The 50,280-nt window shown below is 56.1% G+C and carries 39 protein-coding genes and 1 tRNA gene (1 of these 40 running past the window's edge); 14 read left to right on the forward strand and 26 right to left on the reverse strand.

The genetic code is table 11. The features are described 5' to 3' along the window. The 3 genes in view from HMPREF9161_RS06565 to HMPREF9161_RS06575 are tightly spaced (each overlapping or abutting the next) and all read right to left on the reverse strand, a layout consistent with a single transcriptional unit that may run on beyond the window. Positions 1-1,332, reverse strand: partial view of a restriction endonuclease subunit S gene (locus tag HMPREF9161_RS06565; RefSeq protein ID WP_009439031.1) — the 5' portion only. The gene continues 48 nt to the left of window position 1, outside the view; only the first 1,332 of its 1,380 coding nucleotides appear in the window; the start codon lies at positions 1,330-1,332; its stop codon lies beyond the left edge, outside the window. Further along, a complete protein-coding gene (locus HMPREF9161_RS06570; protein WP_009439073.1) occupies positions 1,322-3,718 on the reverse strand; it encodes an N-6 DNA methylase in 2,397 nt (798 codons plus the stop codon). The genes HMPREF9161_RS06565 and HMPREF9161_RS06570 overlap by 11 nt, the downstream gene beginning before the upstream one ends. Further along, positions 3,705-4,769 (reverse strand): hypothetical protein, encoded by a 1,065-nt coding sequence (locus HMPREF9161_RS06575; RefSeq protein ID WP_009728905.1) that lies wholly within the window; start codon positions 4,767-4,769, stop codon positions 3,705-3,707. Before HMPREF9161_RS06575 ends, HMPREF9161_RS06570 begins: the two co-directional genes overlap by 14 nt. Positions 4,770-5,276: 507 nt before the next feature. Here HMPREF9161_RS06575 and HMPREF9161_RS06580 point away from each other — a divergent pair. The 10 genes from HMPREF9161_RS06580 (at position 5,277) to HMPREF9161_RS06620 (ending at position 14,208) form a co-directional block, all read left to right on the forward strand. After that, entirely contained in the window at positions 5,277-5,456 is a 180-nt protein-coding gene (locus tag HMPREF9161_RS06580; RefSeq protein ID WP_009728906.1) for a helix-turn-helix domain-containing protein, read from the forward strand. A gap of 32 nt (positions 5,457-5,488) precedes the next feature. Beyond that, the gene (locus HMPREF9161_RS06585) at positions 5,489-7,783 is read left to right on the forward strand and encodes a phage/plasmid primase, P4 family (RefSeq protein WP_009728907.1); all 2,295 of its coding nucleotides are present in this window, start codon (positions 5,489-5,491) and stop codon (positions 7,781-7,783) included. Positions 7,784-8,204: 421 nt separating this feature from the next. Beyond that, the gene (locus HMPREF9161_RS06590; RefSeq protein WP_009728908.1) at positions 8,205-8,576 is read left to right on the forward strand and encodes a hypothetical protein; all 372 of its coding nucleotides are present in this window, start codon (positions 8,205-8,207) and stop codon (positions 8,574-8,576) included. A 77-nt stretch (positions 8,577-8,653) separates the two neighbouring features. Next, positions 8,654-8,986 (forward strand): hypothetical protein, encoded by a 333-nt coding sequence (locus HMPREF9161_RS06595; RefSeq protein WP_009728909.1) that lies wholly within the window; start codon positions 8,654-8,656, stop codon positions 8,984-8,986. A gap of 2 nt (positions 8,987-8,988) precedes the next feature. After that, positions 8,989-9,918, forward strand: coding sequence for a phage major capsid protein (locus HMPREF9161_RS06600; protein ID WP_009728910.1), 930 nt, complete (start codon positions 8,989-8,991; stop codon positions 9,916-9,918). A 299-nt stretch (positions 9,919-10,217) separates the two neighbouring features. Then, positions 10,218-10,379, forward strand: a complete 162-nt coding sequence (locus tag HMPREF9161_RS09960) for a hypothetical protein (RefSeq protein ID WP_009728911.1) — start codon at positions 10,218-10,220, stop codon at positions 10,377-10,379. A gap of 71 nt (positions 10,380-10,450) precedes the next feature. Further along, entirely contained in the window at positions 10,451-12,127 is a 1,677-nt protein-coding gene (locus HMPREF9161_RS06605) for a recombinase family protein (protein ID WP_009728912.1), read from the forward strand. Positions 12,128-12,323: 196 nt separating this feature from the next. Beyond that, complete coding sequence (locus HMPREF9161_RS06610) at positions 12,324-12,824, forward strand: hypothetical protein (protein ID WP_009728913.1); 501 nt, start codon at positions 12,324-12,326, stop codon at positions 12,822-12,824. A 153-nt stretch (positions 12,825-12,977) separates the two neighbouring features. Next, positions 12,978-13,448, forward strand: a complete 471-nt coding sequence (locus HMPREF9161_RS06615) for a hypothetical protein (protein WP_009728914.1) — start codon at positions 12,978-12,980, stop codon at positions 13,446-13,448. Next, positions 13,441-14,208, forward strand: a complete 768-nt coding sequence (locus HMPREF9161_RS06620) for a DUF1828 domain-containing protein (RefSeq protein WP_009728915.1) — start codon at positions 13,441-13,443, stop codon at positions 14,206-14,208. The genes HMPREF9161_RS06615 and HMPREF9161_RS06620 overlap by 8 nt, the downstream gene beginning before the upstream one ends. Before the next feature lie 136 nt (positions 14,209-14,344). Here the strand turns inward: HMPREF9161_RS06620 and HMPREF9161_RS06625 are convergent, their stop codons facing one another. Continuing rightward, positions 14,345-16,972, reverse strand: coding sequence for a heavy metal translocating P-type ATPase (locus tag HMPREF9161_RS06625; RefSeq protein ID WP_009728916.1), 2,628 nt, complete (start codon positions 16,970-16,972; stop codon positions 14,345-14,347). 573 nt (positions 16,973-17,545) lie between these two features. Here HMPREF9161_RS06625 and tnpA point away from each other — a divergent pair. Beyond that, a complete protein-coding gene (tnpA, locus tag HMPREF9161_RS06630; RefSeq protein ID WP_009728917.1) occupies positions 17,546-18,019 on the forward strand; it encodes an IS200/IS605 family transposase in 474 nt (157 codons plus the stop codon). Positions 18,020-18,139: 120 nt separating this feature from the next. On the opposite strand, the gene HMPREF9161_RS06635 is transcribed toward tnpA, so the two are convergent. The 7 genes from HMPREF9161_RS06635 to HMPREF9161_RS06665 form a co-directional block, all read right to left on the reverse strand. Then, complete coding sequence (locus HMPREF9161_RS06635) at positions 18,140-18,772, reverse strand: flavodoxin (protein ID WP_009728918.1); 633 nt, start codon at positions 18,770-18,772, stop codon at positions 18,140-18,142. A 226-nt stretch (positions 18,773-18,998) separates the two neighbouring features. Further along, positions 18,999-20,036, reverse strand: a complete 1,038-nt coding sequence (locus HMPREF9161_RS06640) for an aldo/keto reductase (protein WP_009728919.1) — start codon at positions 20,034-20,036, stop codon at positions 18,999-19,001. A 154-nt stretch (positions 20,037-20,190) separates the two neighbouring features. After that, on the reverse strand, positions 20,191-21,183 hold the full coding sequence (locus tag HMPREF9161_RS06645; protein WP_009728920.1) for an alpha/beta hydrolase: 993 nt from the start codon (positions 21,181-21,183) through the stop codon (positions 20,191-20,193). Positions 21,184-21,205: 22 nt separating this feature from the next. Then, positions 21,206-22,144, reverse strand: coding sequence for an aldo/keto reductase (locus HMPREF9161_RS06650; protein ID WP_009728921.1), 939 nt, complete (start codon positions 22,142-22,144; stop codon positions 21,206-21,208). Between the two features lie 164 nt (positions 22,145-22,308). Beyond that, positions 22,309-23,229: a DUF3829 domain-containing protein gene (locus tag HMPREF9161_RS06655; protein WP_009728922.1), complete on the reverse strand. Its 921-nt coding sequence runs from the start codon at positions 23,227-23,229 to the stop codon at positions 22,309-22,311. A 133-nt stretch (positions 23,230-23,362) separates the two neighbouring features. Beyond that, a complete protein-coding gene (locus tag HMPREF9161_RS06660; protein ID WP_009728923.1) occupies positions 23,363-24,358 on the reverse strand; it encodes a hypothetical protein in 996 nt (331 codons plus the stop codon). Between the two features lie 3 nt (positions 24,359-24,361). Then, positions 24,362-25,402, reverse strand: coding sequence for a hypothetical protein (locus tag HMPREF9161_RS06665; protein WP_037348631.1), 1,041 nt, complete (start codon positions 25,400-25,402; stop codon positions 24,362-24,364). Between the two features lie 204 nt (positions 25,403-25,606). Here HMPREF9161_RS06665 and HMPREF9161_RS06670 point away from each other — a divergent pair. Then, positions 25,607-25,682: transfer RNA gene (locus HMPREF9161_RS06670), tRNA-Thr, on the forward strand. A 321-nt stretch (positions 25,683-26,003) separates the two neighbouring features. Here the strand turns inward: HMPREF9161_RS06670 and HMPREF9161_RS06675 are convergent. Then, complete coding sequence (locus HMPREF9161_RS06675) at positions 26,004-26,741, reverse strand: NAD-dependent protein deacylase (protein ID WP_009728925.1); 738 nt, start codon at positions 26,739-26,741, stop codon at positions 26,004-26,006. A 627-nt stretch (positions 26,742-27,368) separates the two neighbouring features. Between HMPREF9161_RS06675 and HMPREF9161_RS06680 the strand changes: the two genes are divergently transcribed. Then, positions 27,369-29,399: an OPT family oligopeptide transporter gene (locus HMPREF9161_RS06680; protein ID WP_009728926.1), complete on the forward strand. Its 2,031-nt coding sequence runs from the start codon at positions 27,369-27,371 to the stop codon at positions 29,397-29,399. A gap of 189 nt (positions 29,400-29,588) precedes the next feature. Here HMPREF9161_RS06680 and aepY read toward each other — a convergent pair whose 3' ends face one another. The 12 genes from aepY to HMPREF9161_RS06735 form a co-directional block, all read right to left on the reverse strand. Next, positions 29,589-30,704, reverse strand: a complete 1,116-nt coding sequence (aepY, locus tag HMPREF9161_RS06685; RefSeq protein WP_009728927.1) for a phosphonopyruvate decarboxylase — start codon at positions 30,702-30,704, stop codon at positions 29,589-29,591. Positions 30,705-30,903: 199 nt separating this feature from the next. Further along, the gene (locus tag HMPREF9161_RS06690) at positions 30,904-33,054 is read right to left on the reverse strand and encodes a sulfatase-like hydrolase/transferase (RefSeq protein ID WP_037348633.1); all 2,151 of its coding nucleotides are present in this window, start codon (positions 33,052-33,054) and stop codon (positions 30,904-30,906) included. Between the two features lie 13 nt (positions 33,055-33,067). Next, complete coding sequence (locus HMPREF9161_RS06695; protein ID WP_009728929.1) at positions 33,068-35,191, reverse strand: sulfatase-like hydrolase/transferase; 2,124 nt, start codon at positions 35,189-35,191, stop codon at positions 33,068-33,070. A 14-nt stretch (positions 35,192-35,205) separates the two neighbouring features. Further along, complete coding sequence (locus HMPREF9161_RS06700; protein ID WP_009728930.1) at positions 35,206-37,299, reverse strand: sulfatase-like hydrolase/transferase; 2,094 nt, start codon at positions 37,297-37,299, stop codon at positions 35,206-35,208. A gap of 28 nt (positions 37,300-37,327) precedes the next feature. Then, entirely contained in the window at positions 37,328-38,425 is a 1,098-nt protein-coding gene (locus HMPREF9161_RS06705) for a 2-aminoethylphosphonate aminotransferase (RefSeq protein WP_009728931.1), read from the reverse strand. Positions 38,426-38,428: 3 nt separating this feature from the next. After that, complete coding sequence (locus HMPREF9161_RS06710) at positions 38,429-39,139, reverse strand: bifunctional 2-polyprenyl-6-hydroxyphenol methylase/3-demethylubiquinol 3-O-methyltransferase UbiG (protein ID WP_009728932.1); 711 nt, start codon at positions 39,137-39,139, stop codon at positions 38,429-38,431. A 14-nt stretch (positions 39,140-39,153) separates the two neighbouring features. Further along, positions 39,154-39,861: a bifunctional 2-polyprenyl-6-hydroxyphenol methylase/3-demethylubiquinol 3-O-methyltransferase UbiG gene (locus tag HMPREF9161_RS06715; protein WP_009728933.1), complete on the reverse strand. Its 708-nt coding sequence runs from the start codon at positions 39,859-39,861 to the stop codon at positions 39,154-39,156. 8 nt (positions 39,862-39,869) lie between these two features. After that, a complete protein-coding gene (aepX, locus tag HMPREF9161_RS06720) occupies positions 39,870-41,165 on the reverse strand; it encodes a phosphoenolpyruvate mutase (protein WP_009728934.1) in 1,296 nt (431 codons plus the stop codon). Next, positions 41,162-41,881 carry a phosphocholine cytidylyltransferase family protein gene (locus HMPREF9161_RS06725; RefSeq protein WP_009728935.1) on the reverse strand — a complete coding sequence of 240 codons (720 nt, stop codon included), beginning with the start codon at positions 41,879-41,881 and terminating at the stop codon, positions 41,162-41,164. Before HMPREF9161_RS06725 ends, aepX begins: the two co-directional genes overlap by 4 nt. A gap of 147 nt (positions 41,882-42,028) precedes the next feature. Continuing rightward, entirely contained in the window at positions 42,029-43,042 is a 1,014-nt protein-coding gene (gene trpS, locus HMPREF9161_RS06730) for a tryptophan--tRNA ligase (protein ID WP_009728936.1), read from the reverse strand. Positions 43,043-43,124: 82 nt separating this feature from the next. Continuing rightward, positions 43,125-43,346 (reverse strand): hypothetical protein, encoded by a 222-nt coding sequence (locus HMPREF9161_RS10210; protein WP_009728937.1) that lies wholly within the window; start codon positions 43,344-43,346, stop codon positions 43,125-43,127. A gap of 27 nt (positions 43,347-43,373) precedes the next feature. Then, entirely contained in the window at positions 43,374-45,245 is a 1,872-nt protein-coding gene (locus HMPREF9161_RS06735) for a sulfatase-like hydrolase/transferase (protein ID WP_009728938.1), read from the reverse strand. Positions 45,246-45,584: 339 nt separating this feature from the next. On the opposite strand from HMPREF9161_RS06735, the gene HMPREF9161_RS06740 reads away from it, so the two are divergent. Further along, positions 45,585-47,849, forward strand: a complete 2,265-nt coding sequence (locus HMPREF9161_RS06740; RefSeq protein ID WP_009728939.1) for an anaerobic ribonucleoside triphosphate reductase — start codon at positions 45,585-45,587, stop codon at positions 47,847-47,849. Between the two features lie 78 nt (positions 47,850-47,927). Here the strand turns inward: HMPREF9161_RS06740 and HMPREF9161_RS06745 are convergent, their stop codons facing one another. Together HMPREF9161_RS06745 and clpX are read right to left on the reverse strand one after the other, a co-directional pair. Continuing rightward, positions 47,928-48,554, reverse strand: a complete 627-nt coding sequence (locus tag HMPREF9161_RS06745; protein WP_156804656.1) for an SAP domain-containing protein — start codon at positions 48,552-48,554, stop codon at positions 47,928-47,930. 115 nt (positions 48,555-48,669) lie between these two features. Beyond that, the gene (clpX, locus tag HMPREF9161_RS06750) at positions 48,670-49,971 is read right to left on the reverse strand and encodes an ATP-dependent Clp protease ATP-binding subunit ClpX (RefSeq protein WP_009728941.1); all 1,302 of its coding nucleotides are present in this window, start codon (positions 49,969-49,971) and stop codon (positions 48,670-48,672) included. Positions 49,972-50,280: the final 309 nt, after the last annotated feature.

Genomic DNA, 50,280 nt, shown 5'->3' on the forward strand with positions numbered 1-50,280 from the left:
TTCTTCAGCTTTTGTATAGAACTTGTCGGCTCCGTCTTTTGTGGAGTAGTATTTCTTGATGATTTCCTCTTGCTCTGAGATTGAGGGAATCGGGATACGGATAGAACCTATTTCGTCACTATTTATATTACACTGTCCTGCTGTTTGTCTGCTCATAGTATCGATTTGAAATCGTACCAATGGAAGCATGAATAGGATGTTCACATATTCTGGCAAAACTATAGAAGTATCAAACCGATACCGTATGACGTATGAGGCATAGGTGTAATCGCCGTCAAGGTTAAAGACTGCTGATTTCCCAACGAGCTCTTTGCTGTTTGTTCTGTTAATCAGGAAGTCGCCTTTACGTAATAACCATTTATCCGGCTCCCTTGCCGTAGTCGCAGTTTTGCGTGGTAAGTACTTTAAATCGTCTAAATCAAGAGCCCCATCGACGATGTTAGGCATTCGCAGCATTGGTATCATACCCGTTTTCTGTGTGGGAGATGCCTTTATCGACAGCCCGAAAAGCGACTCCTTTGTAAGTTCCGCAATTGTGTGTATGGGGGATTTGAAACTGTTATAGACCTTGTCCAATTTGCCTTCTTTTAAACCAAACGCAACTTCCCAGCGTGATACGGATGAATAAGATATGATTTGAAGAATCGATGATGTTGTCGCTGTCGACACATCCTGCTCCTTCAAATCTGAAACTGTAGACTGGATATCGAATAGTAAGCCACTGCTGAAATCGTCCCCGTCAGACATACTTTTTTCGGCCGCCGCAATCGTGGCGTGATATACCTTTAGGATCTGTTCTTGTTCCGGGATTGGCGGAATAGGTGCCTCAATAGCTGCTAATTTTTCATAACTCAACGTTTGTCTAACCGAACCTGTGGTTGAATCTTTGATTAAAGTGTTGAAGTATTCGCTCCTCATCATCAACCATAAGAATTGTGGAATTAGAGTTTCCATGCAGCTGAAAACGACATATGCGGGACTGATGTAGTCACCTTTTAAATCGGCTGTTTTAATGCCTATAGAGCCGACATTGATCCTGTACGGGTTATAAGCAAGCCAACCGCTTTCTACCCTGTGGTATTTCTGCTTTATCTTCTTACCCTTTTTAACACCGGCATCAAACATTCCGACCTTATTGGAAACGCCAAGAATAGTGCAATCCTCATCAGGGTAATCGGATAGCTGAATCTTTTCTGTTTGATGAATTAAATGCTTTCCTAATGGCTCTACTGGATAGATTGACTTTATCTTGTTTAGCAGAAACTGCTTTACATCCCACTGCCCAAGTGAAGAAAACAAAACATTGGAAAGGATGGCCGACTTATTGTTCATTTAATACAACCTCCTTTTCATGGCTGTTTCTGCAATAAAATCCGTCTGCATTAAGACTGTATTCGACATTGATTTTTTCTGAATACCATAAGTGGTTCTGAATTCGATAATCCCGATATTCATTCACCAAGGCAGGTAACTGATTGCCTTCTGATGCCGCTCCGGTGGTAGTGATTCCTGCATCATCGATCTTTGCAATCGGCACATCGTAGTCAAATTTTTTCTTTACGACGGGTTTGGTCTCATCCGCGATCTGTTTCTGCAGGTCTTTGAGAGCCTTCTCTGCAGACTTCTTCGAGTCTCTGTTTTCTTTCTGTTCCAGCTGAATGGCTTCGACCTCTTTCTCAATTGCAGAGAAATCCGCATCTTTTGCTTTTTTTGCCTGTTTCATTCGAATACGAGCATCCTTCAAATCTTTTTTTAAGATATCTGTATTGGAGCTACATTCGGCGATAGTGGTATTCAGGTCGTCGATTTCGGGTTGATGAAGTGCGGTTACTTCATCGAGCGCAGTTTTTTTACAACGAGCATATTCTTGCTCTTCCTCATCTGTAAACTTGCGCATAAAGACGAGGGACGGCTTTACTGTTGCTCCTGCTGCGATGAACACATCTTGGGGGATCGAGCAAATGAGTATAAGTTTTGCACGTCCTTCAAAGTATTCTCTGACTGTGGCAAGGTTTTTATTGTTAAGTACGCCTTCGGGGAGAACCATGCCCATCCTTCCACCTTTTTTGAGCAAACGAAGACACCGCTCCATAAAAAGAACTTCCGTAAGGGTACTTGTGTTGCCAAGGTCGTAAAGCGAGAGTAGGGATGCACCGATGTGGTCATCAACCTGTTTAAGAGCTTCATCATAGGATTTCCCATATTTTTGTTTGTATTTTCTTTTCATCTCCTCATCAGTAAAGCGATCAGCCTCGGAAATGAGCTGATTACGGTCAACATTCTGACCAAATGGCGGATTTGTCAGAATTACATCAAATCTTTCCTCGAATATACCGTTGACATTGAGCAGACCATCGTGATGATGTACGCCGCCGTGACCATCACCATGCATAATCATGTTCATTTTGGATGTTCGTGCCATACGAGGATTTGCATCCGTTCCATAAATACAATTGCGGGAAAGCTGATACATTCGACTCTCCTTGATAGAAGTATCTAGTTCAGTATTCAGTGCAGTTTGCATCGCATCTATTTTATCGCTGATTTCTATCTGTTCTTCTTCCAGCTTGCTGTCAAAGTCATTTCCTTCAAGAGAAGCTCTCAGTTTTTCTTTCTGTAATCTGACATCAGCCTCTATTTTCTCACGCACATATTCAAATGCTTTGATGAGAAACCCCCCAGAGCCGCAAGTTGGATCGCAGATAACTTCCCCTTCCTGAGGATCGAGTATCTCCGTCATAAAATCCACAATTGTTCTCGGCGTAAAGAATTGTCCAAGTTCACCGCGAAAAGTTGTACCGAGAAATTGCTCAAAAGCGATGCCTTTTACATCATCCTGTGTATCAGACAAATTGTAATTTTCCAGCTTCTCCAAAATCTGCACAAAGCTGTTCTCTCTGATTTTAATTTCATCATTATCCTCGAACAGATGGTCTTCTTTAAATTCGATTTTTGTGGTGTCGAATAGGTTCTGCATATAAGCTTGGTCAATACCTCTCGCTTTTAACCCGGGACGCATATTTTTTTCGTAATTATCAGCTTGAGACAGATATTCCGCTTTGGTAAATACTTTTGTGCCTCTTTGCTGACGCTCATATCTGATTTTCATAAAAAGTAGTTTGCTGATTTCGTCAAATGCCGCCTCTGGTGATAATTTATCATTATTGCGGATGATGTTATGGCAAGCCTGTAAAGTTTTTGTAAATTCCTCACGTGTGAATGTCTTTGTCTGATTCTTGATTTGCTCAATTTTCTTAGCGTCGTCGATGTCCTTAGCAGTAGGTATGGCTACAACTTCCTCCAGTTTTTGTGGAAGAAATGCCGGATCAACATTAAAGAACTTTGTTTCCTTCTCGTTTGTAGTAACAAAGAAATCAGCGTGTGCCCAAGCGGCATAGTTGAAGCCTTGATAGTAGTCCTCTACGCGGATTTTTACATTTTCAGCTTTGCATTCTATAACTATAAAAGCTGTTTTTTTATCATCTTTATCTTTTTTGCTTTTCCATATTACAATATCTGCACGAGCCTTGCCTTGCCCACGCTGCGAATTATTGACTTTTAACTCTTGCGCCATCTGGTCTAAAGAGTACCCATAGTCATTCACCAGAGTACAGACATATCTCTGCCTAACCTTTTCCTCCGGTTTTGCAACAAGCCACTTATTTGCTAATGGGCAAAATACCTTGCCATCTTTTTCTTGATATTCAAGCTTTGCCATTGTAATTCTCCTCCGTTTGCATTTTCTTTCCCGCCTTTAACATTCTCTTGCGATTGCGAAATTCTCGCTGATTTTTGGCATTCCGTGCTTTCTGGCATTTTTCCTTGTCGCAGTATTCCTGCCGATTGTTCCTGCGAATGAAGAAGTCTCCGCAGTGGCGGCAGGTCATCATAACGCCCGTCAATCCTTCGTGAGAACCACCGTGGTGTTCCTCGATGGGATCTTCTGACATCATGTGGGCAAGGGTGAGCCAAGCAATCTCAAAGACCGAATCCACATCTACGGCAAAGGTCATACGTCCTGTTTTCGGACTGAGTTTGAGCTGCAGACGGAAATCCGGGACACTTTCCATGAGCAAATCCCGTAGCCGCTCGTAGTCATCGAAAGGCTCCACAGCATAATCGCCATCGGCGGTCTGCTTGGCAGGGTGCGCCTCCATATACGTGCGCTCGAGTTGCATTTCCTTGAGCAAGTTGTCCTTGGCGGCGCTCACGTCAATATTTTTTACATTCCTCATGTTATGTTTGTACCGCTCCAAGTACGGCAGCCCCGGGAAGCGTTTCTCTTCATCGTACATATCGTAGGTTTCATCGGAATCTCCCTCGCAAATCCGCATGAGAGCCGTGTAGAAACGGGCAGTATCATAGAGCTTCCCGAGTTCTTCCATAAAGGCATGAAGGGAGAAGGTGGCATCACGGCCAGCAAGCTCCGCTGTCATGTCGCAAAGGTCGAATTGCTCATCCGTCAATTCGCCGTAGACTTCATCTATATGATAAGGGTGCATCACATCCTTGCACCAGTCCAAAATCAAATCCGTGAATGGCTTCTCTTTTGGGAGGTCATTTATTTTTTTTGCCAGATTGCACAAGCTGGAAAGTATGTATCCTCCCGAAATGCAATCCTTCTGCGTTATATCCGGGGGATGATGAGCGTCGCATACGGGTATGGCAGCCCAAGTACCGTCCTTCAAATAATCAATCTCATAATCGGCAAAGCGGAAGCTGTGGTAGACAAGCTGTCCCACGCCGCCGACTTCCCCAAAACCGAGCATATCCGTCTGCCTGTTGGCTCTCATGTTGTTTCGTCTATATCCCATCATTATCACACCAATCGTTTGATAGTAAGCGTTAGAGTAAGTATAAGCGTGAGTGTGAATATGTTGATTACGGTTATAGTTTATAGTAGAATAGAAACAAATACAAGGGGGTGTGAAAAAAATTTTTTCAAGAAAATAAAACACGTTCCCAATCGTCAGCGGATGTCAGCCGGAAACGGCGGTTTCCCGCATCAAGGGAGGAGTCTTTCTGTTTTGAGAGGAGATGCACCGTGAAGGACAGAAAACGACAACGGGAGAATCGGCGAAGGAAGCATCGAGAGGAGGGGCTTGAGAGGAAAAACATCTTCGGCGTCAAGGACATGACCGCCTACAATGCCGTCCAACGAATACGGATTGGAGGAAGGGCAACGCTCAAGCTGGCATAACAGAATAGGACGCATACGCGCCGCTCGAATGTTCGAGTGGTTTTTGTTTGCCCATTTTTAAGGGAGGTAGGTGTATATGGAGAAAACGACCATGAGCGTGCGGGAATTGGCGGAGCGGATGGGCATCAGTCTGCCGATGGCATACGACCTGACTCGCCGTGCAGACTTTCCGAGCATCCGGGTGGGAGCGAGAATCCTCATTCCCGTCGAGGCGTTCCATACGTGGCTTGCCAAGGAAGCAAGCCACAAAGCGTAATGTATGACTGATTTTGCAAAGGAGGTGATATTTTGCAGGAGCTGAAAGCACAGAAGATATGGGTGTGTTGGCGATACACCATGGTCAAAGGGTGCAGGACGAAAAAGCCGTTCTCGGCTTATGGAACGGCAACGGGAACGGATGCACCGCATCGACATTCTTGGGTGACGTATGATGAGGCTCTGACGGCCTCCAAGGAGAAGCACTTTGACGGCATAGGATTCATTATTCCCGAAGGATATGTATTCCTCGACATTGACCACAGAGGTTTGGATGATCCTCTGGTACAGACCATGCTCCAAAGGTTCGATACCTACGCCGAGCATTCTGTCAGTGGCGAGGGCATACACTTCTACGGAAAATGCGACCGGGAGAAGATCCCCTCCTATATTGACGGCAAAGGTCAGCGAAAACTCGACAAGACATACTACACGAAGCATCCCAAAACCAAAATCGAACTGTATGTCGGTGGTATGACCAATCGCTTCGCCGTCTTTACGGGGAACGTCATAAGCGACAAGCCGCTCAAAGACTGTACGGCAGCCGTTCTTACCACGTTGGATAAGGATATGCGCCGCTCCAAGAAGCAGAAGTACAGTGCCAAGCGGGATGGGGACAGGAATATCTACAACACCATCTCCAAGCTACGGGAGCAGAAGAACGGCGAGAAGTTCGCCGCGCTCTTTGACCGTGGGGACATCACGGGCTACGGCTCTCCATCGGAGGCAGATGCCGCCCTCTGTTCCTTGATTGCCTTTCGTACCGGCGCGGATGCCGAGATGATCGATGCCATTTTCCGTCAATCCGCGCTCTATCGTGAGAAGTGGGAACGGGAGGATTATCGGGAGGCGACCATCGCGGTCGGGATTGAAGCCTGTCAAGGCGTGTTCCATCGCTCTAAGATGGAGCATCCCTATTTTATCCGCTTTCATGAGAAGACGGGCGCACCGTATGTGGAGCCTTCCATGCTTGCCAAGTATGTGCGGGAACATTTGGATTACATCCTCGTTCGGAACAGCGGGAAGCAGGGAATGATCAAGTACGTATACGAGCGGGGCGCTTACCGCATCTATGCCGACGACATGATGAAGGGCGTCATCAAGAAATTCATCGCCGATTATGACGAGGAACTGGTGCGCATCAAGCCGATCAACGAGGCATTTCAGCTTCTAGCGACCGACCTCGACTATGTGCCGCAGGAAAAGCTCGACGCCGACGAGCGTCTTATCAACTTTCGGAACGGCTTGCTCTATGTGTCCGCTGCGGAAGCCGTGCTCCATCCGCACTCTCCCAAGGCGATGTCTACCATTCAAATTCCCTGCAACTGGACGGGGAAGGAAACGCCGACGCCTGTATTTGACCGCTATATGCATATACTGACGGGCGGTGATGCAGCCATTCGGCAGCTCCTCCTTGAATTTATGGGAGCGTGTATCTCCAATGTGAAGGGATGGCGCATGAAAAAAGCACTTTTCCTCGTGGGGGAGGGAGATACGGGAAAGTCACAGTTAAAGAGCCTCGTGGAGCGGCTGTTGGGCACAGGAAACTACATCGGAATTGACCTCGCGGAGATTGAGGCGCGATTCGGAACGGGAACACTCTACGGCACACGTCTTGCGGGAAGTTCCGATATGAGCTTCCTTACCGTTGCGGAATTGAAGACCTTCAAGAAAATCACAGGTGGGGACAGCCTTTTTGCCGAGTTCAAAGGACAGCAGGGATTTGAGTTCACTTACGGCGGTCTCCTCTGGTTCTGTATGAACCGTCTGCCGAAATTCGGCGGGGATGATGGGAAGTGGGTGTATAACCGCATCATGGCAGTGAACTGCCCCAATCCAATTCCAAAGGATGCGCAGGACAAGCTGCTTCTCGAGAAGATGTATGCCGAGCGGGAGGGCATTGTCTACAAGGCTGTGCTTGCCTTGCAGACGGTCATCGCCAACGGCTATCGGTTCTCCGAGCCGGAATCTATTCATGTGATTCGTGAGACTTACCGCAGAGAGAACAATACCGTTATTTGCTTCTTCGAGGAATGCATGGAGGAACGAGAGGAGTCGAAATACACCGATGGCGCTACTACGGGGAGAATCTACAATGTGTACAAGGCTTGGTGTCAGGACAACAACCATGGCTTCTCCAAGACGGCGAAGGAGTTCCGTGACGAACTTGCGGCTCACGTGGGCAGCACCTTCAAGGACATCTCGCTCCACACGCGCACAGGCACATATTACAGGAAGTTCACGCTCACGCAGGAAGTGATGATGCACTACCGAAAAACCTTTGATTTCTATGCGGCAGGCGACTTTTTGGAGGACTTTCTCGCCTGAACGTGACAGTTCTATGACTGCCCGTGAATGCAGGAATTGCGCTGTTTTGCCTATGCTCCGTGATTCCTCTGTGACGGTCTGAAACCGTAGGAATCACACGAGGAAGCCAATCATCTCAAGGGATTAAGTCAACCTGTGAACGGTGTGACAGTTTTTCAAACTTCTTGGGGGGATTTGAAAAAGTTAGGAAGATATAGATATGAAGTATAAAGATATGAAAGATATGAAAAGAACGGGGGAGGTTCTGTCACGGATGTCATGAAAATCTGTAAAGCCCTGCGGGATAAGCCGTTGCGCGTGTTTTTCATTGTCACGCGGCAAGCACGGGAAGAATCACGCCATCACAACAAATCACCGACTGCTGTCATGCCGGAGAAAACCTGCATTTTCGCTAGTGAAAATCTTAAGGGAGGCTGTATATATGTCAAAACGAGACCGTATGCTTCGGGACTTGTGCAAGTCCTTGGGCAAGCATTACATCATCGTTACCATCGATCTTGAACGTGTCATTTACCGCGATTTCGGCAACGGATTCCATGTGGAAATCAGCGGCGTGCATACGAGCAAGGAAAACAAGAGGGCAACGCTCTATCTGTGGCACGGAAACAGTGCGCCGGCTTGCCTCATTGTGAAGACCGTTTCCGATGTTCCTCGCGGAAGCATCGGGGATGTAGCAGAGGAACTTCTCCGCTATTCCGAGGAGCTGATTCGCTCCGGGAAGGGGGACAGAGACACGCTCTTTCAAATGCTTCATCCGGAAATGTGTGGCAGGAACGCCACAGCAAGATCATAAGTCGAATGTCAACGCGACAGATGAGAAGCGTCTGCCGCTGTATTGCTGCCTTGCTTGCAGCAGGAAGGAGGAACTGTATGTTCCATCACGCTCAAAACTATCCCCTTATCCCTACCGTCAAGAACGGCACGCGCCTTCATCCGCAGAACAATCTTTGCTCGGAGGAGCACACACGCAACATCTACGATCTCTATATGACGCGTGAATTGGTGCGCAACGAGTATAACGAGGTGCGCGGCTTCTATCGTCTTCATGCCAAGAATCCCCACACACTGGATATGGCATTGGTTTATGACATTGAATGCCCCAAGTGCGGCAATCTCTTGAAGCAAGTGGGACATTGTCTGAACGATCATGAACTGGGGCTGTATGCCTGCCGGGTATGCGATAAGAAAAAGGGAGGATTTTGATTATGTCTGCAAATTTCAATATCATCGGTACGTCCGACTACCGTAAAAACTTCTGGAACGCCATGCGCCAAGAGCCGTACAACTGCATGGTTCTCAATCATGCGGAGGGGAAACCTGTATCGGCGTATACGCTTCCCGCCGAAGACGCTTCCTCTATGGACGATTTCATCAAGCAGGAGAGCATTTCGCGGAACCTCTGCACCACGGTGAAGTTCTACGGTGGGGCAAGCCGCATCTTTGCCCATGACTGCGCCGATTTTGCTAACTGGGTACCGGAAGGAAGTGTCATCCCGCTCTATGACGGCTTGAATGACTTTACCAGATACCCGGTGGACTCCCATAAACTTGCCGTGTTCGTCAAATTGACCGAGGAATTCGTGCATGATGCCGCCTTCGATATGGAGGAGCATCTTACCCGTCGCTTTGCCAAGAACTTTGCCAAAGCCGAGGACGATGCTTTTCTGAACGGTGACGGGGCAAATAAGCCCACAGGACTTCTCCATGCCGAAAAAGGAGCGGAAGTCGGTGCGACTGCCAAGAAGCTGTCCTTCGATGACCTTATCAAGCTGTATGCATCGGTGAAACCGGAGTACCGCAGCAAAGGCACATGGCTGATGAATGATGATACGGCTCTTTTTCTTCGCACGATGAAGGATGATAGCGGAGCCTATCTCTGGAACAGCGATAAGGACACCATTCTCGGCAAGCCTGTGGTTATTGGTGAGGGGATGCCAAACGCCGAGAGCGGGAAATTTCCTGTGCTTTTCGGAGATTTCAGCTACTACTGGATGATTCATCGCTCTCCCGTTCGTGTGCGCTCCCTCAAGGAGAAATTTGCGCTTCACGGACAAGTCGGTTATCTCGCCATGGAATTCGTGGACGGCAGACTCATGCGCAGGGAGGCTGTCAAGGCACTCAAGATAACTGCATAAAGGTGTTATGGGTACGGCGGAGTGATTTGCTCCGCTGTATCTGTTTTCGGCAGGGAGGAAGGATAGAGCTTTGATTTTTATGGGACAGCATTGTGCCGGATCGCCTCCCAATAGCCGCTATTTATCTCTATGACGGGTTAATCCCTCGTTTGAATTGTCGTTTTTGTGCGCGTGACCCAGCGCCGGTCACCACGCCAAAAGATTGTAGAGATTTGACCGCCCCCTGGGGGCGTCGTCAGAGGACGTAGCGAAACGTGACACCCTTGATGCTATCACAAATAAGGAAGGGAGGGGAAGCAATGACAAATACACAGTCAAGAGAGCGCAATCTGCAGGACACCGTCTATATTGTAGAAGATATTATCAGCGACACGGCTAAGGAAACCGTAATGGACAAGGTGCAAAAACTCATCCTGCGGGATGCGGAGGCTTTAGCGAAAGATTCGGCGATTTCGCCGTAATCCGCTTGACTTCTTCACAGCAGTACGGGAATATGAAGTACCACTTGAAGATTGTCGGAAAGGAGGATATCATGGGCAGACAATCACAAACTGCCGTGGAGAACGGTGAAAAAATCACAGCCTTGTACTGCCGTCTCTCGCGGGACGATGATATGCAAGGCGATTCCAACAGCATCCGCAATCAGAAAGCCATCCTCGAAAAATATGCTGTTGACAACGGGTTTCGGAATCGCGAGTTCTTCGTGGATGACGGATACAGCGGGACGAATTTCGACCGCCCCGACTGGCAGCGACTCATAGCAAAGGCAGAGCGCGGGCAAGTAGGGACGGTCATCGTGAAGGACATGAGCCGTTTGGGGCGCAACTATCTCCGGGTGGGCTATTATACGGAGATGTTTTTCCCGGATGCGGGCATACGCTTCATTGCCGTCAACAACGGCGTGGACAGTGCCAATCAGCAGGACAGCGATTTCACGCCCTTCATCAATATCATCAACGAATGGTATGCCAAGGACACCAGCAAGAAAATCAAGGCTGTTTTCAAGGCGAAGGGGGAATCCGGGCGGCACATGGCAAACCGTGCGCCTTATGGCTACATGAAAGACCCGCAAAACAAGGAGCGTTGGATTCCTGATGAAATTGCCGCTCCCTTGGTGAAAGCTATGTTCCGCAAGTGTATGCAGGGATTTGGTCCCGGATGGATTGCCCGGGAACTCAGGGAGCAGAAGGTTTTAAATCCGATTCTTCATGCCAAGGTCAGGGACGGGAAAATTTCAAGGCAGGAAGCGGAAGCCATGCCGAACGCTTTTGTGTGGAGTTCGACTTATGTGGCCGATATTTTAAGACGCCCGGATTATTTGGGGCATACGGTCAATTTCAAGACGTACAAAAAATCCTATCGCACAAGAGGCGTATATCTGAACGATCCTTCGGAGTGGGTGATTTTTGAAAATACGCAGGAGCCGATTATCGACCAAGAGACCTTCGATATTGTGCAGCGCATTCGTGAGGGACGACGGAAAAAGACATTCCTCGGTATTCCCGATATGCTTTCGGGGATTCTCTATTGTGCGGACTGCAAGGAAAAGATGGGAGCGGTTCGGCAGGGCAATCGTCGAAGGGAACTCGACCATTATGTGTGCGACAACTATCGCAGGAAAAAAGCGCAAAAACTCTGCGACGGCAGAAGCCACACGATCCGTATCAATAAAATTGAGGGGATTCTCCTTCATGCCATTCGGCGCGTTACAGACTTTGCCCGTGCGCATGAGGACGAGTTCATCGCTTTGATTGTCAAGAAATCAAGAAAAGCGGCGGACAAGGCTCTGCGTGATGCCAAAAGGGAAATGGAACAGGCAGGCAAGCGTATGCGGAAACTGGATCTGCTGATTCAGCGGCTTTACGAGGACAATGTGGACGGAAAGGTTTCCGATGAGCGTTTCACCAAACTGACCGCCACTTATGAGAATGAGCAGAGCGTCTTGACTGCACGGATGAAGGAATTGCAAGCTGTGGTCGCCAAGGAATCGAAAACCGCAGCCAATGTGAACGGCTTCCTTTCCATCGTCAGGAAGTATACGGACATCCCGGAGCTTACCTCAGAAATCGTCCGTGAGTTCATCGAGAAGGTGTACATCTTCCACCCGGAAGTGGTGGACGGCAAACGCACACAGAAAATCGTCATCGTGTGGAACTGCATCGGAGAGTTCAACGCCCGGACTTTGGATGCGGAAAACGAACAGGCATAGCCGGTTTTACGGACTGGCTGTGCCATATTTTTTTGCGAAAGCGGTATCCATAAGGGAAGTTATCTAACGTATAATTTGTAAAACGATAGGTCTGCCAACAGGATATATTTTTATCATATGTTGCAGGAATATTTTGGAAAGAATAGAATACTAATATAATACTAATGATGAAAACATAATCAAGAAGGAAGTTATTATGAAAAAACATATCAGTACACTGTTTGTTTTCATTGGTTTTTGGCTCTTAACATCTACGACATACGCCGCTAATTGGGAAAAAATAGATTCGACACGTAAAGCAGATTGGTTTTTCGATACCGACAGTATCCGCTACGAATTAAAGCATGATGATCTAACAAATCAAGATGTGCCAGACACTACAAAAATCACTTATTGGGAGAAAGCTGTTATTCCAGACAAGGTGTTAGAGGATGCGAAAAAGAATGCTTATAAAACACACAAAATATTAGCAACAAAATACAGGCTGCGGATTATAACACTTTCTCTACCTCATAGGACATTCACCGTTCATGAGTCAATACAATATACGCCTTACTGGATCATTCTTTTTCATGATACAAAAGAGTCATCAGAAAGAATAGTACCTGGAACCAGGGGAGAGAAAATATATAACGTGATTCGAGAATATGCCCGCACGCATTATGACCAACTCGTGAAGAATGCTTACGGGAATTAAACTTTCGGGGCGGCTATCAAAATGAGTCCGTCTTTGTACGGTGATAGTTGCTTTGGTTGAGTTTGGTTCCCATGCATCCATTAAAAGTTCTCAGCCTTGGTTTATTAGTAAACATCATACGGAAAAAGCCTACTAAAAGGAAAGGAATTCATCATGGATTTGGGGCAAGCCGAGATCAATACGCTTTTAGCAATAGAAAAATATCTAACCGATCCTAAATCTGTTGGTATTCCGAAAGCAGGCAGGACAGAAAAGTTTTCTTTACGGTATCATCTAAAAGAATTAGATCATGATGATATGCATGTATCGGCATACAAAGGGAAGAAAGATCCGCGAAAGGCATCGTACCGACTGATATACGAGGGGAATATTATACTGATTCGTGTAGATCTCGGAGACCGCTCTCCCCACATCAACCCGGACGGTGAAATCATCCCGGCGATGACACCGCATATCCATATATTTAGAGAGGGATTTGAAGATCGCGTCGCGTATCCTTTACCATCAGAATTCAAAGACTCTAACGATTTAATACAATCCTTGAAAGACTTTTTGTCTTATGCTAAAGTCATGAATGTATCAGAGGTTGAAATAAGGGCGCAGGAGGTGTTGCCGTATGAGTAACTCTGTACTGGCTGACAATTATTATAACTGGCTGAGAGAAAATACGCTCGAAGAGGAGCTGCCGAACGGCTGGGTTGTGATGGGCACGCCTTTTGTTGATCGGCACAATGACGGATTGACGATTTATATTAAAAGAGATATGGGGGACTTTGTGCTTTCCGACGATGGGTATATTATCTCAGATCTTACCAGTGATGGAATTTCATTGAATTCTCCCAAAAGGAAAAATATGATGGATAAAATCCTTCAAGGATACGGCGTATCAAATAAATCCGGTGAACTCACGATACGCGCCTCTAAGGAGAATCTTCCGCAGAAAAAACACATGCTCATCCAGGCGATGCTTTCGTTGAACGATATGTTTATGGTGAGCAGCAAAAATGTGAAGTCTGTCTTCCTCGAGGATGTTGCTCGTTTTTTTGATGAGAATAATATCGTAAATATACAGGATGTTAGTATTACTGGTGCGAGTGGATTTTCCTTTAAAATAGATTTTGTTATTCCTGCCATTAAGGCGAAGAGGAAACCTGAGCGTATGATTCGCGTATTTAATGCGCCTAGAGAGGATCGAATAAAGAGCCTGCTTTTCGAGTGGGGTGATGTAAAAAAACAGCGCCGCCGTGATACAGAGTTGGTTACTATTCTAAATGATGAAAAACGCATAGATGATAAAATCGTCTACGCATTGAATCAATATGAGACACAGTTTATCCTGTGGTCAAAGCGAGGAGAGGCCGTTTCTGATCTTTCTGCCGCATAAAGTAAAGCGGCAGACTCTGTAACAATAAAATATATGATATGCCCGGTGTCATTTTTCTGGAAGTAGCTTATTATAAAAAGGCTCTAATGTACAACATCAATTGTGCATTAGAACCTTTTTGTATGCTTTGTATTTCTTAGCCGAGCTCATAGCCCGCGTCGTCGAGGATGGCGGCGAGCTCCGTGTTCGGGATGTCGCGCGGGGTCTTAAAGGTCGCGGTGCCCGCTTCGAGGTTCACGCTGACATCCGAGACGCCCTCCATGCCGGAGAGCGCTTTCGTGACGTGCTTGACGCAGTTCGGGCAGGTCATGCCCTTGACGTTGATTGTTTTTTCCATGGTATTTCCTTCCTTTCCGGAGCTGCCGGCGGCAGACTCCTCCATATCTTCACCCCGATCATCGGGGAGTGAAAGCTCCAAAATATTGACCTCCGCCGTGGGCGCATCCGTCGCAGCCTTCTCCTCGTGCGCGATGGCAAAAAAGCGCAGGCGCAGGGCGTTCAGCACGACGCAGACGCTCGACAGGCTCATCGCCGCCGCGCCGATCATGGGCGAGAGCTTGATGCCAAACGCGGGATAGAGCACGCCCGCCGCGAGCGGGATGCCGATGATGTTGTAGAAAAACGCCCAGAAGAGATTTTCCTTGATATTGCGTATGACCGCACGGGAGAGGCGCATTGCAGATACGGCGTCCAGCAGGTCGCTGCGCACGAGCACGGCATCCGCGCTCTCGATGGCGACGTCCGTGCCCGCGCCGATGGCGATGCCGAGATCCGCCTGCACGAGGGCGGGTGCGTCGTTCACGCCGTCGCCGATCATGGCGACGCGGTGTCCCTCAGATTGAAGCCGCTCGACGTGGACGCGTTTATCGCTCGGCAGGACGCCCGCAATGACCGTCTCGATGCCGAGCCGCGCGGCGATCGTGTGCGCGGTGCGCTCATCGTCGCCCGTCAGCATGACGGGGGTCAGCCCCATGCGCTTCATCTGCGCGACGGCCGCGGCGCTCGACGGCTTCTCCGCGTCGCGCACGCCGAGGAGCCCCGCGATGCGCCGGTTGCGAAGGACGATGAGCGCGGTCTCGCCGCGATCCGCCATCTCCTCCATCCGCGCGCGGACAACACCCGGGAGGTCAATTCCCATTTCATCGAGCAGGGCGGCATTGCCCGCCGCACACGATGCGCCGCCGACCGTGCCGCGTACTCCCTTGCCAAAGACCGCTTGAAAATCGGTGACGGGCGGGACGGTGAGACCGCGTGTCGCCGCATAGCCCGTGACGGCGGCAGCAATGGGATGCTCGCTGCCCGCTTCGAGCGCGGCGGTGAGCCGGGTGAGTTCGTCCGCCGTCATGCCCGCGGGCGCGACGCTCGTGAGCTGCGGGCGTCCCGCGGTGAGTGTGCCCGTCTTGTCCATGAGTACGGTGTCGATGTTCCCTGCGGTCTCAAGCGCCTCGCCCGACTTGATGAGGATGCCGTGCGCCGCGCCGCGTCCCGTACCGACCATGATGGCGACGGGCGTTGCGAGCCCGAGCGCGCACGGGCAGGAGATGACGAGGATGGAGATGACGATGGAAAAGGCAAACTCGGTGTCCGCGCCCATGGCGAGCCATACGCCGCCCGCAATGAGGGCGATCACGATGACCGCGGGGACAAAGACGGCGGACACGCGGTCGGCAAGGCGCGCGATTGGCGCCTTTGACCCGCTCGCATCATCCACGAGACGGATGAGCTTCCGGATCGTCGTGTCCTCGCCGACGCGCGTTGCGGCGAATTGGATCGTCCCTTCGACGTTTAGCGTGCCGGAGGTGACGGTATCGCCCGGGGATTTCGTCACGGGCATGGATTCGCCCGTGACGGCGGATTCGTCGATGCTCGTTGCGCCGTCCGTGACCGTGCCGTCCACGGGGATGCGTGCGCCCGGGCGGACGACGATGATGTCGCCGACCGTGAGCGATGCGACGGGGACGGTCTCCTCGACGCCGTTTCGCACGACCTGCGCCTCGGCGGGGGCGAGCTGCATGAGCGCCTTGAGCGCGCCCGTGGTCTGCCCCTTTGCGCGCGCCTCAAGATATTTCCCCACTGTGATGAGCGTGACGATCATGCCCGCGGATTCGAAATAGAGGTTCTCGCTATACGCCTCCACAAGCGCAAGATCGCCGTGTCCGAGCCCCCAGCTCATGCGGAACATGGCAAAGACGCCGAAGAGGGCGGACGCCATCGAGCCGATCCCCACGAGCGAGTCCATGTTCGGCGCGCCCGTCAGGAGGTTGCGGAACCCATGGACGTAGTAGGCGCGGTTGACGTACATGATCGGCAGGATCAGTACGAACTGCGCGAGCGCGAATGTCAGCGCGTTCTCCGCGCCGTGGAATACCGCGCCGAACGACGACGGGTACGGGATGCCGAGCGGCATGAACATGTGGTGCATCGCGATATACATCGTCGGCAGGAGGAAGATGATCGAGATGAGAAGCCGCGCCTTCATCGCGCGAATCTCTTTCTCGGCGGTATCTTCCGCGGATGTGGCGGCAGGCGATGCGCTCTGCGCGCCGGCGGCGGATTTCACGCGCGCCCCGTAGCCGGCGTCCTCGACGGCGGCGATGATGGCGGCGGGACTTGTGCGTCCTTCGTCGTAGGAGAGCGTCATCGTATTCGTCAGCAGGTTCACGCTGACGTCCGCCGTCCCCTCGACTTTTTTCGTCGCCCGCTCGACGCGCGCGGAGCAGGCGGAACAGGTCATGCCTGTGATGGTGAAAGATTCTTTTACCATAAAATCCCCTTTAAGGCGTGACAGCCGATCTTGGCGCCTAGCGTCGTTATTCGTCGAATCCTGCGCTCGACGTAGCGCTTAACTACGCCTTCGCTTGTATTCTCCTCATGCCTAGCTATGCATCCAAGCTTGACTGTCACTTAGGTTGCGGAGGCGTGACGCGGGATTTTCGCGCATAGTTGTGTCACTGCGAAAAATCCTGCGGTTGACGTAGGTTTCATCTACGCCTGCCCTTGGATTTTTCTCGTTCCTTGCTCTGCATCGAAACTTCCGCGTTACTTAACACACGCATCGCTCCCCCCACGTGCGATACGCACATATATTGTAACTTGATGTTTTTCTATTATATCACGCCTTGGCAAGAGGAGCTGTGCTTTTATGAAAATGTCAAGAGTACAAAAGAAAAAGACGACAGACCGGTTCATCTGTCGTCTTTTTATTGTATAAAGAAAACCACGTGATAGTCGCGTGGTTCCAAAGAGCTTAAGCGGTGAAAAAAATATACCCTAGTATGGTAGACTAGAGCCGAGCCTGCCAGCTTAGCAAGAGCAACCGTACTAGGGAGGTCACATAATGTCAAAACAACAAAATGCAGACAGACATAGTTTAGCACATACGAGGTGGAATTGTAAGTACCACATAGTATTTGCCCCGAAATATCGGAGGAAAGTGTTTTATGCAGAGAAACGGACGGCAATACGAGAGATATTGCGGACGTTATGCCAGTGGAAAGGAGTAGAAATAATCGAAGGAGAGGTGTGTCCGGATCATATCCACATGCTGATAAGTATCCCACCGAAAATGAGTGTATCGGGGTTTATGGGGTATCTAAAAGGCAAGAGCAGCTTAATGATATTCCAGAAGTTTGGGAATATGAAATTTGCATATAGGAACCGGGAGTTTTGGTGTAAAGGTTACTATGTGGATACGGTAGGGAAAAACACGAAGGCGATAACAGAATACATCGAAGGTCAACTGAAACGAGACAGGGAATCTGATCAGTTGAGTTTATTTGACCCAAGAGACCCATTTATGGGTGGCAAGTAACAAACGCATGGCTGGCAGGCCAATAAAAAGCGTACTTGTACGCCGCTAGTAATATTAGGGCTATGCCCGAAAATGAAAAACCACCCGCTACGCGGGTGGATATTTATTTGTGCAAAAATTCTACTCAATCAGCCCGATTTCCTGAAAGCATTGGCCGAGCGTATCGTCGGAGGCGTCGGGCTCAAACCGTTTGCCCTCTTTCCAGGTCGCTGCGCCGGTCGTATTGACGGCAAGCGCCGCGGCACTGCGGTCGATGTCGCTGCTGCCGGAGGTGCAGATCGGAACGATGGTCTTGCCGGAAAAGTCGTAGCTCTCGACGAAGGTGTCGATGATGCGCGGCTCCTGCCCCCACCAGATCGGGTAGGCAAGCACGACGGTATCATATTGATCGAAATTCTCGATCTTGTTCTTGATCTTCGGGCGGGCGGAGGGATCGTTCTGCTCCCGCGTTGCGCGCGAGGTCTTGTCGTTGTAGTTCAGATCCGCGCTCGTATAGGGCTCCGCGGGCTGAATCTCAAAGACGTCGGCGCCGAGGACGTTTGCCGCGTTGCCGGCGAGCTTCTTCGTGTTCCCCGTGCCGGAGAAATAGACGACAAGCGTTTTGCCGCTTTGGGTCTTGGGCGCGGGGGCAGAGGATGGGGCCTCTTGTTTCGGCGCGCCGGCTCCCGCGGCGTTCTTTTCGGAAGAACTTCCGCAGGCGGTCAGCAGGGCTGCCATGAGCAGTGCGGTGAGGATACACAACAGCTTCTTCATCTTCGTTACCTCCAATCTAAAATCTCTTATGGTCTGAGCATAACGCTTTGTGCGCGGCACGTCAAGGGAAAGTAGGTTTATCGGTCGTTTATTTTATCGATTTGCGGATTCCCATTTGTACGAGCCCCTTCTTCACACAGTATGCGCCTATGGCGCACAGCCCCATGAGGCGGACGATGAGGAGCGGGTACGGGGCGCCCGGCAGATGCCGTGCGGGCGCCGCAGATCAAAGCCGCTGCTTGCCGACGCTCCAGACCTTCTTTTCGCGCGCGGTCTCGGGACGGTTCTGCGCCATGACACCCGAGAGCGGGTGCGGCACGTAGGGCTCTTCGAGATAGGCAATCTCGTCCGCGGTCAGCTTGAAATCGACGGCCGCGGCGGGCGCGTCGATATGGCGCGTCTTCGTTGCGCCGACGATGGGCGCGGTCGCCTTCGTGAGCAGCCATGCGAGGGAAATCACGGTCATCGGGACACCGTGCCGATCCGACAGCTCCCGGACGCGGTCGACGATGCGCGCATCCTCGTCCGCCGTCGCGTCGTATTTGAACCGTGCGTAGCTGTCTTCCGCAAGGCGTTTTGACGTCTCGCCGGGGCGGCGGGAGAGGCGCCCGCTTGCAAGCGCGCTGTACGGCGTCGTCGCGAGATGCCTCTCGCGGCAGTAGGGGAGCATTTCGCGTTCCTCTTCGCGGAAGATCAGGTTCCAGTGGTTTTGGACGGAGACGAACTCCGCCCAGCCGCGGTCCCGCGCGAGGGCGTTCATTTCGGCGACCTGCCACGCGAATGCGTTCGCGATGCCGATATACCGCGTCTTGCCCGCGTGCACCGCCGCGTTCAGTCCCTCCATGATCTCCTCCATCGGCGTGTTGTAGTCCCACATATGGTAGATGTAGAGGTCGACATAATCCATGCCGAGATTCGTGAGGCTCCCCTCGATCATGCGGCGGATATGCTCTTGCCCCGAGATGCCCGCCGCGATGTCCTCCTGCGTGCGCGGCAGGAACTTTGTCGCCAGGACGACCTTCTCCCGCCGGGCGAAATCGCGGAGCGCGCGCCCGACGTACCGCTCGCTCGTGCCGCTCTGGTAGGCGATGGCCGTGTCAAAGAAGTTGACGCCCCGATCAAGCGCATGCTTGATGATCGCGCGCGTCTCCGTTTCATCGACCGTCCAGCTGTGTTGTCCGCACGCGGCGTCGCCGAATCCCATGCAGCCGAGACAGATGCGCGAGACCTTGAGGCCGCTTGTGCCGAGTTTCGTATATTCCATGGGTACCCTCCGTCTCAGATATCCGGGCGCGCTTGCTTTATGCGCGCCGCCTGATTTCATCCTATCACCTCGAGCGCAGTCTAAGTCAAGCAAGAAAAAGAGGAGAACCCGTACGCTTCCGTATCGTACAGATTCTCCGATTGCTTTTGAAAAACTAATTCATATGCCGTCGTACGAAGTCCGCCATCTCGTGCAGGGACTGCACGCTTTCGTCAAGCTCCGGCAGGAGCAGGGCGAAGTCGTGCGGCATCCCGGGGTAGACCGTGAGCGTAACGGTGACGCCGTTCGCCGCAGCCTTTCTTGCAAGATCCTCGTTTTCCGTCAGGAAAAGCTCATCGCCGCCGGTCTGGATGAGCATGGGCGGCAGTCCCGTAAGATCGGCATAGACGGGCGAGACGCGCGGGTCGGTGAGCGCGAGTTCCGGCGCGTAGACGGCGTGCGCGACCGCGTCGTAGAGCGGCGTGTTCGTGCCGAGGAAGGCGTCCTTATCCGCATTTGTCGTGCGGGATGTCCCCTTCTCATGCACGAAGGTTGCCCACGGCGAGGCGAGGAGGAGGACGCCCGGCATCGGCTCGTCGTGCGATTTGAGATCGAGGAGGAGTTCGAGCGCAAGGTTGCCGCCCGCAGAGTCTCCGACGAGGATGATATGCGCGGGATCAATGCCGCGCGCGATCAGCCCGCGGTAGACGGCAACGGCATCCTCGAGCGCCGCAGGATACATATAGGTCGGTGCGGTGCGGTAGTCCACACAGTAGACCTCGGCCGCGTCCGTCAGCACTGCCTGCCGCATCGCGAGCCTGCGGTGGGCATCGCTCATGCCGAGCACATAGCCGCCGCCGTGGAGCTGGAGCAGGACGCGCTTCGTCTTTTGCTGCGCCGCACTCATATGATCGACGGGAACCCCGCCGATCTTCGTCTGCTCCCATGTCCATCCGTCGGGTGCGGCAAATGCCTCGTGCGCCGCGCCCTCCTGCGGGTGGAACACGCGATCCGCGACGTCTCGAATGTAGCTCTGCTGCTCGACGCCGTGTAACGTAAGACCGCGGTCGGGGACGACAAGCGGCGCGGTCGCCCCGGGAAAGGGGGCGAGGGCGATGCTCGCGGCGGCAAGGGCGGCGAGGAGGAGACGGTTCATGCTGCGTTTCATCAGGGTCTTCCTTTCCGGCAAATTACTTCATTTCCTTTTCCCATGCGCGGATGATGCTGAAGTCGAGTCTGTCCGCCGTATCCTCGAGCAGAGAGATCTCCTCGAGGGTCAGCGCGATGGAGGCGGCGCGCACGGCATCCGCAACGTGATGCGGCTTCGTCACGCCGATGATGGGGAGCGTCCCCTTGCCGATCGCCCACGCGACGGGGATCTGCGCGATCCCGACGCTGTACTTATCCGCGAGCGTCCCCAGCGCCGCGTTCAGCACCTCGATCTTGTCGAGGACGGGGTTGTAGGTCGCTGCGCGCGCCGAGCCCTCAGGCATGGGGTGATGCGTGTCGTACTGCCCCGAGAGCGCGCCCTGTTCGAGCACCATGTAGGAGAAGAACCGGATGCCGCTTGCGCGGCAGTAATCAAGGATGCCCGATTCCTCCGAGGAGCGGTTCAGCAGGCTGTAGTGGTTCTGCACGGCGCCGAGCTTCAGCCCGTGTTCGCGGAGAATCCCGTCCGCCTCTTTGATCTCCTCGATGTTGTGGTTCGAGACGCCGATCATCGGCGCGTCCGCCCTGCCCTCGAAGAACTCTGCAAGGGCGCGGATCCAGCGCGGCGCGTCGACGGGGTTGTGCACCCAGTAGATATCGATGTTCTCGACGCCGAGGAGCGCGCGCTGTTTCTCCCACATGTCCTGCACGGGCGTGTCCGATTCGTAGTCCATGCACTGCGGCGTGAGCTTGTCCGAGACGATGTACTTATCGCGCGGCAGTCCCCGCAGGAACGCGGCGAGCATTTTCTCAGAGGTCCCCATGCCGTAGGCGTACGCCGTGTCCCAGAGGTTCAGTCCCGCCGCCGTCGCCGCGTCGAAGATCGGGCGGAGCGAATCCTCCGTGTAGTTCGTGCCGAATGTGCCGTCGTTGCCCCACGCCCATGCGCCGAGCGCGATCTTTGGCAGTTGTGCCGTCATTGTATCTGCCCCTTTCTATCGATGCGATCCATATGGCTGCATTTAGTATAGCACCGGGAGTACGGTTGAGGTCAAGAAAAAATCATGCGGGCACGGCATACAAAAATACCCCGCAGGATGCGTGCCCGCGGGGCGTTTCGTTCCAATGAAGTTTTCAGCGGCGCCTACTTCTTCCCGCCGTCGAGTTCGTCCATATCGACCCGGTTCGAAGTGTTCACGGTGTCGTTGAAGTCGTCGATGACTTCGTTGCCGTCTTCCTTGCCCGCAAGGTAGCTGCGGAAGGTGCCGATGAACGTATTGACTTCACGCTTGTACGACTTGGTGTCGCTCGTGTCGGGGAGCTGTCCGGCGAGGTTCGTGATCTCGGCGATCTTTGCCTCCGCGGCCGCCTGATCGACCGGCTCCTTGTCGAGCATATCGACGAGGTCGCGTACCTTCATGGTCAGTTCGATGAAGTTCGCGGCGTTGGGCCTGCCGTTTTTGCGCATCTCCTCGAGCTGTGCGGCGCGCAGCTCTTTGTGGTGCAGGGCGACGGCGGCGTCGAGTTTTTGGTAGGCGGCATCGAACTTGTCATAGAGCGGGAGATACTGCGCAGTCATCTCGGCCGCTCCTTTGTGGCCGTCGTTCATGTAGGTCTTGGCCGAGTAGTAATCGTCCATCTTCTGCGCAAGCGGCGCGAGGTCCTTGAGCACGGCGATGACGCCGTCGGCAGCTTCGTCGACATCCTTGTAGACGCCGTCGGCAGCCTTATTGGCGCGCGCCGCCTCGAGGGCGGTCTTCAGCCCGTCAAAATCCGGCACGGAGATATTGTCGGACTGCACGCCGTCGCGCATCCTTTGGAGACTAGGCTCGTAGCTGAAGGCAAATGTGACGTAGCTGTCGTTGTACCGGTTCGTCGCCTCGACGTAGGGCATGAGCGCCGCAGTCTTGCTCTCGACCGAGTCGCCGGAAAGCATGGACGAGACGGCGGAGCCGGCCTTTTCGGCGGTGTTGCCGGAGCAGCCGGTCATGAGCGCGGCGGGGGCGAGCAGGAGCCCGCCGATGACAAGAACGGAGAGGGTACGACGCATCGGATGATGGGACATGAAGATCCTCCTTCGATTCACAATACACGGCCGGTCGGATCATATCTCCGACCCATTTATCATTAGAAACGATAATCTCAGTATAACCGAACCGAATATTTGTGTCAAATTTAGGACAAATCTCTCATATGTGCTAGCCGATTCCGACGATTGCGCCGAGCCCGCGGAAGATGCCGCCGATGACATTGCCGATGATATTGCCGCCGCCGCCTTGCTTTTTCACGCGTTTCTCGACGCGTTCAAGCTGGGCGGAAAGCGCGGTATCGGTCTTGTCGGAGGCCTCCCACGCGCGGCGGAGGAACTGGGCGGCCCACTTGTATTTCTTGTGGCGCTCGCAGATGAGCCCGTAGTACTGGTCGCTGCGCCAAAGCGGATAGACCGTGCTCTCGCGCGTGACGTCGTCCGCGGCGGCGAGGCTGCGCACGGCGTTTTCGTCGTCGCCCATCTCGTAGTAGGCGCGCCCGCGCAGAACGTGCGCGTAGGCGAGCGCATCGCCCGTGACGCGCGGGTCGCCGATGAGGCGCGAGATCTCCTGTACGGCTTCGGCGGGCTGCCCTGCTTCGATGAGACGCGCGGTCTCGTCAAAGATCGCCGTATAGGGGAGCGTGTCCTCGAGCCGTGTGCCGTGCGTCGCTGCCGCCGCATTCTTCGCGACTTGTTCGCGGATGCGCAGGGCGCTGTTCTGCGCCTTCAGCGCGTCGCGCTCCCGCTCGAGACGGGCGATTTCTTCCTTTTTATGCGCGAGGGATTCGACATCGACCTCTTCGGTATCCACCTCACAGGTGAGGCGGACGCGGTACTGCCACGCTCCGCGCACGGTTTCGGGGACGGCTTCCTCCTTGATGATCCGCAGGATCGTGCCCGCGACCGTGCGCACCTCGTCCTTTGTCAGCGTGAGGTTCTTCGCTTCGGTATAGCTCTCGACGTAGACGCCCGCCTGCTCGACGGCGGCGCGCATGGCCTCCTTGCGGGCGGCGTCGCGCGCGTCCTTCGGCGCGTCGCTGTCGCCCATGACGTAGACGCCCTCGGCTTCGATGATCTGCGGGGCGGCAAAGGCGCCGCGGCTGCCGAGCGGGCAGCCGACGAGCATGAGGAGTACAAAAACGAATAGGACCGTCCGTGGTCGCATGATTTATCCCTCCTGTCGGTCTTGGCGGTCCTGTTCCATGGATCCGCGAATGATCTCGGTAACGATCTGCGTCCAGTTGATGCCGCGTTTCGCGCCGCCGTCGCCGCGCTCCATGTGGCGCCGTTCCTGCTCCGCCTTGTGTTCCGCGCGGCGCAGGTTCATCCAAAGCTCGTCGTCGGTCTTATCCGAGGCGTCCCATGCGCGGCGCAGCTCCGCCGCCGCGTCGTCGTAGCGTTCCGCCTCGTAGTAGATCTGTCCGCGGTACTGGTGCAGGCGCCAAATGGGGTAGACGTCGTTCGTGTGCGGGGTGCGGTCCGCCGCGTTAAAATCTGCGAGCGCGAGTTTATCGCTGCGCAGCTCGTAGTAGGCGCGCCCGCGCAGGTAATAGGCATAGGCCCGCGCACTGTCCGTCACGGTCGGATCGCCGACGATGCGTGAGAGCTCTTCGATGGCGCGGCGTTCTTCGCCGCGCTGAATCATCGCCGTCGCTTCGTCAAAGACGCGCCCGAGGGAATAACTCTCCTCAAGTTGGGCGCCGATGGCTTTTTTCTCCGAACCCTCGGCGCGTTCGTAGCGGGCGAGGAGATCGTCGTTTTGGCGTTTTAGCGCGTCGCGTTCCTTTTGGAGGCGCGCAATTTCGGCCTTATTGGACGCAAGGGCGGCGATGTCGACCTTTGACGCGTCCACTTCGCAGACGAGATGTACGCGGTAGCGCCACGCGCCGTCGACGAGTTCGGGCGTCGCCTGCTCCTTCAGCACGCGCAGAACGGTGCCCGCGACCATGCGCACCTCGTCCTTCGTGAGCGTGAGGTTCTGCGTCTCGGTGTAGCTCTCGACGTAGACGCCCGCCTGCTCCGTCGCCGACCGCATCGCCTCCTGGCGCGCCGCGTCGCGCGCGATCTTCGGCGAGTCGTTGTCGCCCATCATGTAAACGCCCTCTGCCTCGATGATCTGCGGGGCGGCTCCCGCCGCGGGCGAAGCGAGCAGCAGATAGAGGCTGAGCGCAAAGACGGCGGCGCATGCGCCGCGTAATTTTTGTACCATCATATATCTCTCCTTGGCCGCGTGCGCCGACGCTGTACGCGGCTCTTCTCTTATCCATGAGTTCAACCGTATTGTTCCAAAACTCCATTAAATCGCTGTGAAAGGAGCATTAGGACGGCGTTGTATTTTCCCCGCCGTACGCGGAAAAAACTTTGCGCGCGGGGTTGACAGTCCTTATCTTTTTGGATATACTTACTGGGCGATGCTGATTTAGCTCAGTTGGTAGAGCAGCTCATTCGTAATGAGCAGGTCGTAGGTTCAAGTCCTATAATCAGCTCCATCTTGAAATAAGCGAGGCTCCCGAGAGATCGGGAGCCTTTTTGTGTGCATGAAGCGGAAATTCAGCGTAGAGCCGCAACCTCAGTGATGCGGAAGTTTCGATGCATCGCACGGAATGAGGAGAATACGAGCGAGGCCGTAGTTAAAAGCCTACGTCGAGCGAAGTAAAGGGCGACATGACAAAGCGAGGCGCGAAAATCCTACGTCACACCGCAGCCTAAGCGACGCGCAAGCTTGGATGGATAGCTAGGAACTAGGAAAATACAAGGGTAGGCGTGGTATAATACCTACGTCAACCGCAGTATTTTCCGCAGTGACGACGCTAGGCGCCAAGATCGGGCGTCGCATCATGCAGCACATCCCCGATCGGCTCCCGTATCACCAGCTCCGCCCGCCCATCGGCGCGCGTCTCCGTGCGGTTGATGAGGACGAGGTGATCCCCGCGGAAATAATCGATCAGTCCCGCTGCCGGATAGACGATGAGCGAGGTGCCGCCGATGATGAGCGTGTCGGCGGCGCGGATCGCCGCGACCGCGCCCTCGACGGTGTCGGTGTCGAGGCTTTCTTCATATAATACGACATCGGGGCGGACGATGCCGCCGCACGTGCAGTGCGGTACGGGGCGGTTGTGCAGGATAAAGTCGAGTTCGTAATGCGCGCCGCAGTCCATGCAGTGCGCGCGGCGGATGGAGCCGTGCAGTTCATAGACGGTCTTCGAACCCGCCGCCTGATGCAGTCCGTCGATGTTCTGCGTCACGACGGCGGCGAGGATGCCCCGCCGCTCGAGCTCCGCGAGCGCATAGTGTCCGGGGTTCGGCTCTGCGGCGAGGTAGACAAAACGCGATCGGTAAAAGTCGAAGAACTCCGCCGGATGCGCGATAAGAAACGAGTGCGACGCCATCTGCTCGGGGCTGTACTCTTTGTGCAGCGTCTCGCTGTAGATGCCGTCCGCACTGCGAAAATCCGGAATGCCCGACTCGGTCGACATGCCCGCGCCGCCGAAGAACACGGCCCGCGTGCTCTTACCGAGGATTTCCCGAAGCTGTGCAATTTTATCCATGATATCCTCCTTCCGTCGATCCTGTTTCTTTTCTTATTTTATCGGCTCTGCGGCGGAAATGCAACAAGTTGGTTCCGTCGGGATAATTTTCTTATTTTTATAATTTTGTAAGACAAAAGTAAAAAATGTTATACTCTAATGAAAAATAAAGTTTACACAAAGTATACATATTCTCATACGACACGAACGAATCCGCAGCAACGGGATCCCTGCGCTCTATCGGTACGCCGGCATCACCACAGGAACTGCCGCGGCGGTTCGTTCGTGTTTTTATTTCTTAAATAATGTCTGCGGGAGGGGGGACGGGGATATCCGGAAAATTAGGCAATAAACGATTAGGGGCAGATGCAAAAATCGGGCGCTGCCACCGTAATCTAAGCGATGCGGAAGTTTCGATGCACAGCGAAGCGTTCGACAAAATGACGCGGCTATGCGCGAAAAATACTGTACTCGACGTAGCCTTTAACCGCCTTCGCCCGTATCGAACCGCCGCATCCGTTCTTCGCGTGATGCGGCGGATTTTCTCTTGTATACCTTTCTGTCGCGGCGCCGTTTCTTTCATATACTCGTAAACTATGATATAATAAGTAACAGTTTTGAAAATTTATGAAAAGGGGCAATGCATGTATGAAGCACGAAGAAACCGAGTTTATGCGGCACGATCTGCGCCTGCCCGAGCTTACCGTCCGCGGTATGGTGCTCGGCGCGATTCTGACGATCATCTTCACCGCGTCGAACGTGTACCTCGGACTGAAGGTCGGCCTGACGTTCTCCTCGGCGATCCCCGCGGCCGTTATCTCGATGGCGGTGCTGAAGATGGCAAAGGACGCCAACATCCTCGAGAACAACATGGTGCAGACGCAGGCGTCGGCGGCGGGCACGCTGTCCTCGATCATCTTCATCATCCCGGGGATGCTGATGATCGGCTACTGGCAGGGGTTTGAGTTCTGGCAGACGCTTCTCGTCTCGGCCTGCGGCGGCTGCCTCGGCGTGCTCTTTACGATCCCGCTGCGACGCGCGATGGTTGTCCACAGCGACCTGCCGTACCCCGAAGGGCTCGCGGCGGCGGAGATCCTCAAAGCCGGCTCGCATGAGACGGTCGATGGACAACCTGCCGGCACGGGGCTCAGGGAAATCTTTTCCGGCAGCATCATCGGCGGTATCATTGCCCTTTGCACGAGCGGGTTCCAAGTGCTCACGAGCACGTTTACCGTTTGGGTAAACGTCGGCAGAGGAATGACGCAGCTGCCGCTCGGCTATTCCTCTGCGCTCGTCGGGGCGGGGTACCTCATCGGGATCGGGAGCGGACTCGCGATTCTGGTCGGCGTCCTGATCGCGTGGGGCGTTTTCGTACCGTATTTTACGAATGTGCTGCCGCTGCCCGACGGCATGACGATGCAGGCGTTTGCGAACGACGTTTACCGGAACAAGGTGCGCTTCATCGGCGCGGGCGCGATGGGCGTGGCGGCGATCTGGACGCTGATCACGCTCTCGCGGCCGGTCATTGAGGGCATCCGCGAGTCGTTCCGCATGATGCGGATGCCGCAGGAGCAGAAAAAACTGCACCGTATGGATATCGACATGTCGCTGAACTCGATTCTGCTGGTCTTTGCTGTGACGGTTGTGGGCCTGCTCGGCGTGTTCTACGTCTTTGTCGCGCCGGAAACCCTGCCGATGGGGCAGACGCTTTCCATCGCTCTTGTCGGCGTCCTCGTCGCAGTGCTCATGGGGTTCTTCGTTGCTGCCGCCTGCGCCTATATGGCGGGGCTCGTCGGCACGTCGTCCAGTCCGATCTCGGGCATCGGCATCCTCGGCATCATCGTCTCGTCCCTCGTGATGTACGCGCTCTGCTCGTCGTTCGGCATCTTTGACCTGCCCGGCGGGGAGAAATTCGCGACGGCGACGGCGATCTTCACGACGAGCATTATTCTCGCCATCGCCTGCATCTCGAACGACAACATGCAGGATCTCAAGACCGGCTGGCTCGTCGGCGCGACGCCGTGGCGCCAGCAGGTCGCGCTGCTCCTCGGCTGCGTCGTTGGCGCGTTCGTCATCGCGCCCGTCTTGAACCTCCTCTATGAGGCGTACGGCTTTACGGGCGCGCTCCCGCGACCCGATATGGATCCCGCACAGGCGCTCGCCGCGCCGCAGGCGACCCTCATGACGACGATCGCGCAGGGGATTTTCTCCGGAAAGATCGCGTGGGAGTATATCTATATGGGCATCGGCATCGGCGTTTTGCTCGTGCTGGCCGACGTCTCTCTCAAGCGCTTTACGAAGAATCTCTATCTGCCGCCGCTTGCGGTCGGCATGGGCATCTACCTGCCGCCGTCGGTACAGACGCCGCTCATCGTCGGCGCGATCTTCGGCTATATCGTCAACAGGCGAATCAAGGCGACGCGCAGTGCGGAAGAGGAGGCGGAGGCACGCCGCCGCGGCACGCTCTTCGCGTCGGGCCTCATCGTCGGCGAATCCATCATCGGCGTTCTGCTCGCGGGTCTCATCGTGGTCTCCGTCTCGGGCGGCGGCGGCGAAGAACCGCTCCGTATGGTCGGCGGCGACTTCGCGGCGACGGCCGAATACCTCGGACTCGGCGTCTTTATCCTCGTCCTGATCCTCTTTGAGCGGTTCGTCAGCGGTACGTTTGCAAAGAAATAAGCGGCGCGCTGAAAATATAATATCCTCCGCGCCGATGAAGCCGCGGTCATACGAAAAGCCCCGCACGGGCGAGTCCTGTGCGGGGCTTTGCTGTTGCGCTATATTTAGAAAATGAAAACCTATTGCATAGATATATTCTGTATATAAAAAACGGCCGTATGTATGCAGCCGTTTTTTAGTGTCCATAGTCTATTTACGCAGTGTTTCCATCAGCGCGTCTCTGTTCTCTGCGGGCGTTGTGGTCGGGCGGCCGAGATCGGCGCGCGAACCGATGGCGACGCGCGCCTCAAGGAAGGTTAGTTCGCGATGTGCCTTGATCTGTTCCAACGCATGGCGGAGCGAGAAGGTATCGTCGGCATTTAGGATACGGCGGTAACCGAGCGCATCGGCGATGTGGAGGAAGTGAACGCTTTCGGCGGCGGTCGGCGCGCCGCCGACGGATTCGTGCGCCTCGTTGTTGAGGAGGACGTGGACGAGGTTCTCGGGCGCCGCCGCACCGATGGTCGCCATGGCCCCCATGTGCATGAGCGCCGCGCCGTCGCCGTCGATGCAGACGACACGGCGGTCGGGGCGGTGGAGGGCGATGCCGAGCGCAATGGCGCTCGCGTGCCCCATCGAACCGACCGTGAGGAAGTCGTGGGCATGACCCTCGCCGCGCGCCGCGCGCAGTTCGAAGAGTTCGCGCCCCGTCTTGCCCGTCGTTGCGACGATGACGGCATCCTTCACGGCGTCGAGGATTTCGGCGATGGCCTCCTCGCGGCGCATGGGGAAGGGATTCTCGTATTTTTGCTTTGCGTGCGAGAGCGCGCCCTCGCGGACGAGCAGCGCCGCCTGTCCGCCTGCCGCCAGATGGGGGGCGAGCTCCTCCTTCATATGTGTGAGATCCGCGGGCGTCGTGTCCCGTGTGAGCACGGCCGTCTTGACGCCCATCGTCTCAAGCAGCGGCAGCGTGAGGCGCCCCTGTACGAGATGCTGGGGCTCGTCATGAAGCCCGGGCTCGCCGCGCCAGCCGATGACGAAGACGCAGGGGATGCCGTAGACCTCTCGGTGGAGCAGAGAGAGCAGGGGGTTGACGATGTTCCCGAGGCCGCTGTTTTGGAGGTAGACCACGGGCGTTTTGCCCGTCGCGAGATGATAGCCCGCGGCGAGCGCGGCGGCGCTCCCCTCGTTTACTGCAATGATATGAGATGTGCCCTTATTCCCGTAGGTCTCCATGAGGTAATCGACGAGCGGCCGGAGCTTTGAATCCGGCACGCCGACGAAGAACTCCGCACCGAGGATGTTGACGAAATCTTTGACGTCCATAGTTTATTCTCTTTTCTTTGTAAAATGGGTAGGATGACGAAGCTATGCGAGAAAATCCCGCCCTAGTGTCGTAACCTAAGTGAGACGCAAGCTTTGATGCACACCTAGGAATGAGGAGAATACAAGGGCAGGCGCAGATGAAACCTACGTCAACCGCAGGATTTTTCGCAGTGACACAGCGAGGCGCGAAAATCCCGCATCACGCCCCCGGGAACCATTCCGGCCGCGCCTCCCTCATCGATGGCCAATGTTCTCCATTGCTTGCGATGGAACGAACAAACTCGCGCGCCCGTGGGTAGAAGAACGCGCGCAGCGATTCATCGGTGCATTCGTAGGCGTCCTCCCACTCATGCCCACGCGGGTAGATACCCGTCCGCGTAATCATGAAGTCTACCGTGCCGTCCTCGTCGGAGACCTCCCGCGTTTCGAGGCGGAAGGCGTGCGTTTTTGACCGCACGGCAAACTTGAATGTCTGTCCGGGGAAGGTCAGCGCGCTGTAGGCCACATCGCGCTCCGTTCCGCCGAATACGGCGGGCAGGTTCCCGTCGATGTCCTCCGGGACGGGGAATCCGCAGAGATGCCCAAGGGTTGGGTAAATATCGACGATGCTTGTCAGTTCGTCCACAATGCCGCATACGGGAACACCCGCACCGCGCATCATCCATACCGTACTCGTCTGCATCTCGCATGCAAAATCACTGCCGGAAAGCAGAGCCTGTGCAGTAAACAAGGACTGACCATGATCGCTGTATAGATTTACGATATATTCGTCCTCGTCATAGCGGTCGGCGATGCACGCGAGCAGACCACCGATCGCACGATCTACATTTTTAAGGCTCGCCCAAAATTCCTCCTGGTAAACCTTCGTCGGGAGGAGGCGGACGCTCGCGGTACGCTCCTTGCCCGGTGCAAGTCTGCGGTCTTTCAGCGGCAGATGCGCTTCAACGGTGGGATCGAACTTAAAGTCTTTGCCGTCCCATGGATGGACGTCCATTACGTGCAGCAGGAGAAACTGATCGGTCTCATCGAATGCCTCGATCTGACGGATCGTGCGGTCGACGCCTTCGTAGGATGCCGCTTTCCATGAGGCAGAGACGATGCGGTCGTAGCCGCGCATCACGCCATTGTAGATGCCGAACCCGCTCGCCATAGGGGCGGCGCAGTAGTAGCCGAGGCTCTTCATCTGCTCTGAGAGCGTCGGTATATCGAGCGGCAGCTCGTGACTGTCCTTTTCGTTAAAGATGTGGATTCGCTGCGGATAGCGCCCCGTCTCAATCGCAGGGAGCGCGGGATGCGTGTGCTCGGACGTGGAAAAGCTCTGATCAAAGATGACGCCGCGCGAGAAAAACGCTCCGATGCGCGGCATACAGTGCGGGAAGTGCTCTCGCACCACTGCCCATGGAAGCCCGTCGACGAGGATATTCAGCACGAGCTTCTTGCGTTGCGGATCGTGCCCCAGGAGAATCGGCGTGCCGACGGCGAACGTCTCGCTCGAGGTGAGCGCTGCACTCTCGCCGAGGCGGTAATTGCTGAACGCCCACTTGCCGAGGAGAATATCCTCCGCATCCGAGGCGGTCTCGATACGGCATTTGTGCATGGTGTGCGCGCCGGCGACGGGCAGAATGATCTCTCGTCCCTCCGGCACCTCTATATGAAAACTGTCCTTTGCCATGCGTGCTTTTTGAAAATCAAAGACGAAATCGTGATGCCAATACTGCGCAAAGAGGTCGTCATAACGATACCGTTCGAGCAGTTCGCCCTTTTCCGAGAGAAAACAATTTTCCGCGTAGCATCCGACATAGAACCGGTCGCTGCCCTCGGGCATCGTCAGCGGGAGCGTCTCACCGACGAACACATCGCGCCGGAATGTCAGTCCGTCCTCGTTATAGAAGGGTCGATGGGGAGCGAGCGGGGCATAGTTCCCGGGACCGAGCGCGACGGCGAGCCGATCGAGCGCCTCGGGCAGAAGCTCCGGCGACGGGAGTTCGATCTGCGGCTTGATCTCCTCATACATGCCGTATCCGTAGCCCTGCATGGTAATGGAATCGAGATACCTGCCGACGTACCTGTAAATTTCCGCAAGGAGCTTCCATACCTCATAATTTACCGGGCGCAGACGGTACGCGCGCTCGGCGAGCGGGAGGGCGGCGTCATACCTGCCGTGTCCCGCAAGATAACGCGCCGCAAAGATGTAAAAATGCGCCGTGTCCGGGCGCTCCTCTTGGTATGCGTCGAGACGCGCTAGGTATTCGTCGTCATAGGCACCGCGCTCCATGCGTGCGGCAAGATCGTCAAACAGCGCAAGCGCGCTGTCGTTGTTTTGCCAAAATACGGTGTAATCGTCTTGCATGGGCGTGTCCTTTCTAGGCGTGACGCGGGAAGGGGAAAATTTCGCCATTATTATCAATCCCCCTCATGAACTCCCTCACCCTTGGATAAAAGAACGCCCGCAGCTCCGCGCTGTCGACGGCATATCCCGGTTCCGCCTCGTGCGCACGCGGGAAGATGTCGGGATATGCCCCGCCGAGATCGACTGTGCCGTCCTCTGCGACGAGGTCGTCCGTCTCAAGGCGCAGCGCATGCGTCTTTGAGCGCACGGCAAGTTTGAGCGTCTGCCCGGGATAGCGAGAGATGCTGCACGCCGTCTCCCTCTCCCGCCCGCCGAATACCGCGGGGAGGTTGCCGTCCGTATCGGGGGCGACGGGAAAACCGCAGAGATGCCCGAGTGTGCGGTAAATATCCACGCTGCTTGTCAGCTCGCAGGCGATGCCGGCAGCCGGGACGCCAGCGCCGCGCATCATCCATGCCGCACCCGTAGAATATGGCCCCATGATGTCCACAGCGCCGTCCGCGGTCGGACTGAAGACGGAGACGCCGTGGTCGGAGTAGAGACTCACGATGTATTCGTCCTCGTCGTAGTGCGTCTCAATGTAGTCGAGCAGCATACCGATGCTGCGGTCCACATATTTCGCCCCCTCGAGGAACTGAGCGCGATAGATTTCAAAATTCGGCAGGCGCACGCTCGCCTCCGTGCCCTCCATACCGAGGAGACGCCGCGCGAGCGGCAGGTGCGTCTCTACGGAGGTTGCGAATTTGAAGCCGTTTGCAGAGTAAGGATGCACATCCATCACATGCAGGAAGAGGAACTGATCCGTTTCGTCAAATGCTTCGATATGGCGGATCGTTCGCTCCGCTCCGTCAAAGGCGGGGAGCTCCCACGAGGTCGCGACGATGCGGTCGTAGCCGCGCATCGCGCCGCAGTACATGGAGTAGCCGCTCGCCATCGGCGCCGCGCAGTAGTAGCCGAGATCCTTCATGCACTCCGAGAGCGTCGCCATATCGAGCGGCAGCTCGTGGCTGTCCGCCTCGCTGAACACCTGCGTGTGCGTCGGATAGCGTCCCGTTTCGATGGCGGCGAGCGCGGGGTAGGTGAACTCCGACGTTGAAAAATGGTCGTCGAAGATGACCCCGCGTGAGAAAAACTCCGCGATCCGCGGCATATGTTCCGTGAACCGCGTGCGCATGACGGGCCACGAGAGCCCGTCGACGAGAATGTTCAGCACGAGCTTTTTGCGGCGCGGACTGTGCCCGAGGAGGATGGGCGTACCGAGGACGTAGGGCGCGGATTCGTCCGCATGCAGCGTCGTCTTTTCGCTGAGACGGAAATAGCTGAATGCCCACTTGCCGAGATAGGTGTGATCGGATACTGTTTCCGTTTGAAACGATAATTCCTGTGAGAGTTCCGTGCCTGCGACGGCGACGAGCGCTTCGCGTCCCTCCGGCACATCGATGACCGACGTGCCGCACACTTCGCGTGCCTTTTGCAGATCAAGCACGAAGTCGTGATGCCCGCAGTTTTTGAACCGCGCGCTGTGACGCAGCTCTTCGAGCATGATGCCCTTTTCCGAGAGAAACCGGTTCTCCGCATAACAGCCGACCCAGAACCGCGCGCTGCCTTCGGGCATCGTGAGCGGGAGTTCCTCGCCGACGAAGAGATCGTCGTGAAAGGAGAGCCGCCCGTCCTCTATGGCGGCGCGGCAGGTGAGGACGGGGGCGACCTTGCCCTCGCTCATCGCAACGGAGAGCCGATTCAGTCCCTCTCTGAGGAGCTGCGGCGGCAGATCGATGTGCGGTTCGGGCGTCTTGTAAATACCGTAACTGTAGCCCCGCATTGTGAGCGCGTCGAGCGGGCGATTCAGCGCCGCATAGATATCGGCGAGCAGATTCCATATCGCATACCCGACCGGACGCAGACGGTACGCGCGCTCAGCGAGCGGAAGCGCAGCGTCATACGCGCCGTGCGCTGTGAGATAACGCGCCGCGAGGATGTAGAAATGCGCGCTGTCCGGCGCTTCCGCTTGGTACGCGTCCAGCACGGCGAGATATTCGTCGTCGTAGGCAGAGCGCTCACTGCGCGCGCGCAGGTCGTCAAAAAGGGCACGCGCAAGGTCGTTGTTTTTCCAAAATACGGTGAAGTCGTCCTGCATGGCAAAGCCCCTTTTTATGTAGACTGCGGGGAGTTAAAAACCTCACCATTGTTACTTATCCCCCGCAAAAACGCCCGCACGCGCGGATAAAAGAACGCCCGCAGCTCCGCGCTGTCTACGGCGTGATCCGCCTCACCCTCGTGATCGCGCGGATAGATCTTTACCTCTGCGCGCGAAAGATCGACCGTGCCGTCCTGTTCGACCGCATTAGCGACCATGAGCCGCAGGGTATGCGTTTCACTGCGCGCCGCGAGATAATACGCCTTGGTCGGGAAGAGCGAATTGCTGAACGCGATCTCGCGCCCCGTGCCGCCGAATACCTTTGGAAGCACACCGTCCACATAGGCATCGACGGAGAAATCGCAGAGCGCTCCGAGCGTCGGGTAGATGTCAACCGCGCTCGTCAGCTCATCCGCACGCACGCCCTCCGGTACGCCCGCGCCGCGCATCATCCACGCCGCGTGCGTCATCGCGGGATTTGCAATATCCTCGCATTCGTTGAAGATCGAGATGCCGTGGTCGGAGTAGAGGCTCACGATGTAGTCGTCGGGACTGTAGTGACGTTCGAGGTAGGAAAACAGTGTGCCGAGCGCGCGATCCGCATCGCGCACGCCCTGCCAAAAAGCCGCCCCGCTGAGCGCGTTCAGCACGAGGTAGGGACTCGGGACTCGCTCGTCGGGCGCGGAGAGCCGATCCGCGAGGGGGAGACGCTGCTGCACCGATGAGGAGAACTGAAAAAACTCGGATGCTTCCGCATGTACATCCAGCGCATGAAGGAATATGAAATGATCCGTGTCGGGAAGACCTTCCAGATGGCGGATTAGCCGCTCTACTTCGGCATAAGCGTGCTGACGGTAGGTTGTAACGATGAGTCGATCATAGCCGCGTGTCGCACCGTTATAGATGCCGTCTCCACAGCCCGCCAGATTCGCAGCCCAATAGCCGCGCTCCTTCATCCGTTCCGAGAGCGTGATGCGGTCGGGGCGAAGCTCGATCGCGACGCTCCCGCTGACGAGACCGCTGTGATGCGGATACATGCCGGTCTCGATGGTCGCAAGCGACGGATAGGTGTACTCGGCAACCGAAAAATGATTGTCAAAGATCAGACCTTTGCTGAAAAAATCATGCGCGTTCGGCATTTCCTCCTTGAACCGTCCACGTACGACCGACCACGCGAGCGCATCCACGAGGATGTTCAGCACAAGCCGCCGGCGCGACGGATCGTGTCCGATCCGGACGGGCGTTCCGACGATATAGTCCCGGTCGGAGGAGATGGCGGTGCGCTCGGAGAGACGGAAGAAATTCGGCGCGTCCGGGTTCAGCCATGTCGTATCATTAACCGTGGACGTCTCGAAGCGGATCTTTTGATCGTCCGCCGTGCCGATGACGGGCAGGACGATCTCCATATCCTGCGGGAGGTCGATCTCTATCCTGCCGCGCGCAGGTTCTCCGCGTATGATGTCGAACGTGAAGTCTCCGCCCGCATGTGCCACCGCGCCGGGCGTGCGGCGCACGGTATCGAGCAGCCATGATTTGCTCATGCGCGGTTCCTGCTCGGCATAGACGCCGACATAATAGGGGGGCGAGATGTGCGGCGAGACCGGCAAAAACTCCCGTGCAAACAGCCCGTCCTGCCCCGATAGACCGCGCTCCCTGCTATAGCTCATACGGCAGACGGCAAAGGGCGCATAGCTCGCGACGCCGAGCGCGACAGAAAGACGATCCAGAGCGGCAGGCGTCAGCGCTGCGGACGGGATGTTCAGCGAGATGGGCACGCGGTAGAGATTTTCCGCATAGCCCTGCATCACGAGGGCATCGTCATAGCGCCCGAGGGCGGTATATGCGCGCGAGAGCACATCCCACACGGCGTGATTTGCCGGGCGCAGGAGGAAAGCGCGTTCACCGTAGTCGGCGGCAGCCGCCGCATCGCCGTGCGCGAGCATATAGCGCGCGGCAAAGACATAGAGGTGCGGATGATCCGGCGCTTCCTTTTGGTAGTCGTCCAGTACGGCGAGGTAATCGTCGTCGTACGCAGCGCGTCCACTACGTTCCAGTAAGTCATCGAAGAGGGCGCGCGCACGGTCATTGTTTTGCCAGAATTGTTCCATGGGCGTACCCTTTCTATTCACGTATGCATCACACCTTCAGCGCTTCTTCGAACACGCGAAAGAACGCCCCGATATCCGACGCATCGATCGCGCCGAGCGCGCACAGGCGGAACGTCCTCGTTGTCTGCATCTTGCCGGGGTAGATGGTGAATCCGCGCGCATAGCAGTAGTCATGGACGTGTGTGAAGTCAAAATGCGGGTCGTCCGGATAGCGCACGGCGACCACGAGTCCCGACTGTATTTCGCGCGGAATGGCTTCCTCCAGCCCCAATGCCGAAAGCCCCTCGTGGATCGCGTCAATCACGCGCGTATGGCGCGCCCACTTCTTCGTCTCGCCCTCGGCGAAGTATTCCGCAAGCGCGCGCTTTGCCGCATAGACGGTCTGTACGGGCGGGGTGAACCGCATCTCCCCGGTTTTTTCGAATCCCTCGTACTGCATGACGAGGTTCGTATAGTATGAGCGCACGGGATAGTGCGCTGCCGCGTCGAGCACGGCTTTGCGCGCGAGGACGAAGGAAAGCCCCGTCATGCCTTGGATACCCTTTTGCGCGGACGACATGCACACGTCGATGTTCATCTCCGCCGCATCAATGGGGATCATAGCGAATGTCGAGATGGTGTCGGCGATGCAGACGGCGCCGTGCGCGTGGGCGAGTGCGCCGATCTCGCGCACGGGATTGAGAATGCCCGTGCCCGTCTCCTGATGCGTCGTGTAGACGGCCGTGATCTCGGGATGTTCTTTTAGTGTATCCTCAATGACCGCAAGGTCGGGCAGACCGTCGACGGGAAACGTGAGGTCAATGTGCGGCACGCCGTAGGCGCGCGCCATCTCCGCCGCGCGCACAGAGTATGCGCCGTTATTGATGATGAGGAGTTTCCCGTCCGCGGGGACGAGCGAGGAGACGCAGGCGTCCATCGCGATGGTTCCGGAGCCGCAGAAGAGCACGGTCGTCCATTCTGCAGAGTCTGCATGCACGACGCGCAGGAGATCATTCCCGAACGTGCGCATGAGATCGCCGAATTCGCGTTCGCGCGGGCAGATGTCGGGGACGAGCTGTGCTGCCTTCACCGTGTCGGTCGTGGTTGCGGGCCCCGGGTTGAGGAGAACATTTCGCTTGACGTTCATGAGTCACTTCCGATACATAAAGCAGTTGAAGATGAACGGCGTATTCCAGTAGCCGGGCAGATCCATCTCCGGGAACGCAATGCGCAGATTGTGCGCCCGGGCGAAGTCCTCGAAGAATGTGCGCGTATAGAAAAACCGCGTCAGATTTTGATACAGCTCGTCGTAGTTCGGGATCGTGGCTCGGCGGAACGCGAGGTAGTCTTCTTTCTTTTCGATATCGTGCAGACCCATGACGCCGACGGTGCCCGTGCTCTTTTGGAGCATGAGATTGAGGACATGCTCTGCGTAGGTTTCGTCGGGGAAATAGGGGAAGACGCCGTTAGAAAAAACGGCGTCATATATATGTTCGTTGACGGCAACGTCCGCGGCCTCCGCACAGTACAATTCGCGTGCGTTCGGGAGGACTTTGCGTGCGGCATCGATGAGAGATTCCGCGTAGTCCGTGCCGCCGACCGTGATGCCGTCGCGGGCAAAGAGATAGAGATTCGCACCCGCGCCGCAGCCGACCTCAAAGACTCTTTTCCCGGGGGCAAGCTGCAGCAGATCCCGCATCTGCGCGTCCTGCGCGAGGAACGAGGCGAGCGGAACGCCGCCCGCCACGACGTCGTATCCGTTAAGCCGCTTGAGTTCGAGGAATACATCCTGCCAATCACCCGTAAGCGCATCATCCGATGCCTTGCGCCGGTTCCATATGGCCTGCCATTCTTTTGTCATACGATGGGTCGTCCTCACTTTCGATACATAAAACAGTGGAAGACGAACGGCGTGTTCCAGTAACCGTTCATCTCGATGGCGGGGAATTCGACACGCAGACCGTGCCGCCGTGCGAAATCCTCGAAGAATGTATGGGAGTAAAAGAGCTTGTCAAGACCTTTGTAGCGCTCCTCATAATTCGGCACGGTTGCCACCCGGTAATCGTGGAACGCCTGCTTTTTCTCAATATCATGCAGGTCGATCAGCCCGATTGCCCCGCGTGTCTTTTCGCACATGCGTATGAGCGCGCGCGCGGCGAAGTCCTCGTCCGGAAAATAAGAAAAGACGCTGTTGGCGAGTGCCGCGTTGTATTTTTGCGACGTATCAAAGGTGTCCGCCTCGCCGCAGGAGAGTTCCCGTGCGCCCGGCAGCATGCGCCGGGCGGCGTCGATCAGCGGCGCCGCGTAGTCTGTGCCGCCGACGGCGATGCCGTCGCGGGCAAAGAGATAGAGATTCGCGCCCGCGCCGCAGCCGACCTCAAAGACGCTCTGCCCGGCGGACAGCAGGAGCAGTTCTTTGGTCCGCTCGTACTGTGCGAGGAGGGAGGAGAGCGGGATGCCGCCGTCCACCACGTCGAAGCCGTTCAGTGCTTTGAGGCGCAGGAAGACGTCCTGCCAACCCCCTGCAAGCAGTTCGTCTGAAGCTACGCGCCGGTTCCATATGGCACGCCATTGATTTTCCACGGCGCACCTCACATGACTTCGATGAGACGGATGATGTCCTTGATGGGCATGAGATTCTGATCTGCCTCATGCGCGCGGTGATGGACGAGGATGGATCGCGCGGTTTCCTCCATGGCGGGGAATGCGCTGCGCGTGAGCTGGTTCGCATAGATGACGATGCGAACGCCGTGCGCGGCGAGCTCCGCCTCGGTGACGGTGTTGTAGGAGGAGGGGACGGCGACGATGGGGACATCCGGGTGTGCGGCATGGAACGCGTCGCAGAACGCGAGGACCTCGTCGGGGGTCTTCTTCCGCGAGTGGATCATGATGCCGTCCGCACCTGCCGTGACATAGGCTTCCGCACGTTTCAACGCATCATCGAGGCCCTTTTCGAGGATCAGGCTTTCGATGCGCGCGATGATCATGAATTCGTCGGTGCGCAGCGCCTTTTTGCCTGCGGCGATCTTCTCGGAAAAATTCTCGATCGTGTCCTGCGTCTGCGCGACCTCGGTGCCAAAGAGGGAGTTGCGTTTCGCCCCCGTCTTGTCCTCGACGATGACGGCGGAGACGCCGATGCGTTCGAGCGTGCGCACGTTATAGGAGAAATGCTCCGCCGTGCCGCCCGTGTCCATGTCGAGGATGACGGGCTTCGTCGTGACGTCCATGACCTCGTTGATGGTCTGGATGCGGTCGGAGAAGTCGACGAGCTCGATGTCGGGCTTGCCGCGCGCCGTCGAGTCGCAGAGGCTCGAAATCCACATGGCATCGAACTGGTCGAGGCCGCCGTCGCTTTCGACGACGGTTTTTTCCGCAATCAGGCCCGTGAGACCGTTGTGCACCTCGATGGTCTTGACGATGGGGATGATCTCGAGCAGGCGGCGCAGGCGGCCGCGGCGGCGCTCGGGCATGGCGAGATGTTCGCGCATCCGGCGGTCGATCTCGATGACCTCTTCGTTATAAGTATAGGGGGGCTCGATGAGCTCTCCGCCAAGGCGCTTAAGACACGCAAGCACGTTCTTGCGCAGTGCGGACTCCGGTCCCTTGGCCCAGTTGCCCCCGTGGATCACATAGTCGGGGCGGAGCTCTGCGAGAATTTCGTCATAAAAAATATGCTCCTGCACGACGACCTCGTCCACGAGATCCTCTGCGCGCAGCATCTCCATGCGCTCGGCGAGCGTGCGCGTGGGGAATCTGTTGTAGCGCAGCATCTCAGGATCCGAGAGCACGCCGACGACAACGCGGCCGAGCTTTGCCGCTTCGCGCAGGATGTTCCGGTGTCCGTCGTGGATGATGTCTGTGCAAAAGCATGTGTATACGGTTTTCATCGGTTCTTCATTTCCCTTTCCAAATCCCTGAGGTCCTCTGCGGTGTCGATCTCCCATACGTCCGCCCGCGTGCAGGGGCGGATGTAGACGGAGAAGTCGGGCGGGTAGTATTTGAGCGCGATCTCATCCCAGTACAGCTGCCGATAACGCTCCTCCTTGTAGAGCGCCGCGGTGCAGCGGGCGAGGCGTGCGCCGTCTTCCTCCGTCCAGTACGAGAGGCCGAGCATCTGATGGCAGTCGCGGCCCCCGACGCCGATCTCCGTGATGCGTCCCGCCGCGTCGACGGCAAAACGCCAGTCGTCCGTCTCCGCGACGGGAAACGCGATGTAGTTCGAGCGTTCCTGCATAGGCGTCACGACGGCGGGATTCGCGAGATACAGATCGCCCTCGATGACGTAGGAATCTTCGAGGAGTCCCTGCGTGCCCGCCAGCGTGATCGATGAGATGTTGTTCGACGTCTCCCAGTCGGGATTGTCCAGAAATGAAATCCCTTCGTACTCTTCTAGGAGCGCGTCGAAGGCGTCGCCGCGATAGCCTCGCACAATGGTAATCGACGAAATCCCCGCGGCCTTAAGCGCATCGAGAATGGTTGTGATGATCGGGCGTCCGCAGACCTCGACCATCGGCTTCGGCCGCTCGTCCGTGAGCGGTGCGAGGCGTTTGCCGCGCCCGGCTGCGAGGATGAGCGCTCGTGTAATTTTATGAGGTATGTTCATCCCTCTATTCCCCTTCGTGTGACGCGGGATTTTCGCGCCTAGCGACGTCACTGTGTCAGTCGCTTCGGTCGACGTAGGTTTCCTCTACGCCTTCCCTTGCGACCTCCTTGTTCCTAGCTATGCATCGAAACTTCCGCATCACTTAGATTATATAATCCCCATCTTTCGCTTCGCCTTCGCGAGCGTCCGCTCTGCGATCTCGGACGCGCGCTCCGCTCCCTCACGGATCGCGGCGTCGAGATAGGCCTTGTCGGCGAGGAGCGCTGCGTATTTCTCCCGGATGGGGCGCAGCTCCTCCGCGACGGCCGTGCCGACGGCGGTTTTAAAGTCACCGTAGCCCTTGTCTGCGAACTCTGCCGCAATATCATCCATTGGTTTCCCTGTAATGGCGGAGTAAATCGTCATGAGATTATTCACGCCGTCCTTGCCTTCGCGGAACACGACCTCCGCCTCACTATCAGTCACAGCGGATTTGAATTTTTTCAAAATCGTCTTTTCGTCGTCGAGGATGTAGATCGTCGCCTTCACGTTCGTGTCGGACTTGCTCATCTTTGCCGTCGGTTCCTGGAGACTCATGACGCGCGCGCCCGCCTTCGGGAAATACCCTTCGGGCAGGCGGAACGTCTCGCCGTAGATGCGATTGAACCGCGCGGCGACATCGCGCGTGAACTCGAGATGCTGCGTCTGATCCGCGCCGACGGGGACGTAATCCGCCCGGTAGAGCAGGATGTCGCCCGCCATGAGCGCGGGGTAGGTGAAGAGTCCGGCGTTGATGTCCTCGGGGTGCTTTTGGGATTTATCCTTGAACTGCGTCATGCGCGAGAGATCGCCGAACGGGCTGAGGCACGAGAGCATCCAGCCCATTTGTGCATGCGCGGGGACATGGCTTTGAATGAAGACGAGGCTCTCCTTCGGATCGAGGCCGCACGCGAGGAGGAGCGCGAATGCCTCGCGGCTCTGCCGGCGGCGTTTCTCCGGTTCGTTATAGACCGTCAGCGCATGCAGATCGGCGACAAAATAATAGCAGTCATAGGATTCCTGCAAATGCCGCCAGTTCTTCACCGCACCGAGATAGTTCCCGAGGGTAAATGTGCCGGTCGGTTGGATGCCGCTGAGGATAATTTTGCGGCGGGTATCCTCTGCCGCTTGCGTGTCGGTCATGGAGGTGGGTCCTTTCCTAGATATAATATGATTTTCATTATATACTATCGCACCGCATTTCGCAAAGAAAAACAGCGATGCATCACATTGCGAATGTTTCTCCGTTGCTCGCTACTTCCCGCACAAAATCCCGTGCGCGCGGATAAAAGAATGCGCGCAGCTCCTCCCTGTCCATCGCGTACGCTTCCTCTAACTCGTGCTCCACGGGATAGATGCCGACCTTTGCCCCCGCCAAATCCACCGTGCCGTCGTCGGTGACGGGATCCCGCGTCTCAAGGCGGAGCGTATGTGTCTTGCTCCGCATCGCAAGTTTATACGTCTGTTCCGGGAACTAAGATACGCTGCACACGACATCGCGCTCTGCACCGCCGAGGACAGCGGGCAGATTTCCGTCGAGATCCGTCGGAACAGGGAAGCCGCAGAGCGCACCGAGCGCAGGGTAAATGTCGGCGGTGCTCGTCAGCTCGTCCGCAACGACGCCGCGGGGGACACCCGCACCACGTATCATCCACGAAGCACCGACAGCATATCGGCCTACGAAATCAATCGCACCGCCCGGGGGATTTGGATCAAACATCCCACAGCCGTGATCGGAGTAGAGGCTGACGATGTACTCGTTCTCATCGTAGCGCTCCTCAATGTAGGAGAGGAGCTGTCCGATACAGCGGTCAATATGACGCAGACTAACCTCATGCTGCCTGAGGTAGATCGGCAGATGCGGGATGCGCACGCTCGGCGTCGGGCTGGAGATATCGACGAAATGATCCGCAAGATCGATGCCGGACTCTACCTCCTCGGAGAACTTCATCGGCTTATTGATATTGAGCGGGTGTACATCTGTTGTGTGAAAAAAGAGGAAAAGATCCGTTTCGTTAAATGCTTCGATTTGGCGGATCGTGCGTTCCGCACCCTCCGCTGCGAGCAGGAAGCAGTAACTCATCACGAGCCGGTCGTAGCCGCGCAGCATCCCGTGGTAGAACGCACATCCGCTCGCCATCGGCGCGGCGCAGTAGTAGCCGAGGTCGTGCATCTCCTCCGAGAGCGTCCGTATATCAAGCGGCAGTTCATGGCTGCACCGCTCGTTAAAGAGCTGAGTGTGCCGCGGGTCGCGTCCCGTCTCAATCGTTGGGAGTGAGGCGAACGTATACTCCGAGGCGGAGTAGTGTCGGTCGAAGATTACCCCGCGTGAGAAGAATTTGGCAATGCGCGGCATATGTTCCTCGAACAGAGGACGTACCGCCGGCCAGCAGAGCCCGTCGACGAGGATGTTTAACACGAGCTTCTTGCGGCGCGGACTATGGCCGATGCGGATGGGCGTCCCGACGACAAAAGGGGTGTCGCCGTCGGAGCGCAGCACGGCGGAGTCATTCAGCCGGAAGTAATTAAACGCCCCGGGGCCTAGATAGCCGGGATGCGTCGCGGAAGCCGTATCGATGTGGAACTCTTGCTTCAGCTGCGTACCCCCGCCCGCGACGGGAAGGACCACCGACGTTCCTGCGGGCACTTCGACGTGTACCGGCGCAGTTGTCTCTTGTGCCTTTTGCAGGTCAAAGGTAATCGTACGGTCGAAGAGCATCAGAAATTCCTCGTGCCGGAATTTATTGCAGACGATGGACAGGTCGGGGAGGACTCCCTCGTCCACATAGGTGCCGACCCAAAAACGCGGATGGCCTTCCGGCATCGTGAGCGACAGATGTTCAAAAAGGAAAATATCGAATCCAAACGCAATGGTACCATTCTCTATATGTGCACGGTTTTTGATTTGCGGCGCGTAGTTATGGTGATCCAGCGCAATAGAGATCCGTCCAAGAATCTCGGCGGTATCCGCACTGTTGAGATCGACCGGGAACGGCTGCGTTTCGTACATATGGGAGATATAGGCATACATGACAGCGGCGTCGAACTCTCTGCCGAGCCGAGTATAAGCCTCGGCGAGTATTTCCCACACGGCACGGTTCACGGGGCGCAGACGGAAGGCGCGCTCGCCGCAGACGACCGCACCTGCCGCATCTCCCTGCGCGAGGAGATAGCGCGCGGCAAAGATGTCCGCGTGGACACTGTTCCCACCCGCCTCACGGTACGCCGCAAGCTGTGCGATGAAGTCCTCGTCACAAGCATTGCGTGCCATACGACTCTTGAGATCGTCAAAGAGCGCGCGGGCATGGCCCTCGTTGCGCCAAAATATATCAAGATGATCTTGCATAGCGATACGCCCTTTTCTGCCTTATCAGATAAATTTCATTATATATCATCGCGGTAACTTTCGCAAAGGAAAAAGGCGGTGATGTGCCATCTTGGCGTCTAGCGTCGTTATATGCCCTTTACTGCGCTCAACGTAGCTATCAACTACGCACGTGTTTGTATTCTCCTCATACCTAGAGCTATACGGAGAGGATTGCACGTCACTCAGGTTACGGTGGGGACGCGACTCTTCCGCAAAAATTGCTTGCGTTTCTACCGCCCCTCTGTTACAATATATTCCGCATCAATGAATAAGAACCACAAGATATAGTATATTTTCGAATTAAAAGGAGAAGAGTTCATGGCAGTGACAACGGTAACGAAGCGCGCGGGGCACAGCGTTCCCTACGATCGCGCGAAGATCCTGAACGCGATCGCGGCGGCGAGCAAGGAGTACGCGCACCCGATGACGGCGCTCGAGATTGAGGACGTGACGGCGGCGGTGGAGGCGGCGTTCGAGAGCCGCGCGGAGATCTCCGTCGAGGAGATACAGGATCTCGTCGAAAAACAGCTCCTCGCGCACGGCTTCTACGACATCGCGCGCCGCTACATCACCTACCGCCAGCGCCACGCACAGCGGCGTATGGCGCAAAAGCATCTCATGGCGAGCTACCGCGACATCTTCTTCGCGGACGCCGTGGACTCCGACCTCAAGCGCGACAACGCGAACATCAACACCGACGCGTCCATGGGCATCATGCTCAAACTCGGCGCGGAGGGCGCAAAGCACTTCGTCGATAACTACGTCCTCGAGGAGCGGTACGCCGACGCCGACCGCGAGAACTTCATCCACATCCACGACAAGGATTTCTCGCTCATCACATTCAACTGCTGTCAGATCGACCTCCTGAAACTCTTCCGCGGCGGCTTCTCCACCGGACACGGCTTCCTGCGCGAGCCGAACTCCATCCGCGCGTACGCGAGCCTCGCCTGCATCGCGATCCAGTCGAATCAGAACGACATGTTCGGCGGACAGAGCATCAACGCGTTCGACTTCGCCATGGCGGACGGCGTGAAAAAATCCTTCCGCAAGGCGATTGTCGAGGAGGCGTGGAAAGCGCTCCTCTATCGTCTCGGACACGGGCATTTCACGCACGACGCGTTCAAAAAGGCGCTCCGCGCAGAACTCGACTTCGCCGTCTGTGTCTACGCCGAGGATGCGGACAGCGACCTCGGACAAAGCGGCATCAGAGAGCTGCGCCGCGCGCTCGACGTTGTTTATCGGAACGCATTCGAGACGCCCGCCGCGGGTGAGCTCGACGCCGACGCCGCGACGATCTACCGTCTCGCCTGCGAGAGCGTCGAAGAGGAGACGCATCAGGCGATGGAGGCGCTCATCCACAATTTCAATACGCTCCACTCGCGCGCGGGCGCGCAGGTGCCGTTCAGCTCCATCAACTACGGACTCGACACCTCGCCCGAGGGGCGTCTCGTCATCCGCGAAGTCCTCAGCGCGATCTGGCAGGGACTCGGCAACGGCGAGACCGCCATTTTCCCCATTTCCGTGTTCCAGCTCAAGGCGGGCGTCAACTACAACCCCGAGGATCCGAACTACGACCTCTTCATCGAATCGTGCCGCGTCAGCGCGCGCCGTCTTTTCCCGAACTACGTCAACATCGACGCACCGTACAACCTCCAATACTACAAGCCCGGCGACTACAACAGCTGCGTCGCGACCATGGGATGCCGCACGCGCGTCATGGGCAACGTCAACGGTCCCGAGCAGTCGGGCAGCCGCGGCAACTTCTCCTTTACGACCATCAACCTGCCGAAGCTCGCGCTCGAGGCGAAGGGCGACCTCAATAAATTTTGGGAGCTCTACGATTACTACATCGAGCTCTGCCACGACTACCTCCTCGACCGCCTGAAGGTCATCGAGGAAAAGCACGTCTACAACTATCCGTTCCTCATGGGGCAGGGCGTATGGATGGGCAGCGAAAAGCTCAGTCAGGTCGACTCCATCAAGGGCGTCCTGCGGCACGCGTCGTTCTCCATCGGGTTCTGCGGGCTCGCCGAGTGCCTCGTCGCGCTCATCGGCAAGCATCACGGCGAGAGCGAGGAGGCGCAGGAACTCGGCCTCAAGATCGTTCGCCACATGCGCGAACGCACCGACGCCTATACCAAGGCGGAGAGCCGCAACTGGTCGACGTTCGGCACGCCCGCCGAGAGCACCGCGGGGCAGTTCCAGCGCGCGAACAAGAAAACGTACGGCATCGTCCCCGGCGTCACCGACCGCGGCTACATGACCAACTCCAGCCATGTGCCCGTCTACTACAACATCAGCGCCTACGACAAGATCCGCATCGAGGCGCCGTATCACGAGCTCGAGAACGCCGGGCACATCGCCTACATCGAGATGGACGGCGACCCGTCGAAGAACGTCAAAGCGTTCGAGAAGGTCGTCCGCGCCATGCACGACGCGAACATGGGCTACTTCTCCATCAATCATCCCGTCGACCGCGACCCTGTCTGCGGCTATACCGGCCTCATCGAGAACGAGTGCCCGCACTGCCACCGCAAGGAAAAGGAGTTCGGCACCATGACTGTGCCGCGGATGAAGGACTGAGCAACAACCGAAAGACAATAAAAACGCCGCTGCGATATCATTTCGCAGCGGCATTTTATCTTTGGTATTATGCAGATATTACCGATACATCTCAAGCAGCGCGCGGTTCTGCTCCAAAAGCGCGGGGCGGTAGACCTTCGGCAGCGTGGATTTCTTTACGATCGCCCACAGCGCCGCGGCGGCTTTGAGGCGATGTTTATAAATCCTGCTTTGCGGGTCGGCGCAAAAGTCCTTGAGGAAGCGGTTCCATTCGCAGACCGTATTGTCGTATTTCGCATAGCCCGAGTGCCGCTCATAGAGCGCGAGCAAATCTCGCACGGTGAATGCCCTGTCCTGCGTGCGCTTCACCTTGCGCCATGCCGCCGCCATGTCGGCATTGAACCTGAAATCCCGGACGCCTGTTACCTCGGAAAAATATGCTCGAAACGCCGCGTTAAACGCGAAATTGCAGTCGAGCAGTGGGCAGTCGAGAGAAACCTCCCGGCTGCCTTTTTTGCGCGGCGCCTTTTGCAGGGGAATCAATGTCCCGTTAAAATACGCCTCGATATAGCTGCTTAGCTCCGATTTTGTTCCCGTATGGCGGATGCCGAGCCGTTTGCACAGTGTGGCGAGTTCCGCACGGTACCAATAGCAGCGGCTGAACTCGTCATATGATGTGATGTCCGTAAAATGAGGGCGCTCTTCCAATATACGTACCCCTTTCATGGATATTTGGCGTTCATTCCAGTACGTTTATAACTGAAAAATATCTATGCGCATGAAAAACCGCTGTACATTGGGATGGTCGTTCCCTTCGTACAGCGGTTTTGGCTTGCATGCGTTAGCCCGCCGCGGCGACCTCGATGATGGGAAGGGCGCCGTCGGTGATGCATTCCTTGGTCACAGTGACGCGGCGCGGGGCGGTTTCGCGCGGGATGTCGAACATCACGTCGAGCATGACCTCCTCGATGATGCCCTTGAGGCTGCGCGCGCCCGTCTTGCGCGCGATGGCCTTCTTTGCGACGGCACGCAGGGCGTCTTTGGTAAAGACGAGCTCGACGCCGTCCATGGCGAGCAGTTTTTCATACTGGCGCACGGGAGCGTTGATGGGTTCGGTGAGGATGCGCAGGAGCGCGTCCTCGTCCAGCGTCTCCAGCGTGCAGATGACGGGCAGGCGCCCGATGATCTCAGGGATGATGCCGTACTGCATCAGATCCTCGGGCGTGACCTGGTGAATGAGACTGTCAAACTCCTTCTCAATCTCCTTGCCGCGCACCTCTGCACCGAAGCCGATCGCAACACTGCCCTTGCGCAGACGCTTGGAGATCACCTTCTCGATGCCGACAAAGGCTCCGCCGACAATGAAGAGAATGTTCTTCGTATCCACCTTGATCGTCGGCGCCTCGGGGTGCTTGCGCTGCCCGCGCGCCGTGAACTCGACCACGCTGCCCTCGAGCATCTTGAGCAGCGCCTGCTGGACGCCCTCGTGCCCCGGGTCGGCCGTGATGGAGTTGTTCGCGCCCGATTTGCGCGCGATCTTATCGAATTCGTCGAGATAGATGATGCCGTGTTCCGCCTTTTCGACGTCTTTATCCGCCGCATAGTAGAGATTGCGCACGGCGACCTCGACATCCGCGCCGACGAAGCCCGCCTCCGTGAGGCTCGAGGCGTCCGTCACCGCGAACGGCACATCGAGCAGCCGTGAGAGATGCGAGAGCAGCGCCGTCTTTCCGCAGCCCGAGGGACCGAGCATGATAACGTTCGACTTTTCGATCTCCGTTGCGTCCTTCTCGTCCTTCTCGTTTTCATAGCCGTACTTCATGCGCTTGTAGTGGTTGTAGACCGCGACGGCAAGGATTTTCTTCGCACGGTCCTGATTGATGATATAGGCGTCGAGATAGTTCTTGATGAGATGCGGGCGCGTCTTTTGGAGCACATCGTCGAGCTGCACACGGAACGAACTGCGCTCCTCGGACGAGATGGACTGATCGTGCTCGTCGAGGAAACGGTTGATCTCGCGCACACAGTCCTTGCAGATCGCAAAGCCCGTGTTCGGATCGTAGATCGGCATATCATATTGGTCGCGCACATCGATGATGCGCTTGCAAAAACTGCATTGATGTTTGACCGGATTCTTGGACATGTGGGTGATATTCCTTTCAAAAGTGTGAAACGCCGTCGCGTCGCTGCACTTTGCCGTATGATTCTTAATAAAACCTACCATAGAATACCACAGGAAGGGAATGAAGTGCAAGCAGAATGCGCGTGACTAAGCGAATTATTATAAGGAAAGAAAAATAATCCCGTCGTTTCGAGGAGAAAAGGGGCAAAAGGGGTTGACGCAGCAATGAAGATTATGTTATATTATGACAGTCGCGCTGCGGGAGGCAGAGGCCTTTGGAGGCGCGGGAATGTACCCTGAAAACTACACAATGCAGAGAGGTTAGAGATA

The organism is Selenomonas sp. F0473, assembly GCF_000315545.1.
Classification (GTDB): domain Bacteria; phylum Bacillota; class Negativicutes; order Selenomonadales; family Selenomonadaceae; genus Centipeda.

Excerpts from the sequence above, each read along its gene's own strand:
- trpS (WP_009728936.1), bottom strand. The coding sequence starts at position 43,042 with ATGACCGACACGCAAGCGGCAGAGGATACCCGCCGCAAAATTATCCTC.
- HMPREF9161_RS06620 (WP_009728915.1), top strand. The coding sequence starts at position 13,441 with ATGAGTAACTCTGTACTGGCTGACAATTATTATAACTGGCTGAGAGAA.
- HMPREF9161_RS06595 (WP_009728909.1), top strand. The coding sequence starts at position 8,654 with ATGTTCCATCACGCTCAAAACTATCCCCTTATCCCTACCGTCAAGAAC.
- HMPREF9161_RS06650 (WP_009728921.1), bottom strand. The coding sequence starts at position 22,144 with ATGACGGCACAACTGCCAAAGATCGCGCTCGGCGCATGGGCGTGGGGC.
- HMPREF9161_RS06745 (WP_156804656.1), bottom strand. The coding sequence starts at position 48,554 with ATGAAAGGGGTACGTATATTGGAAGAGCGCCCTCATTTTACGGACATC.
- aepY (WP_009728927.1), bottom strand. The coding sequence starts at position 30,704 with ATGGACGTCAAAGATTTCGTCAACATCCTCGGTGCGGAGTTCTTCGTC.
- HMPREF9161_RS06645 (WP_009728920.1), bottom strand. The coding sequence starts at position 21,183 with ATGAAACGCAGCATGAACCGTCTCCTCCTCGCCGCCCTTGCCGCCGCG.
- HMPREF9161_RS06605 (WP_009728912.1), top strand. The coding sequence starts at position 10,451 with ATGGGCAGACAATCACAAACTGCCGTGGAGAACGGTGAAAAAATCACA.
- HMPREF9161_RS09960 (WP_009728911.1), top strand. The coding sequence starts at position 10,218 with ATGACAAATACACAGTCAAGAGAGCGCAATCTGCAGGACACCGTCTAT.
- HMPREF9161_RS06665 (WP_037348631.1), bottom strand. The coding sequence starts at position 25,402 with ATGGTACAAAAATTACGCGGCGCATGCGCCGCCGTCTTTGCGCTCAGC.
- HMPREF9161_RS06610 (WP_009728913.1), top strand. The coding sequence starts at position 12,324 with ATGAAAAAACATATCAGTACACTGTTTGTTTTCATTGGTTTTTGGCTC.
- HMPREF9161_RS06695 (WP_009728929.1), bottom strand. The coding sequence starts at position 35,191 with ATGCAGGACGACTTCACCGTATTTTGGAAAAACAACGACCTTGCGCGT.
- HMPREF9161_RS06700 (WP_009728930.1), bottom strand. The coding sequence starts at position 37,299 with ATGGAACAATTCTGGCAAAACAATGACCGTGCGCGCGCCCTCTTCGAT.
- HMPREF9161_RS06600 (WP_009728910.1), top strand. The coding sequence starts at position 8,989 with ATGTCTGCAAATTTCAATATCATCGGTACGTCCGACTACCGTAAAAAC.
- HMPREF9161_RS06740 (WP_009728939.1), top strand. The coding sequence starts at position 45,585 with ATGGCAGTGACAACGGTAACGAAGCGCGCGGGGCACAGCGTTCCCTAC.
- HMPREF9161_RS06735 (WP_009728938.1), bottom strand. The coding sequence starts at position 45,245 with ATGCAAGATCATCTTGATATATTTTGGCGCAACGAGGGCCATGCCCGC.
- HMPREF9161_RS06660 (WP_009728923.1), bottom strand. The coding sequence starts at position 24,358 with ATGCGACCACGGACGGTCCTATTCGTTTTTGTACTCCTCATGCTCGTC.
- HMPREF9161_RS06680 (WP_009728926.1), top strand. The coding sequence starts at position 27,369 with ATGAAGCACGAAGAAACCGAGTTTATGCGGCACGATCTGCGCCTGCCC.
- HMPREF9161_RS06575 (WP_009728905.1), bottom strand. The coding sequence starts at position 4,769 with ATGCTCGGTTTTGGGGAAGTCGGCGGCGTGGGACAGCTTGTCTACCAC.
- HMPREF9161_RS06710 (WP_009728932.1), bottom strand. The coding sequence starts at position 39,139 with ATGACAAAAGAATGGCAGGCCATATGGAACCGGCGCAAGGCATCGGAT.
- HMPREF9161_RS06570 (WP_009439073.1), bottom strand. The coding sequence starts at position 3,718 with ATGGCAAAGCTTGAATATCAAGAAAAAGATGGCAAGGTATTTTGCCCA.
- HMPREF9161_RS06675 (WP_009728925.1), bottom strand. The coding sequence starts at position 26,741 with ATGGATAAAATTGCACAGCTTCGGGAAATCCTCGGTAAGAGCACGCGG.
- aepX (WP_009728934.1), bottom strand. The coding sequence starts at position 41,165 with ATGAAAACCGTATACACATGCTTTTGCACAGACATCATCCACGACGGA.
- HMPREF9161_RS06615 (WP_009728914.1), top strand. The coding sequence starts at position 12,978 with ATGGATTTGGGGCAAGCCGAGATCAATACGCTTTTAGCAATAGAAAAA.
- HMPREF9161_RS06705 (WP_009728931.1), bottom strand. The coding sequence starts at position 38,425 with ATGAACGTCAAGCGAAATGTTCTCCTCAACCCGGGGCCCGCAACCACG.
- HMPREF9161_RS06625 (WP_009728916.1), bottom strand. The coding sequence starts at position 16,972 with ATGGTAAAAGAATCTTTCACCATCACAGGCATGACCTGTTCCGCCTGC.
- HMPREF9161_RS06580 (WP_009728906.1), top strand. The coding sequence starts at position 5,277 with ATGGAGAAAACGACCATGAGCGTGCGGGAATTGGCGGAGCGGATGGGC.
- HMPREF9161_RS06635 (WP_009728918.1), bottom strand. The coding sequence starts at position 18,772 with ATGAAGAAGCTGTTGTGTATCCTCACCGCACTGCTCATGGCAGCCCTG.
- HMPREF9161_RS10210 (WP_009728937.1), bottom strand. The coding sequence starts at position 43,346 with ATGCGGAGCAAGACACATACGCTCCGCCTTGAGACGCGGGATCCCGTC.
- tnpA (WP_009728917.1), top strand. The coding sequence starts at position 17,546 with ATGTCAAAACAACAAAATGCAGACAGACATAGTTTAGCACATACGAGG.
- HMPREF9161_RS06640 (WP_009728919.1), bottom strand. The coding sequence starts at position 20,036 with ATGGAATATACGAAACTCGGCACAAGCGGCCTCAAGGTCTCGCGCATC.
- clpX (WP_009728941.1), bottom strand. The coding sequence starts at position 49,971 with ATGTCCAAGAATCCGGTCAAACATCAATGCAGTTTTTGCAAGCGCATC.
- HMPREF9161_RS06690 (WP_037348633.1), bottom strand. The coding sequence starts at position 33,054 with ATGCAAGACGATTACACCGTATTTTGGCAAAACAACGACAGCGCGCTT.
- HMPREF9161_RS06590 (WP_009728908.1), top strand. The coding sequence starts at position 8,205 with ATGTCAAAACGAGACCGTATGCTTCGGGACTTGTGCAAGTCCTTGGGC.
- HMPREF9161_RS06725 (WP_009728935.1), bottom strand. The coding sequence starts at position 41,881 with ATGAACATACCTCATAAAATTACACGAGCGCTCATCCTCGCAGCCGGG.
- HMPREF9161_RS06655 (WP_009728922.1), bottom strand. The coding sequence starts at position 23,229 with ATGTCCCATCATCCGATGCGTCGTACCCTCTCCGTTCTTGTCATCGGC.